Here is a 50,234-nt window from a genome sequence, read left to right as displayed (position 1 = left end):
CGCCGACGCACTGGCTGCGAACGCGAGAGAACCCGCCATCAGCACGGCCGACACCGCAGCACAAGCACCCACAGCCTTACCGATACGGCGCTTTCCTACTCGGGCCCGAGCGGTCTCGACGGTCGTGGTGGCCATGGTCGGTCTCCCTGTGGGTGAGTMRAAAKYCCMGCAACCMGAKCGATTGCSGAAACTTAACTGAACGTCTGACCGGGACGCTACAACACGACACGAATGCCCGACCAGCCCCCGATATCCGACTCAACCCACCAAAAGTCGTACCCGGCGTTACAGCAACATTTCCSGAACACTCGGACCAGGCGGTTTGTTCACCTGCGCTGCGTGACGGGACTCACGATCACGAATTGGTGACGACTCAAACAACATTCAGTGACGTTCCGGCAACCGGCCCGCGGAACAGGCTTACGAGTGCCTGATCTGCGGCTGCGACGCGGAATGGCGAGACCGAAGGGCCGCTTCTACCAACCGTACATAGGACGGTGAATCCGCAGGAACCCCCAGGCGGCCCTCGGAGAGGCGGAGCTTGGCCAGATCCGCCAGCAACTCCAGCGACGGCGCGGAGTGACCGTTCGCTGCCGGCAGCAGAGCTTTGTGCACCGTGTCGTCGAGGCGCTCGACAATCTCGGCATCCTCGACGTGAACATCACCGCCCGCGACAGAGGTGGTGAAAAAGTAGCCACGCGAGACACCGAAGAATGCCGCGAGCGCAGTCACGACCTCGTCGGACGGGCTCACGCGGTGCCCGTGACGTAGCTGAGGGACGTACGGCTTCGCGATCCGGCAACCGTGGTCGAGAAGGCTGCGCACAACTGCGGCGTTGGTGAGATTCGGGCCCGCATCGGCGAAAAGTTCATTCAGACGAGCGCGGAAAACACTCCCACTCGCCATCTGCCCCACGGTCACCAAGACCTTCTCCTCATCCACAGGCGTCATATCCGCACCCTATGGGAGAAACACCAGAAACCTCGCAGGTCGATGATCACGGCGGCACCGAACGCTGATCAGCATCGCTCCTCGCCGTATTCGATGCTCATTCCTCGCCTCGTCGCGCTACCCCGGATCCACAAGGAGGGCTGGAGGTTTCGCTCCCCCAATTTTTAGGGCTACTTCCGGTTCTACTCCGTCAACCTCGCCCGCAATTCTCTTGACAGAAATGCCGGCTCCACGCTTCAAGCGTGTCCATGCCGCTGACGTCGACATCCGGGTTGAGGGTCCGGCGCCCTTGTCGGCACCATCTCCGTACGAAGGTGAGATCGCCATTGTGGGCGCCTCCAGAACGTCGGCCGCCGCCAAGAGAGCCTGGTGTAGTCGGTGGGCCCTGACGCTCGCAGTCCCCCAAGCGAGCTGTTGTTTCGCCGCTCATGCGGCCGCGTGCCACAGCAACACGGCATCGACCTGCGAAGGCTGAACTTCAGTCTCTCCCGTCGGGACTCAGGCGAATCGTTCGAGGGTCTGCGGGTCGTAGAGGCGGTAGCCGAGTGAGTGCATCGCGCCGATGATCTCGTTTGCATGCTCTCCTCGGAATTTGTAGCCGATGAACTCGACCAACTGCTCACCGATGGATACGTCGTAGGCCGGCGTTCCTTCGGGGTCAGACCCGGGCGGGCGCAGGAACTGCCCGTCCCACGTCCAGCCTGGGAGATCCTCCGCAAACAACCGCAAGACACGGTCGCGGTCCACCATGTCGACGCTGTCGACGTGTTGCTCGTCGTTCAGACGCGTGTAGACGCTGCCGGGGTCGAGATCATCGCCTCCGGCCCAGAACGCCAGGTTGTAGCTCATGGCGCCTAAGTATGCCTGCCGCTGACCGTCGGGGCGGTGTTGCCGAGAGTGCCGTCATATCCTTCTGACGTGAACGCGATGAATCTTCCAGGTGCCGGACAGCGGGTTGTCCGCACCGAGGTCGGTCACGCCCTACAGTTCGAAACTGACGCGCACGTTCGATACTTCGTCGAGGAGAACCCCGTCCTGACCCTTCCTGACGACACCGAAGTCACCATCAGCCTTCCGGCACCTGCATCCGGAACAGACATCGCAGCGGAACTGACCGGCGCGACAATCGAACTCAGCACCTGCACCGCAGACGGATCACTCGTCGTACTGTTCGACACCGGGACCGTACTGTCGGTGCCACCGTCGCCGGATTTCGAAAGTTGGAACGTCTCCGCGCCCGGGAACGTGCTCGTCGTCTCGACACCTGGCGGCACGATCGCAGCGTGGAACTGGCCCAGCACCGACGGACATGGCTATCCATGAATACCGGGACCGACGCCCGAGCACTACTCCCGAGACCACAAATTTGTCGCACACTTCATCCCCGCCGGAAGCTTCCTGACCGTCAATCGCGAGGACAAGACTCATGACTTCGGACAACCCGCACGATCCTTCACCCGAATCACCAGATCTTCACACTCTGATCCTCGAGGTAGCCGACGACTACGATCACGGCCGAACTTCCCTGCACGCCTTGGTAACCGTCTACGAATCGATCGTCGACAAGTACGAGCACGAACAACACGATCGCCACGAAGACCTACGCTGGGCATGGGGGCAGATCGAAATCATGAACGCTCTACGACACGATGACCCGAGCCGCGCACCGCAAGACGAGGCCGAAGTGTGCGAAACCATCGATGGGTTCGTGACCACATTCCAGTCGCTGCATTCCGCCTGAGCCGTCGCCGATAGTGCTGGCGATCAGCAGGTTCGATAGACCGCAGGTACCTCGATGATCCGCAAGATTCAAGCCACAGACGGTGTCTGGCTCAACGAGGAGTGACCTATGGACTGCCGTCGACGATGCTTCCGTTGCCGGGCCTACTCGCCTGCAAGGGAACTCGGGGAATGATCTGCACTGACAGTTGCGGGTGCAGCCTGCAGAATGAGCGCAAGACGTCGACGGTGGACCGACTGGATTGTGTATGCGCGCACTCCGCAGGCTGCTTGCGGAACTGTACCCGGAGATGACTGCGTCTAATCTCTGCTGTTCGCAGTGGCAGTCGGCGGCCGAGCGCAGACGGCGATGCTTTTCGACGTCCTTCGACCGCAGAAAATGAGTAATGCGTGGGTGTTTTCTGTTGGAAGAACCCGCAGTTCGCAACAGCTGACGGCCGGTGGCGGAATCCACGCCGGGTTAGGAAGATACGGGTGTGCGGGAAACGCTTCCCCTCACACCCGCTTTCGTATCAGTGTTGAATGTCGTGTCGTCTCAAACGGATCGAATTCAGTGCGCGGCGTCGAAGGCGTCGAGGATCTCCGATTTGACCCGTCCCCGCGGTGCCACGTCGTAGCCGTTCTTGACTGCCCAGTCCCGCACTGCCTGCAACTGCTCTTTCGAGCGACCTGAACCGGTATCCTTCGCCGTCACATCAGCTTTACTGCCGCGGCGTGCTTTTCCGACTTTCTCGGCGACCTTCACGAAAGGCTCGAGGGCGGCGTTGAACTTGTCGACGTTCGTCGGCCGCAGATCGATCAGGTAGTCCGACCCCTGATACGAGAATTGGATGCGTTCGCCGAATCCGTCGTCGATCGGCTTACCGTCGAGATCGTCGATAAGTTGGCGAATCACTCTCTCAGCCATGCAACATCGTCTCCAATTCGATAGGAATCTCTCCAATGACCGGGTAACCCTAGCAACCCTTGTGTCGGCACCGAGACGACCTCGAGACACCGAGAGTTACCCCTGCCCCGCCCCGACAGCACCGCCTGGCCAGGCCGGGAGGCAATGGTGCTTTACTCGACTGATGGGCTGGTCGGTGCGGAGATGGTTTCAACGGAGACAGCGGCCGGTAGTACCACAGGGGTCGGGGCAGGTGCAGGTCGAGACGCCTGAGGTTCCCGCCGCGCGCACACAGTTCTACGAGCGTCAAGCCGTAGCGTGGTTGCAGGCGGAAGCCGAGTTCAATTCCCGCACATGGCCTTTCCTGATTGTGAGCGATGTGTCGCAGTGGGCGTGTACCTGGCTCCCAGCCGGCCTTGTAGACGCCTCGCCAGCGGAACTGGAAGCCGCGTACGTACGCGGCGAGATCCCATATATTCCGTTTGCTCCATCTGTTGAGCTTGCCGAGGTGGTGATCGCACAAGCAGTCGAGGACGGCATCGTGCTTCTCCCCACACCGGGACGACTGACGAGCACCTACGTGCATCGAGACCCCACCACCGAGATGGAGACTGCCAGGGGCTACGGACTGAAAGTCGCGGACAGCGCAGTGCTGGAGATCCGCTCTGCCGCCGGCGTGATCTGCGAAGGGGAACTGGGCAGTTCGGAGGGTTCCCCGCTGCACGGCGCGGCCGCGATCGAGCGAATAGTCCACCAAGTCATCAACACTTTCGCCCACGTGCGACCCTTCCTCCACTACGCCTGGGACAAGGACCACCAACCCCGCAGGCGGCCACGTCAGCAATGGGTGGCCGAGAAGCGTGCCGGTCAATGCCGAACAGCGACAGGTAACTCGACGTCGCAGATGGAGGAAATGTGGATCTGGAGCATGTTGCGAGATTTGTCGCCGCACCCGAGTTGATTGCACTCGACGACCTCACAATGCCGGACCGCCGACAGCTACCGGAGCACTGGCTGCACGCACTCGCCGGGGACCGTGCATGGCGCGTATCAGAAGTCTTGAAGCGGTGGAACCACTTCGGCCGACCGATCATGTCCGACACCTACACGACGATCACTGCCAGTCTCGCCGACGTCGCCTTGCTCAAATCGCGGGGTGAGTGGTTTCTCCTGTATCGGATGACAGTCGCCGACGGCGAAGACATGTATTACCTCGGTGGGCGGCCGGTCACCGAGAACGACGACGTCCCGGCAGTGTGGCACCACTTTCCGGCAAGCCTCGCACGGTTCTACACCCACCTTCACAACGGCTGGTACTACATCGCTGGGAAAACCGTCGGGCCTCTGCCACTGCGCGAGATGTTTCGCATCGACGCCTTCGAATGGGGAATCCTGGACGGTCTCTCCCCCGACGAGTACCCCGACTCCTCGCGCTGCGTCGCCACCTTCCGCTCCGGCGGCGGCGGATACCTCTGCCTGCACATCGACAGGGAGAACGTCAGAGGGGTGTGGTCGTCAGACGAGCCCCCGTACTTCGTTGACTACTCCACCTACCTCGACATCTGGACCAACGTCGGACTCGGCGCATGAAACCACACAACACCCCGCCCAATCTGGGGGCGCCCGACGGGTAACCATGACATAACCCTGACGGTGCTCACCTGACCTCGACGACCTACGCTGGCTGTCGCGTGCTGGAAAATTCTTGAAGAACAAGAACGCTTTCAGTCTTGTGTGATTTCACTCTCGAACTTCACAAAATAATTGCTGAATATTCACAAATGGGCGTTGACTGTCGGTAACGAAACCCCGCGGCCCCTCAACCGGCTGCACCGGGGCGATCGCCGACAGAAGGAGCCCGCACATGCCGCGTGAACCCCATGTCCGCGAAACAGCAGCCACTGCCGGCGGCGGAACGACAATCGGATCGAGTCGCCGTAGCGGAGCCCGGCAGCGCTGCGCCTCCATCACACTCCCCCGCGTCCTCTGAATCCCTCACGGGCACCGACGACATGGCCACCTCACATCCCGGTCGACTGCGCCGCTTCGCAGAACGCATCGCCGAAACAGTCGTGGACTTCGTCGCCGACGTCGTCGGCGGCGTCATCGGATCGTTGTTCTGTTGACAATGAACATGATTGGACTCTGCCGTGGCCGTGCCCCAACTTGTCCTGCTTACCGCCGCCGGCACCGGATTAGTCTCTTTGGCGCTGCAGGTGACGTCGCTGGCTTTCACGGGACGCCGGACGCTCACCGGCGCCGCCACCAGTACCGCAGTGCTCGCGCTCACGCTTCTGGCGCTCGGCTTACTGATCTGACCACCACGCGAGGGCGCCCAGCGACGCACCGTCTGTGACAAACAGTCGCGCCGCCGACGACTCCGTGATGCCGAGTCCTCCCCCGATCCCCCAGCGAATGGAGAAACAGCCGTGCTGATCATCGCCGGGACGGTGGCTCTGCTCATCTACCTCGTCCGCAAAGGCTCCCGCCAAACGTATCGTCCCTCGATCCCCGATCGGTGGCCCGACCTCCCACCCGCGCCTCTGGATCTACCGCACGTGGGTGATTCGCTCCCTCCCACTTCGCCTCCGAACCATGAGGCCCGTACGACGCCAGTGCCGGTGCCGGACTTCGTCGCAGCCAGGATCCGGGAAGGATCCTTCGAAAGAATTCGGTGCCCGAACTGCAATCAACGAGATTTGACGGTCGAGTGGATTCCCTTCGACGAACCCCTTTCCACTACGGGGGGCATCAATTACGAGCTGTGGTGTTCGGCCTGCATGTGGATAGCTCTGGTGCAGGGCCCATCGGATCCAGGCGCCCCACAGGCCGAAGAAACGGCCCTACAGAACCGCAACAGTGAGGACTCACCCATGGGTACCGGGGGCACGCCCAGCGAAAGGACTTCCCTCTCTTTGGGAAGTGGGGCGTTCCAGGTCTACGACGAGTCGATCTCGGATCGGCTTTCTGACTTGCTATCCCATTACTTCGATCACCCTCGTATGTACTGCTTCGCCCAGGACTGGCGTGGCATCCAGTTCTTCATCCTCGACCGGCTGACTCAGAACAAACCTGAAACTATGGTTTACATTTACGATCCCGCCCGAGGCATCGCAGAGGAACTGCTACCGTACGGGCTTCTTCTGCTGAGAATCGCAGATGGAACCATCTTGAACGGCTGCGCACTGGACCGATTTGCCTTCTGGCTGCAGCGGGCCGGTTTGTCCAGCTTGGACGTCGGACAATGCATCACGCCGCGCGTCTTCGTGTTCTTGGGCGGGAACGAAGAGGACTACGACACCGATCCGCGATCCGCCCTGCCCTACGTGTATTCATCCTTGAAGATGAAAAAGAAGCTGAGAGACAGTGAACTCAAAGACGGGGACATTCTCACCGAGGAATTCTTCAACGGTCCCAACTGATTTGGATGAAACCGCGCTCGACGCGGATATTTGCCGGAACTTCACGTGTTGAAGTCCTCCGCACGGCCACAGCGTCAAGTCACCCCACGCTCCACCCAGAACTATCCTCTCGACATGCATCTGACATTCGCAGCAACATACGACCCTGACGCCGACGCTTCATACATCTATGTGGCCTCCGACCAGGCGAACGGAGACGCGGTCCGCCAGCAGCACGTCCACTGCGACGGCTCTGACGGCCAGATCATCCTCGACTACGACAGAGACGGACGGCTCCTCGGTATCGAACTACTCGGAGCCTCGTCCCTCCTGCAGGCGTCCGCGCTCTCCCCGATCGAGCAACCGGAGACCGGTTCCTAGACCTCTCCATCGAAGATGTCGGGCCCACGTGGTCGAGGAAAGGGTCACGCACTTTGCGCACCGGCTTGGGTACACCATGGAATATTCTTCGCAGGATGAAGTCAGGATGACGCTCGAAGCACCTGTCCAAGAAATTGATCCGACGGGACAGGTCTCCCCGCGGGGTGCCCGGGGTGAGGTGGATAGCGCGAATCGACATAGCAACGCCCGATCGACCTCGACAAGCAGCGAGGGTCATACGAACGCTTAGGTGGGCGCGGACGCGCATGTTTGCATTCGCACTGCTCTTTCACGGACGGAGCCCCAGGCGCCAACCTCGTCGAATTCGTTCAGTCGGGTTGACCACCCCCGCGCTGGGCGACCACCATCGAATCTCGACACCCCTGTGAAGCCGATACCAGCGCCCCGATGCCGACGTTCGTCGACACCGCTTGCACCCCATTTCGAATACGAGAACTTCCTGCACTCCGGCCCCTGCGCCCCGGATTCTGCACACCCGGGCCTCCACCGTGAGGAACCGCATCGCGGCGGTCTTCCGTCCCACGGCAACTCATCGTCCGGGGCGCCGAAACCATCGACGCCCATCGGTTTCCTCAGCTGCACGGCACCGACTCCAGTGCCACGACCGCCGTCAGGTTGGTCACTTGGTCGCGCAAAGCGGCGCGAGTCCAATGACGCTGATCGCGCGAGCACATCCCCCGCCCGATGTTCAAAGCTGCACGTTTCAAGGTCAGTCACCCGGCAGGATCAACCAGTTTCATCTCGTCGGGAACATTCTGTGGCTGTGGTGCATCTGATTGTCGACACCAGCGAACGGTCGCTGCGTCACCACAGCGAAAGGGACTTCTGCGATGGCTACTCCGAACGACATCTCCATCAACCCTCAGGTCAACGGCAACCCTGAAGATGCCCAGTTCACCGGCACCGAGACGGCCACCCCATCCTCTGTTCCGACATCAGGTTCCGGCGCCGAAAACGGTTACGATTCGGCACGCGACCTCGACGGCGACGGCATCGTCGACACCATCGAGATCGATCTTGACGGTGACGGTGACGTCGATCAGATCACGCACGACCTCGACGGTGATGGTGTGGCGGATGTGGTGGAAACATCCACTGCGGGTGATGGACATTTCGATGTGATCGATATCGACAGCAACGGCGACGGTTACGCCGACATCACCCAGATCGACGTCGACAACGACGGCCGCATCGACGGGGTCGTCCTCGATACCAACTTCGACGGTCTCGCAGACGAAGCGGACTTCGATTCCGATGGCGACGGCCGAGTAGACACCGTCATTGTGGACACCAACGGTGACGGAATTCTCGACTTCGCGGGCATCGACGTGGACGGCGACGGCTATGCCGACGAGTTCGTCACTGATCCAGGGCAGACCGGTGAGTGGAATCCGGTCCCCGATTTCACTGATCCCGCCGAGACCCCTGACACGGCGCCACCAGCTCCCGACGCGATAGATCTCTGACTGAAGTCTGATTTCGGTTTCGCTGTTCTGCAGGGCAATTCGTTATTCGCACTTCGGTGCCGACATCTGATGGGAAAGACATGGACGAGAATTTCGGCACCGACCTAGCCGACACCGATTACGCCGGCGACCCGACGCCGACGGATGACGGGGCCGATTTCCTCGGGGACAGTGCAGGGATCGACATGCCTGCGATGCCGACGATGTGGGACGACGCTCCGGACGCGGTACCAAGTCCGAATGCGATGCCAGCCATGCCTACGATGACTGTCCCCGAACTTGACATAGACATCGAACCATCGCCCGAGCCGACCCCGCCTCGTGACGATGCCTCACTTCCCGACCCGTCCGAGGCACCGGCGCCAGAGACCGACGAAACCCCAGCCCCTGACGACGGAACATACGGAACGCCCACCGCATGGACGGCGGATTGGTTTTACCAGGAGGTCGACGGATACTGCGGCCCGTCCTCTGTTGCTCAGATCGTTTCCGAATACACGGGCCTCGACATCAGCGACCCGCAGCAGCTCGTCGATCGTGCACTCGAGCTCGGTTTGTTCCCGAACGGTGATCCGTCGCAAGGGATGACGTCGAAGAGCATGGAAATCCTCATGGAGGACCAAGGGGTGCCGTGCCATCTCGAAAGCAGTTCGATCAGCGATCTGGAAGAGAAACTGTCCGACGGGTACGGGGTGGTCACGATGGTCGATTCCGGTGAGATCTGGTATCCCGGTGAGGAAACCGTCGAAGACGACACCCCGGATCATGCTCTCGTGGTCGCGGGCATCGACACCGAACGTGGCGTGGTCATCCTCTCCGACCCTGGCCATCCCGACGGCAACCAACTCGAGGTGCCCATCGACAGGTTCGAGGATGCGTGGTCCGACTCCGGGCACGAGATGCTCGTTGCCGATGCTCCGGATGCTGACCTCGCCGATTCCACCGTAGATCCGACCGTCGCTGCGTTGGCTCCGAGGCCGTGGGCGATCATTACCCTGACGCATCGATGACTCACCGCACGCACGCCGCGGCCGAATGATCAGAGAAAGTGAGATCTGCAATGTCCGGTGACGAAGGCAGTCTGTTCGACGAACTCGGCATTCCACGCGAGTCGTTGCTGCCGGAACCGCCCGAAGACGTGTGGTCCGCGGCCCTCGTGCATGCTCTCGACCCCGACAGCGCCCCTACCGACGACACACTCGCCCCTCCGATGGACGACACCGTGCGCCCCGGAAACGATGTTGACTACATCGGGACGTTCGACGACCACGACACCGTGAGCAGCGACAGCGGCGATGCTCACCCGGGCCTCGAGCACTTCGGAGACGTTGATGTCCCCGACGACAGCGACGACGAGGACATCAACGATGACATCGATCTCGGAGACGGCGTGTGACATCAGCGCCGCCCGCGGCGTCAGCCACCCAGGACGTCTCTCGCGCCGACTGAATCCTCACAAAAAGGACAGGTGATCGGCCGTGTCATGCCTCGGCAACCTGTGGCATATATTCTGACCGCTGACTAACCGAGGGGACCGATGGACGACACTGCGTTACTGCAGCTGTGCCGCGAAGGCGACAGCCGTGCCTTCGGTGAATTGGTCGGCAGACATCGCACCCACGCGTGGGCTGTATGCCTGCAGATCACCGGGAGCCATCACGACGCGGAGGACGCATTCCAGGACGCCATCACCGCGGCCTGGCAGAACCTGCACCGCTTCCGCGGAGATGCCAGATTCAGCACCTGGCTGCACCGCATCGCCGCGAACGCAGCCTTGGCAACAATTCGACGGCGTACCCCAGACCCGATTGCACCGGACGATCTCGTCGAACTGCACGACCCCGCCTCGCTGACTGCAGACCGCGTCGCCGACGTCGACGCGGTCCGTACAGCCCTTGCTGAGCTTCCGGAAGATTTCAGGGTCGCGATCGTGCTCCGCGAATTCGCTGAACTTTCCTATGCGGACATCGCCGAACACCAAGGTGTCGGCGTCCAGACAGTGAAAAGCCGCATCAACCGCGCCCGGAAACAACTCGTCACCGCGCTCGCGCCCACCCGCTGACCGCCATTTCGCCAAGGGGACTGTCCCTGCCCGAAGAATCCTCGCGCCCGGGTCGGATGTACCCGACTAGCTCGGAGTGAACGGCACCGCGACGATCGTCATGCCGATCTGTGTCCGGGCCGTTCGGGTGTTCTGGCTAGGAAGAACAAATGGGTCGACGGCATCGATGACTAATGAGGTTCCCTCTATCTTCGTTCACTGGATCAACCGTTGAACGCGAAGCCATTGCACTTTCGGCACACCACCGCATCGCTGCTGCCGCGAAATGTGAAGGACGATAAGTTCTTTTGCTGACACCCCCGCGTGCATCACCGTGTCCCTGAGGCAGCATCACGGCTCATCCGGAGCAGCTGTGACTGTGTCGATTGTTCTCGGCACCCATGGTGCCCGTCGGCAACGCAAACACCCCGAATAGTTGAAGCTGTGTCGTGGCGGAGGTCGGCTCGCATTCTTCACCCCCAGTGGGTCTGTGCCCCCGTCACCTCGAAACCAATATCCGGCGTACGCCTCCCAAGGTGTACGCCGGATACTGTTGCTGTAGATACTATTTCGCGGATTCGAGGATCTTGTACTGCGCGGTGGTCATCTGGTGGACCTTCGTCTCGTCGTCGAGAGCACTGATTTCACCTAGGTACCGTCCTTGGTGGACGATGCAGTAGTTGTACGTTCCTTGCGGACTGTCCTTGGTGAAGCAGGCCGCGTTCGGGACACCGGGTGGGTTGGCGGATGGAGTGAATCCTTCGGAGTCGACGATGTCTCCTTTGAACAAATCGAACAGTGTCGCTGCGCCGTCAGCGCTTTCGGACCGATAGACATTGCTTCCCGAACGTGCCATCAACGTCGTGTCGGATTTGTCCATGAAGTCCAGCGTCAGTGTCGGATTGGTCGAGAAGTGCGCCGACCCACGGGGCCCGTAGACGGCGTCGGAGCTGGTAGTGCGGTTGCCGTCGTCCTCCGGGATCGTCAGCACCAACACGTTGTCGATGTCCATCGGCAGTTCGGCGAACTTGTCGGCTGCGGTCGCAGGGAACTTGTCGATCATCGGGCCCTGTTGTTCGAGGGCTTTCGCGGTGATCTGCGCCGTCCAGTCCTTCTCTGCGATCGGAGCGCTGGCCCAGGTGTAGATGATGTACTGCCCGTGCGGGGTGAACGAATTCGAGCTGAAGGTACCGTCGGAGCTCTCGCGAGTGGTGGTCAGTGTGTCAGGCAGGATGTCGATGCTCGTAGGTACCCCTCCGGGCAAATACTCGCTGGGAAGCGCGTCATCGGCGGACATATCTACCGCTGCCCGTTGCGCTGATTCTGCGTCCGGGAACCGGAATACAGCGTGCACGATGGACTTGTCCGCTTTCTTGTCCTCATAGGAGCGGGAAGTGGAGAACCCTGTCAACATGCCTTCGCGTTCGGCGATGTCCGGAGACTTCCCTGTCAGAAGAACGCTCAGTGCGGTGCCGGATTTGATGACATATGTCGACATCCCCACAGAGCCCGTCAGCAGCGGGTCGAGTTCGGTGGGGAGGACGACGAATTCGGCCATCCGCTGCCCTTCGACGTAGCGGCCGGAGTTGACGCTGGTCACGGTCCCGAAGCCAGCTTGCGGAGTGGTGCGGTACGTTCCGGGATCCATCTCCCCAGGTGCGGCGCCCTGGGCGGCGACGGTCGCGCTGCCCCCGCTCTCACTTTCGGCGTTGGCCTGGCCTTCGCTGGTGCTCGAGCATCCGGTCACCAACACGATTGCCGCTACGGTGGCTGCCAAGGGCGCAAAGGTTTTCGCGCGCATCTTTCCCTCTCTCAGAACTGTCATGTCCCCACTCATTTCCGCGTGATCGACCTGAACCGGTCGAACCGACCAGGTAAGGAACCTCGACAATCAGATGGGACAGCGGCGGGTTTTGTTCCCACTGCCCCGAAATTTGTTCATCTGCTTCGATGATGTCTCTCGTGGAGAGTGCTCATCCTTGCTGCTCGTCGACTGGCAGGCCGATATCGGTTTCCGCGGATCGTCCGAGGCGGGCGTTGTTGCGTTCGTCGAGCACTCGGTCGATCACAGATGTCGAGATGGGGAAATCCGGGCCTTCTGCGGTGCGGATATACGCTCGGATGTCAGTTAACATCGTCAGCTCTTCATCGACGCGATCAGTCATACGGGCAGTATGCAGCAGGGATCTCCCATCGGCGCCGTCGCGGAGGATGCATTCGAAAATAGGCCTTCTCAGCGTCTTTTGAGATCGAAGGTGAGGATCCGCGGCGCGGCTAGTGTGAACCGCGTTCATCGGGTGTTCGATCACTCGCCTTGGACGTGGCTGCTGAATTTCGTTCGGGTTTCGTGGGAACTTTCCGCGCGCTGTGCGCATCTGACTTTGTGAATGCACCGCACAAACTGTGCGCTCACCTCGGATAAGGTTTTGTCCGCGAGGCGGACGGCTCGCTTCCCCGAGTGGGCGGTTGGGCGACGACACGTCGTGCACCAGGTGGGAAGAGCAATGGAGGGGGCAGAAGGTGGCGGAGCCCGGCGAATCTGCCGTTGTCGCAGCGGACACGGGCAGCGACATAAGCAGCCAGACAGAATCCACCTTGGCCGGTGCGACGAAAATCCTGCGCACCTACGGCTTCACGGCGACAGCCGATGCCGCGGCTGCGAAAACTTCCGGCGGGCACGATCAGCGGACCGTGGTGGTGGTCGGCGAGGTCAATCGAGGTAAGAGTTCCCTGGTGAACGCTCTCGTCGGAGTTCGGGGCGTCTCGCCGGTCGATGTCGACGTCACTACGTCTGCAACGATCTCGCTGGTGCCCGCTGGTGCTGAATATCCGCCAGGTTCGGCGGATCTGGTGTTCCCCGGCGCGGTGCGCCGCATCGGATTCGACGAGGTCGCGGACTGGGTCAGCGCCGCGGGCCGCCATGTCGCCGACACGCAGGGCGAGGTGCTCCCGACCCGGGCGATCGTGCCCGTTTCCTCCCCTCATCTGCAAGGTCTCGTCGTAGTCGACACCCCCGGATCCGGTGGACTCGATGCAGTCCGTGCGCAGCTGTCGGTGCAGTCGGCGCAGCAGGCCGGTGTCATCGTGGTCGTCTGCGATGCCACCTCCCCGCTGACCGCACCGGAGATGGAGTTCATTCGAACCTGCACTGCGACCGTGGAAGCGGTGATCGTGGTGGTGACGAAAACGGACAAGAATCTGCGTCGGTGGAAACCGATCGTGGAAGAAAACCGCCGCCTGCTTCGTACTCATCTGCGCCGCGCCATCCCCGTGGTCGGGGTCTCGAGTGTGCGCGCTCTCGCGGCCGCCGACATTGCAGATCCGGTACGCCGAGGCGCCGCCGAGGAGGCCTCCGGGATCACCGCTCTCCGCACCCTCATTCAGAGCTCACTAAATTCGGACCACCGCGCCCAGGTCGACGGCCTGCGGACCGCGCTCGAAGGGTTGCGGAAAGTGCACGCGAAGATCACCGCGGACATCGCCGTCACCGAAGAAGGCGCCGGAGCGCTACCGGAATTGGAGGCGCAGCGGGACCGGCTCACCGAGCTGAAAGCGCAGTCGACGCAGTGGGAGCAGTACCTCGGCCGAGACCTCGTCTTCGCCCGCCAAGCTGCCTTGACGAGCCTCGAGGAACAACTCGACGGCGTGAAATCGAAGTGGACAGACCGGATCAACTCCTCCGGAATGGAAGTACTGCGCAAGAATCCGCAGGTGTTCACCAGTGAGATCGAAGCGGATCTCCTCGCGGCGATGACCGCGGCGGTGCAGGTGTTCCTCGATCAGCTGCGGGGCATCGTGATGCCGCTCTTCGATTCCGAAACCGTATGGCAGAGCATCGAAGTCGATGTCATCGCCTCCATGCAATCCGACCCCCTCACGACCGGTCAGGTCGGTAGCAAGAAGCAAGGCCTACTCGACCCGAGTGTGCTGACAATGGGCATGATCGGTACCTCGATGCTCGGCGCTCTGATCGGAGTCGGGGCGATCGCCGGCGTCGTGTGGGTCGGGGTGAACCTCGGTTACAAAGCGATGCGAGCAGGAAAGACGAACCTGCTGACATGGCTGCGAGAGACCGTGGCGACCGCGAAAGTCAGTACTTCGCGGATGCTCGAGGGGGCGTTGGCGCTCTCGCGGCCAGAAATTGTGATCCGCTACCGCGAGCACCTGCGCACCAGCATCGACGAGGTGCAGCAACAGATGACCGACGCGAAGGAAGCTGCGCGTCTGGACGGCGCGACGCGTGATGCGACGCTCAAGCGCCTCAACAACAACTTGCGAGTGGTGACGGCGCGATCCTCGGAAGTGGAGAACCTCATCACCCGACTGTCCACGCCCACATCAGCATCCGCACCGGCCACAGCGGTGTCCGACTCGGAGAAGGCGACGATTTCATGAACTCAACGCTCGCATTCGTCTTGATTGTGCTGGTGGGTGCCGGAGGCGTCGCCGCCGGCTGGATGCTGCGCACCGCCCGAACACCCGCCACCGCCAACCATGACAACGGCGCCGGGTACGGCCCACTTGTTGTCACCGCGCCCGCACCTGCTGCGGTCCCACACGGGATTCCGATAGATGCGGATCGGCGCCTGGTCAACTCTCTGATCGGTATCCACGACCTCGACGGCGGCATCTCCGCCCGTGAACGGATCCGCGAAGACCTCGCGCAGGTCAACGTCCACATGCTCGACGCCGCCCCTGGTGCCCTCTTCGACTCTGCGCACCACAAGGCAGTCTCCGGCGCGGTCGCGGCCACCCCGGAGCAGGTCGGCACCGTCGCTGCCCTGGTCCGGCCCGGCTGGGTCGGCCCCGCTGGGATCATCCGGTTCGCCGAAGTCGCTGTCTACATCGCGCCGACGGACCCGATGCCCGTATGAGTACGTCGTACCCGCCGAATCCCGCGCAGTTCGACCGGCAACAAGCGGTCCGCACTGCTCTCGACCGCGGCCTGCACTCCCTCGCCGGACTCGGTGGGGATCTCGTCGATCACGCCAACCGCATCGGTGCGATCTTGTGGTCGCCGCCGCGGGTGGTGATCGTCGGCCGCCTCAAGGCAGGTAAATCAACACTGGTCAACGCCCTGATCGGGGCGCCGGTCGCTGAAACCGCAGCACTGGAAGCAACCAACGTCGTTACCGTCTACCAAGCGGGGGCACCCTCACGTGCCGAACTCGTCGACCTCGACGGTGACCGCCGCCCGATCCCACTCACAGCCGGTACCTCCGTAAGCCTCGATGCCGATGCTGCGGACATCGCCTACGTGCACCGGCACCTGCCCACACAGGCACTGGCCAACCTGACCCTCGTCGATACTCCCGGGCTCGCGACACTGACCGTGGAGAACGAAAACCGCACCAGGGCCGCGTTGATCGACGGGTTCGCCCAAACCCGCGCCGCGTCCGTCGACGCAGACGGTGCCGTATTCCTCTTCGACAGCGCCCCGCGAGCCGACGAGATCGAATTCCTGCGCCAACTCGGATTCACCCCACTCAACACCCTCGGCGTGCTCTCCCGCGCAGACAGTTTCGGCGAAGGCGCACTGGGGCAACGTAACCCGATCGAACACGCACACGCTCACTCTCAGAAGCTCGCGCAGCGCCTGGCGCAGTCGGTGGCCACCGTGGTGCCGGTCGCGGGCCTTCTGGCAGAGAGCAGCCACACCGGGCAGGTCACCGAAGCCGACGCAATCGCCCTGCACACCCTCGCATCGATGAACACCTTGGAGTTGATGGACCTCCTCGAATCGGAAACCCCCGAACGGCTCGGGCCAGTGATGCGCGATCGCCTACTCGATCTCCTCGGCGAATACGGCGTCCTCGGCGCCCGCACCGTCGCGGGGCAGGGCGCGCACGCGGTGAATCAATGGCTCACCGAACATTCCGGGATCACGCAAGTGAAGTACCTACTCGAGAGTGCACTACAGGATTTCGCGGCGCTGCACCGCGCCGATCGGATCCTCACCGAACTCGACCTCCTCGCCGTCAATCACCCTGCCCGCGAGCACATCCGCACCATCACCGACTGGGTGCGCAACGATCCGGCGATGCACCCTGTGCTGCTGTATCGAGCACTGCGCGGGATGCTGCTCGCTGACCCGCACGCGCCCGTCGTCAACGAACTGACGCGACTACTCTCCGGCCGGACCGACGCCGAACGGCTCGGTGTGCACCCCGAGACCAGCCCCGGGCAGCTTGCCCACTACGCCGGGGAACGATTGGTTCACGTTCAGCGGCAGGCGATTTCCACGCGCACCGCCGCAGAGGACGCAGCTTTGGCGGAACTGGTTCGCACGTACACGAGCATGCGGAGGCAGGCATGAACACACCACACGACAACCCACCCCCGGCGCCAGGGTGGGTTCTGGCAGTCGACTTCGGAACCTCCAATACTGCTGCCGCGCACACCGGAATCCGCTCCGGAGCACCGGAAACTCTGCCCCTGACGCACCAGGGCAACCTGATGAGCTCGGCCGTATTCGTGGAATCGCCGACCGCAATCGACGTCGGCGACGTCGCCCTGAACCGGGCCGAAACGAACCCAGCAGCGTTCATCCCCTCCCCCAAACGCGTCGTCGGACAAGGCACGGTGCACGTCAACGGCTACGACATCCCCGCCTCGTTGCCCGTCGCGGCAGTGCTGCGGTTCGCCCTCGATCGAGCGACCGGAGTACACCGCGGCCAACCACCGGCCAGGCTGGTCTTGACTCACCCAGAAGGATGGGCGCCGCGCGAAATCGAGGTTCTCCGCGAGGCGGCCGCAGCCCTGGGATACCAGAACGACTCGGTGGCAACGGTGCCCGAGCCGCGTGCGGCCGCCCACTTCTACACCCGCACCGAACACCTCGCGCCAGGCGCGAAGATCGCGGTCTTCGACTTCGGCGGTGGAACCCTGGATGTCGCCGTCCTCACCGCCACCAGCGCCGACACGTTCGAGGTCATTGCTGCGCGCGGTGACAACAGCCTCGGCGGAAAGAATCTCGATGCGCTCGTGCGCCGTTGGGTCGATATTCAACTGCAGGACGAGAACCCCGAGCTGCTGCACTTTCTGCGGACCGCCGCACCGGCACACATCCTGCGGACCCTCGACGACTCCATCCGCCGCGCCAAAGAACTCCTCTCCTCCACCGAGTCCGCGACGATCTCCGTAGTGGACAGCCGGCACGACCGCCGCGAAACCCTCACCCTGACCCGCGCCGAGTTCGAATCGATCATCGCTCCGGAAATCGAGCGCGCAGCCGCCTTGACCCATGCCGCTCTGGTGGACGCAGGGTTGACCGGACCACAAGGGTTGACGGCGCTGTACCTGACCGGCGGATCATCCCGGATCCCACTGGTGCAGAACCGGATCGCTGCACTCGGTCCGATCGCAACTCTCGACGATCCGAAAACAGTGGTTGTTCAAGGTGCACTAATCGCCACCACACGATCGTCTGCTGCACCGACCGGCCCTTTCCCATCGACCACTTCCGCCGGTGCAGGTGAGCAGTCGCCCACACGAGCGCCGTTTTTCCGGGAATCCGCCCGTACCGGCAGCGTTCCCACGCACAATCCGCACAGCTCGCAGACCTCGCCATTAGAGCCCGCGGTAACCCCCGCGTCGCAGTCGTCGAAGTCCCGCTCACGCGGTGTCCTCATCGGTGCCGGAGTACTCGTCGCACTCTGCGCTGTCGGAGCAGCGGTATGGCTGTCGACCTCGTCGAACAACGACACCACCACGCACAACGCCTCGCCCATCCGCACGGTGAACACCGCGCCCGGCACCGCTGACGACATCACAGCGGTCCAGGACCGGACCACCGAATACCTCACCGCCGTCAGTGCCGGGGACAAAGCCAAAGTCGAATCCATGCGTTGCGCCGGCTACGTCACCGTGACAACGACCCCCGACGACACCCCCGCAACGGGCACTGTGACGATCACGGTCAAGGAATTCATCTCCTCGAACGTCGTCGGCGACAACGCCTCCGTCCGTCTGCGGATCATCACAGAAAAAAATGGCACCACCGACGAAGGCGTTGTCCTGGTCGAATACGTCCGCGAAGACGGCCAGTGGATGTTCTGTTCCGTCACCGACCAATAACGCCCACACCACAAGCCAAGACTGACCGCAGCGCGGCACAGAAGAAATCACAGGAAAGAGACACAACATGTCGGGTTGGATGCTGAGCGTCGACTTCGGAACATCGAATACCGCCGCCGCGCACACCGGTGTTGTCACCGGAGCAGTGGAAACCCTCTCTCTGACCCACCAAGGCAACCTGATGAGTTCGGCCGTATTCGTGGAATCACCAGCGACCATCGATGTCGGCGACGTCGCCCTGAACCGGGCCGAAACGAACCCAGCGGCATTCATCCCCTCCCCCAAACGCGTCGTCGGACAAGGCATGGTCCACGTCAACGGCTACGACATCCCCGCCTCGTTGCCTGTTGCTGCTGTCCTGCACACCGTGATCGGGCGCGCCACCGCCGCCCACCGCGACCAAGCGCCCTCCCATCTGGTCCTGACCCATCCCGAGGGTTGGTCACCACGCGAAGTCGGAGTGCTGCTCGACGCTGCAGCCAGGGTCGGCTACGGATCCGGACACGTCAGTACCGTCTCCGAACCCCGGGCCGCCGCGCACTACTACTCACGCACCGAAACCATGCCCGCAGGCACGAAGATCGCAGTGTTCGACTTCGGCGGCGGCACCCTCGACATCGCCGTCCTCACTGCAACAGATGCCAATTCGTTCGACATCATCGCCGCCCGCGGCGACAACAGCCTCGGCGGAAAGAACCTCGACGCGGTACTACGAGGGTGGGTCGATCACATGCTCAATGACCGCAATCCCGACCTGCTGCACTTCATCCGCACCTCCGCGCCCTTGCACGTCACCCGAAGTCTCGACGACTCCATCCAACGAGCCAAGGAACTGCTCTCCTCGAGCCCGTCAGCAACGATCACGGTCAACGGAAACGGACATCAGGAAACACTGTCCATCACCCGCCCGGAATTCGAATCCCTCATCGCCGCAGCCGTCGACCGTGCAGTCGCGCTGACGCGACAAACACTCACCGATGCGAGCATCACTCATCCGAGTCAACTCTCGGCCCTGTACCTGACTGGTGGTTCGTCGCGGATCCCGCTGGTCCATCAACGACTCGCGGCCCTCGGGCCGATCGCGACACTCGACGACCCGAAAACAGTTGTCGCCCAAGGCGCACTCATCGGTGCCGGGGTTCAACGTGATTACGCCAACCCGCGGATCGCCACTCCTGGCAGCGTGGCAAGCCCGAACGCCCACCCCACCCCTGGGCAGATGCAACCCGCCTTCACTCCGAACGCCACCGCTCAAAGCCCTCACACCTCGAACCCGTCCAACTCCAAGAAACTCAAATACCTTGCAGCCGCCGGCGCTCTCGTCGTCATCGGAGCAATCGTGGCAGCCGTGATCGTTCTGCGCCCGTCACCGGGCAACCCGAACGTGGACAACCCAGCCGCCGCCGCCAGCACAACCGCAACGACCACCACTGCCGGACCGGTAACCGACGCCGACACCGTCAAAGCCGCCCTCCCCACAGCCTTGAGCAGTGCCTCCGAAAACTGCAGGCAATCCACCTTCACCACCGACGGCGCCCTCGTGATCAGCTGCGATATCAAAAAATCCAACCAACTCGCCAAAAGCTTCTCCGAATACGGCAATCGCTTCACAGCCAGCCTCGACCTGAAACAAGCAAAGAAAACCCTACTCGGATACCGCGAATACGACTACGGGAACTACACCCTCGTCGAAAACGACTCCCGCACAGCAGGAGTCAACATCAGCGACGGCTCCTCCGGGCAGGTGTCAGGAAGCTACGTCAACATGGAAACCGGCCTCACAGTCGATGTCTACGGCATGACCGACGCCGATGCCGTCACCACCTTCTTCCGAACGACAGGACTTCTGTAATCGTGAGGATCAAATCTATTGGGCGGCCGTCACGAGTGCACGACTAACTGATGAGCGTCCGACACCGAGTATTGAAGCTATGGTATCGAGGCTGTTGCCTTGCTCGCACAATGCACGCGCAAACTCTGTGCGTTCCGGTGTCATGACAGTCGACCGGCCGCCGTCCGACCCTGCCGGCGTGCGGCTTCGAGGCCGGCACAGGTTAGTTCGACGATCATGCGGGGTTCCATTTAGGCGAGCGCGACCACGGAAGAGGAATCACACAGGACGTCCGTGGCAGCGCCGAGGACCATTCCGATAACACTGTCCGCATTCACCTTCTTGAATCTCTCCCTCGCCCGTCGACGAAAAGCACCGACCCACGGATCGCCCCCCACGCGAGGCACTCGCCGAGCACGTCGACCAGTCCAGCTTCGATCGTGACGGTGCGACCGTCATCGTCTGTACCGCGGCGATCACCCGCTGGCTCCGCGCACCTGACTTCTGAAATACGACTAGGAGACACTTGCCGTGAAGTCCTAGACCCGGTGGGCGTCCACGCTAAAGTTGACGAATATGCTGAGGATCAAATAGAAAACTCGGGGGATTGCGTCTTGGTGGAGAGACTGATTCTACAGTGTGTCGACGATCTCGACGGGAGGCCTGTCGCCGATGAGGTCAACGAGAGAATTGAATTCTCCTTCCGCGGAACGGATTACGTGATCGACCTGAGACCAGCCAATGCGGAAAAGTTGAAAGCTGTTCTCCGGCAATACATCGCTTGTGCACAACGAATCGACACCAGGGCTGTCGATGCAGAATCCCGAGGTGTCGAAAAGCCCCTCGATTTCGGACATACCGAGCAGCAACTGCAGGCCGTACTCAGCTGGGCAAAGATACATAACTATGCAGTGTCCCCGTCTGGAGGGATCACGAAGCAGATCATTCAGGCGTTCAATGCCGCGCACCGACGATCTTCGTTCGACGATAGAATCGTAAGTGGAGCAACACAGGCACCCAGGTAGGCGCGGCCGCATCTCCGATGCAGGTCAACAGCATTCTCCAGGCGCCACTGCCATCTTGCTCGGTTTCATCGAAGAGCGCATATCGGGGAACGGTCAACGAAAGATACTGCGCTATCTGCAAACACTTGGACGGCGCACTGTCACTGAATTTTGGTTTGCGTTCAGGCTCTTCACATCCATCTGGCGGGACCGATTAACCCCGCCCTTACCTGGCCTGACTCTGAGTCGCACCGTCGGCTCCGGAGACTTTGATGTGCCCGAGGTCCACGATGTAAGTGGCGCCGAGCGCGGGACCGAGATCGAGGGAGCGCCTCGACTTAGTGACTAAAGGGTCACCGGCCCCGGTAACACGCCCGTCAAAGAGAATCGACGGGCACAAGACCGCACTTCAATACTGAAGTCGCCGAAAGAACGAAGGCTGCCCCACGCCCGAACAGGCGTGGGGCAACTTCTCACCGAGCACTGCGACGTTGCATGTTCAGCGCACGCTGGAGGTCACATCGACACGGCGCGCGGCACCAGTGCCGGCAATCATGGGTGCAGGTTGGCCGCTCCGCCGTTCGGCGTCAGAACGGAACCGATATTCGCGTCGGTTCGCGGGTTGACATCCGTTGCCGAGCACATCGTCGGGGCGTACTGAGTTCCGAACAAAGTCGCCTTCGACAAGAACGTCATGTAATTCTTCGGGTTTGCGTACTTCCCGGCATCACCGTCGGTGTTGATGTAAACCGCCGGGTTGGAGGAGGTCGTGACAACTTGGACCGAAGGCAGCGTGAAGGTGGCGCCGGCAAGCGCGGTCAAACCGGCATCAGAGGTATTCGAGCCGCCCGGACTCGCACCCGCAATCGTTGTTCCGACTCCGCCATTGAGGGAAAGGTAGGACCCTGTAGCGTCGGCAGCACCACTTGCGTTCACTCGAGTGACCACCGGAGTGCCACTGAATCCACTGCCCGTCCCGGAGACGATAGACGCTGAGGTGAAGGTTGCCGGATCGATCTTGAATACGAGGTTCAATCGATTCAGATTGATGACGGTGGCACCGCCACCACTGGTCGGAACAGTTTGCGAGCCTGGCTGAATCGTGTAGGTGCCCGGTGTCGACGACGAGTGCGCAACCGATATGGAGTGAGCCTGAAGCGGCTGGTGAACATTGCCGGCAATGAGTGAATTAGGGTCACCCATGCAGGCGTTGTTGTAATTCGTCGTCACGTTGTGGGCCGACGCCGGCATCGTGGCCGCAAACACCAACCCTAATGCTGCCGCAGAGATCGCAGCAGTCGTTCCGGCACGCCGAGCGAGAGATACAGTCATTGTGAACCTTTTCTTTCGTTGAGAAACGATTGACGTTCAACAAGATGAAATGTCGCAACAGATTTCGAATCGCGGCATCATCGCAAAGAAAAACTCCTCCTCCCTATTCGTAGACAGAACGAACTCGGTACAGCGCCATTCCGGGAGTCGCTTCCCGGAGCAAGACAGGTTCGAATACCGTTGCAGGACAGCCCGAGAGTAGATTTCAGCTCAGTGAGTCCACACATGGTCGGCGGTAGAAGATCGATGTAGGGGTAAGCCTTCGCAGCGATGCAGAAGAATCGCATCCTGCGTCCAGTGCCGGCGAGAATTCTCGCATCCCGAATCCCTAGAACAGGTACCAGTTTTCTCACTTTACCGACAAAGTCAAGGAAAGGCGAAAAGTTCATACTTTAGACGCAGCACAAGGGCCCTTCGCCTCCACTGGAAGTCGGAGAACCGGTCGAGCGGTCGAACAGAATTGGCAGACACGTAACTGAATTGGCTCCACGGGAGATCGATTCACTCCGCGCTCCTGTTGCCACGTGACCATTGACGGGATCGTGCGAACTCAACCTGGCCACCCCGGCCATCCCCTAGTACTTTTGGGCGATAGTTTACGAATTTCGCCCGATATGACCGAAATCGGATACTCTTCTGCCACAAGCAATCCAAGCGACACGGAGATTCGGATGTGGCACGAATTGACTACCAACCGCAGGGGGACCGACCGGGAGGTTAACCGTTGAACCTGCGATACGTCGCCTTCGCGCGTGCCGACCCGCACTACTGGGACCGCGCCAGAACAGCGGCTCGACCTCATTCCTGCACAACGAGCACTTCATCCCGACAGGTCAGTGGATTGATCGCTCTGGCGACGCGGTCCCCAAGGTGGACCGTGTGACCACCCGTCGCTGGTGGTGCCGAATGAGGGGGCCAAGTCCGCGGAACGAATTCTACTAGTGAATACGCAGGACGTGAACTGGACACCGCGATCGGCGTGCACAATCCCCCGGGGAGGCGGTTTCCGATTCTTGATCGCCACATTCCAAGGCACTCAATACCAGTGTCGAGCCTTGGCAGGTATCGATCGAGGGGCCAGCGGCCTTCCGGCTGAACATGTCAACTACCGCGCCGCAGTACAATTTTTTCCGGGTAAGATGTTCGGCAATTCCCTTAACCCACAACTCATTTGGCGCGACACGGTGAAACTGCTGGTGCACGAGATCCTCCGCCGTCGCGACGCCCTTCAACCGTTGGTCTTCGCCGGACCAGGCAGGCCGGCGACGCCGAGTCTCATGAGTTCGCCGACGAGGTTTTCACTCACCACGATGTCCCTACCGCGCGTGAGCTCCGCATGCACAGATCAAGACCCGTAGGGCTGTCGCGAGGCTGTGTGGAGTTCTCCGATCCGCCCATCCGCCACTGCCAGCGTATCCGTGGCGGATGGCATCGGCTGGATCTTGTAGACGCAATAATCCAGGTTGCTGACACCAAAAGCCGGCAACAGCCCTTCACGGGTCCCGGCGTCGACGAGCATGTCGAACATCGGGTGAATTCTTCTGGGGTCGAGCAGTTCTCCCCGAACAGCGCCGCGGCAGTGCGGAGGATTTCGACTTCGATTTCGAGTAGTCGGATGCGCTTATCCGCTTTTGTCAGCTGCGCAGATTCTGTTCTGGTGATGCCTGGTCGTTCGCCCCGGTCGACTTGATCTTGGCGAACCCACGTGTGGAGCGCGGCGGCGCTGATGCCGAGTTCTTATGCGGTGGTGGTGATCGGTTTGCCAGCTCGGACAAGGGTTGCGGTCCGGAGTCGGAACTCCGGCGGATACGGTCGTGGCATGAATCGATGCCTTTGAGCGAGGCTCGATCTGCACTCCGACATGGATAAGAACCCTTGTACAGATCAAGATGCCGACACTAGACCTGATGATTGCGTCGAGCTGCATCTAACTCGAAGGTCAACTGACCGAACGGTGTCCTTGTTTGGATCTGTCGGTGGTCGTTGCTGGCCGTTCATGGCTTTCCGCGGCAACGTGCGTCGAGCCGGGGTCATCCTCGATTTTCACGTCGTCGCAGTCATCGATCGTCTCGGGTGACTGCTGGACGCTTCACCGCAGCGACAACAGTCACGGGTTACAAGGCTCTGCTGCATTGGTTTTCGTCGATTGCTTTGGTGACCCGGATCGGAGTCGAAGACACCGGTTCATATGGCGTCGCCGTGACCGTGCTTCTGCGCAGCCAGGGCTTCGAGGTGGTCGAAGTGAACCAACCCAATCGGCAGATACCCCGTTTGCGAGGCAAGACCGATTCGATCCATTGGGAGGCGACGGCGAGGTCCGTACTTTCTGTAACCGCGAGTGCTTTCGCGAAGTCAGACGGCAGGACAATCGAAACGAGCTGGCCGCTTCGCAGCAGTTTGTCTGGATTGCGTTGATACTCTACGGCACCAACTAATTCGCTACGCAATGTCACCGTCAGCGCTCCTCGCGAACTACGTGATCAGTTCGAATCAATGACAACCGGAGCCTTGTTGCACCACTGCTCGACGGTGCGAGTCGGATAGGGCGCACCTACCGCCCCTCTGGAGGCGGCCAAATCGACGTTACGGTTTCTGCCCCGTCGGGTGATCACTCAGGGCGAAGAAATGACCCGGCTTCGAAGCGAACTCACCGATCTCGTGGCCGAGTCAACTGCACTGCTCGCCGCACCGGTCGGCGTCAACAGCGCATCCACACTGCTCGTCACCACAGGCGACAATCCCGAAAGACTACGCAGTGAAGCATCGTTCGCTGCCCTGTGCGGATCTCTCCGATCGAGGCGTCCGCAGGAAAGCACACTCGCCACCGGCCAACCGCGGCGGAGATCGTCATGCCAACAATGCGCTCTGGCGGATCGCGATCATCCACACTAGTAGCGACATGCGATAGCGCACCTACGTCGCACGTCGACCAGTGGAAAGGAAATCGCCGCCGAAGATCCACCGATGCCTCAAACATCACACTGCCCGTGAGATCTACATGCTGCTCGTCGATCCGCCGACAGCTTCGAGCATCGACGGTCTTCGGCCGCTCCGAATCTTCATCACAACAGAAAATGCGGGTCGGCTCGTCACATATCGACGAGTCGACCCGCATATCAGGTTATTCCGCGCTGAACGAGGGAATCATCATGCTTCCCATCACCGCCAAGCCGCTGACATCTCGAAGCGAACCCAGAGCATTACTCAAGAAGGAAAAAAGCATTAGATACTCACCTCCTTAAGCCGCGAGTAGTCGGATCGGAAGGTCATTCCTTCACCCATCCGTCACTCGACAATGCAGTCAGCATCTCGAAGAAGCTGACGTGGATCGCTGACAGTGACCCGGTGAAAAGACCGAAAACATCTTCCAAGGAACCCATTTTCACCCTCCTAAACTATTTGAACGGATTGAACGGGACGTCGAGACCGAAGTCCACAGAGAGCGCGACAGGCATCGTGATGATGGACTTGAAAGCAGTCAGCATCATGGGCAAGAGTGCCGAAACCGAACCCAGATCAGATGAATTCATCTCGCATCCTCCTATTCGCTCGAGATTCCAGTGAGCCCGTCGATGACGACCCCACCGGCATCGATTGACCCGTAGGCGAAATTCAGAATCGCCTGCAAGAACGGAACTAACATTTCCCACTCCTTCGCAACGGACAGTCGCATGTCGCCGGTAAGAATTTCCGTCACCCGAAGGACGGGATCTAGGGCCGAGCGATCACGATGTGGAAGTAACCGTAGACAGTGTTTTAGAACTCGTGCCAGTTTTCGTGATTTATCTCAATTGTTCCGACTTAAGTTGTAGTTTCGGCATCTCAACAAGGGGTGCGTTAGCACTTAAGTTCCACGGAAAATGCTCGACAACGACGTCTATCAGTACCGCGCACAAGTGAGATCCTCATTTTCGTTGCGTTCCGTTGTCCACGGGTGCAGAGTTCAGAGGCAAACGAGGCTCGACGAACAGTGGTTCGATTTCGACACAGCTCCCCCACCTCACCGCCCAGTGCCATGGCCAGGTTCTTCGGCGAATGGAACTGTCCCCGCCACTAAATTATCGCGAAACTCTCTGCACGTTCGTTTGTCGAGCACCTCTCACGAGTCGACTCGATCCGCCAGCGGCACTACAACAGCCACCCAGTATCCACACGGTCGATTACCCACGCTCTCCACGAGCATTCGCGAAGACTCCAGGACGATCACCTACCCTGCTCAGGATCACTCAACCGTCCGGCGCGTGAACGGCAGCATCCGACATGTCCGCGCCTCACCCCGCCTCGCCGACCGAAGCCGATGTATGCGCCCACCGAACGAGAGAAACCTCGCCGACCGATCGGCGGTATGGCAGCATTCGCCACATGACTAGCGAACGGATCGAAGTACAGCGCACCATCCGTGCCGACCCCGCATCGATCTTCGCGGTCCTCTGCGACCCTCAGGGGCACGTCGCCATCGACGGATCCGGAATGCTGATGGGCGCAGATGGCGAACTCGTGACCGCGACCGGCGACGAATTCGTCGTCCACATGGATCGCGAAGCTCTGGGCGACCTACCCATGGGACAGTACGACGTCACAGTGACGATCAAAACTTTTGTTCCCCAACGCGAAATAGCATGGACCATCCTCGGAACTGTCCGGCCTCCGATCGGGCACGTCTACGGATATCGGATCGAGCCGGCCGACGACGGCCACAGTTCCCTCGTGACCTCGTACTACGACTGGTCTGATATCGGCCCCACCTGGCGGCAAGCAGGAATCTTTCCCGTCATCGCCGAAGGATCTCTCAAAGCCACGCTCGGTATCCTTGCACGCACCGTAGCCAGAGGTTATCCGCGCTGACCCCGCCCGAAAGCCCAGCGTCGGGGCCGTGATGCTCCTCTTCCGCGAGCGCGCAGCCACCACCGTGACAATCGCAGCACTGATCGCCGGTGCCGTCGCAACCTCATGGATCTCTCTCAACGGAATCTTCTTCCCCACAACGTCTCCAGTGAGTGCAATATCCTACGTTGCGCTCACAACCATCACGCCGGCCCTACCGCCTGTTATCTGATGGGGCGCCGAAGCCACGCTGACGCATCCCAGCCGCCACCTCACCTGAACTCGCGACAAGAGGCTGCCAAAGAGTAGTAGACGAACCTCCACTGCAGCCCAACACGCCCGGCTTCCCCGTCACGAGGCACGGGTCCATCAGTTCATGAAGACCACGCCGCCCGACCTACACTAGAATGACGAGAGATTTTCTGCGCGTTCACTTTTCGAGCACTGATCACGAATCAACTCGGCCCGCCAGCGACACTACATCAGTCACCCGATATCCACACGGCGAGCGCCTACGATCTCAGGCCTACACGCCCCTCCAGGCATGGCCCCGCACGATCCACCACGCCCGCCCTCACCCCCGCGGGATCGCGTACCGCGGTAAATTTCCCGGTTCACTGTGCGGGGCGCTGCTCGAACAAGCAGCAGACCCTTCCCACCCGTCCGGCGCCATCACTGCCACCGTCCCGTATCGAAATCGCACGCCGAATCGACAGCGCTGCAGTCGCACTGGGGTATAACGCCGTCTGACCCGGCAGGGTTGATCGCTACAACATTCTTCGACCTCCACGACAGATCACAGATATCCGGAAGTTTCTTTTGCTCCGGAGACGACGCAGAACAACGGCAGCTTTCACGCAGGCGCCAGAAATCGGGCCCGATTCGCGCTACCGTTCTAAGCTATGGGGACCAGCTTCCACGGACCGAACCCGTGGCCACACATCACTCGCGCGATCCGCACGCGAGGCCCACGCTATGCCGCTGTCCCCTATCTCGGACACCTTGCGCCCGAACTACTTCCACTTCGCAGTGGAGACCTTCTGATCGTCAATGCTTCTACCGCGGCGATCCGCGCCCACGCCACTTCACCTGCCGTTCTTGCGCACTACCTCAGCAAGGGCGTTCGCATCCTGTCGTCGTCAACACTGCACGCCAAGGTCATCGTGACGAACCAACGAGCTGTAATCGGCTCGCCGAATGCTTCCGAAAACTCCACATTCACCCATGAAGCGGTCGTCATTTCCGATGACCCCCAAGTGGTTGCCGACAGTCGCGCGTTCATCAACAATATCGACGAAACCACTGCTGTAGACCAAATATTCATCGACAACGCCGCGCGCGAATGGGCGATCGGGCGTGCCGTACCCATACCCGGCATCACTGGCCGAATGCAGAACCTTGACAACGACTTTCCTCTTACTCCGACCAACCGAGTATTTATCAGGCAAGTCAGCGATCACGAAACCCGTCCCTCCGTGCGCATCGCACCTGTGAAACAGACTTCAACGAAGCATCTTTCGGTCGATCCGAGCGTGAGATATCGACTCGAAACACTCAGACTCGGAAAACCAAGCAGCATGGCACGTGGGGACGTCGTCATCCGCGTCTCCACGGACAACGAATTGTTATTGCCACCCGCTGTCGCGATATCCAACCAGGATCGAATACCGGATTCCCCCAGTCAATTTCAGTTCTTTCTCCGCGTTCGCAACGAGCTGCTACCGCTTCCTGTGGCAGACACCGAGAGGTATCTCGTCGATGTCGGGCACCCCAGCGCACAACTGCGGTCCAACCACTACGTTCGCTCGCTCAGTCTTCGGGCCGAACTGTTGGCGTTGTGGAACCTTTGAGTCCTGAGAAACGAATGTTGACGGAATGCGAAGCATTCCTTCGAGTGCGCGAACAGCGCACCGTCAATACGTCGATCCGAGCAATGTACTCACGGAAGTCGAACGACGCACGACTCTAATGTTCGAATCCGGTGAACGAAATCCTCTGCGCAACTGCGATAAAGAGCATTCCGCGTGACAATATACGCGGATCGACCTCCCCCAACCGAAGTCCCTCACGATTCGCAGGCGAACACGAAGGCACAAACCCTCCCCGCTGGAAACCTACGTTCGGCAGCTGACAGGTTAAGGTGCCTTTCCGGATCTTTCAGGTGCTCCTCTCGACACGTGACCCGAGCCATCGAGCTCGCAGACGCACCATCGACTGTCCACAGACCCCCGTCTCCATCCATCTCCACGACACACGGCAGCAGCCTGCGGAAGCGCCGTCCAACACGCGGGTTACATAACCCCTCCCCCGCGTTCAGTCGCACATGAACCTCCCCGGCGTCTGACAGCATGAGAGCCAAGCATCTCCATCCGCTCCCGAAGAATCCAACCCGATTCCGACGCTAGACCCATCATCGAACCGCCGACCGCCAACGCACCCAAACTCCACCTTCAGCGAAGCCGCAGAGGTGGTCCGTCAAGCCCCTCCCTGGTCGGGCCGGCGGCGGGCTGTGAGGCGGGCCGCCGCAAAATCCCTCAGAACTCCATGGCAACATCAACCACACGCGACACACCGAACAAGCGCGCCTACCCGTATCAGTTACAGATTGGTTCTAGTCTTTCCTCATGGCACAGCACAACAAGGGACCTCGCGGACACATCGCGACTCGTGCTCCCCTCAAGCAGCACAAGGTGTACGAGGATCGGGCCGCCGAACTCGGAATCCCTGCTGGGGATTACTCCGTGCTCATATTGGCCATCACCCACGGACTGGACATCCCGGACTACATCATCGACAAACTGCATCCGGACCAGCTGAGACTTCTCGAGGTCGAGGCAGCTGGATCACTGCGTCGCATCGAGCAACTTGCGGTCGGCGCATGAACTATCCCTAGACAGCGAACAACCCCCAGGGCTTGGCGGCATCGGGGGCTGTCCGTTTATGCGGTTGTGAGAGCTTCCCAGCTCCCTGACCACCACTAACCCAGTGAAGGAAGAGGCGGTGACCACCACTACCTCGAAAGGAAGAGGCGGTGCTTACTCGATGATATCGCAGAAACGCAATTCCGCCATACTCGCGGACGTGTTCACGGTGTCATTTTTGGCACGTCCAGATCACATTTCAGCTTTCATGGCGACCGGATCACACTTCTGCGTCCCGAATGTCCCATCCGAGCAAGCCAGCACCGTACCCATGGCGGTACCGATGTGCGGCCGCCGGATTGAACAGACCTCCCGAACAACCGCGGCCGTAACGCGCGTACAGCGGATCCGCAGACAGGGAGGCCGCCCCTAGCCGACAACGAACGAAGTGCCCCGATACCTAACTAAACAGCGCAGACCTCTTGAAAAGCACAAAGGCCCCCGAAGGGGGTGATTGGGAGCGGACCGCATCGCGGCGAAATAAGGACTGGCAGGTCCTTGACGTCGACTGAGAACTGGCAGGTTCTCCGACATCTGTTCTCGAACATTCTCGAGAGGTGAGCTTCGAAAGTTAGCGCTTTCTCTGCTCGTACTGCATCCCCTGGAAGGGACTTACCTATGGCAGGTACGTCTCAGGGTAGCGCATACCCTGAATACAGCCCAACTCATTCCATATCACCAACCTTCGGCGTGTCGCGCATCGGCACCCAATCCACGGTCCCTCAATCGACAGAAGTCGACGAATGGCAAGCGGCAGTCGACGATGCTCTCTCACGTATCGCGCGCCTCGAATCCGCTACACGGCAACTCAACGAGTCCACTGACCAGCGAGGACGGTCTTGGTCCCTACCTGTCGAACCAACGGAACAAGCACGCGTTCCAGTGTGGACATCACGCAGGGAATGGCTCCGCCAATTCCGGCATCACACCACCAGCCCGGCCGGTAAGGCGCTGTGCGCGCGCAACCTGATCAAGCCCGACAAGGCTTACGCAGTGGCACAAGCTCACGCACATTTCGCCGAATCCCACACCGGCCGCGGGGTCTCCGCAGCGAAATCGACGATCGCTGCCCGCGCCAAAGTCAGCGAATCCTCTGTCAACCGCGCCAGGCGAGTGCTCATCGCTCTGGGAATGGGCATCGAACACGTCCGGGGACGGAACCTCAAAACCCTGGAATTTCTGGCTGCTGAAGCCCATCACGGGGGTCAACAGCACCGCGCAGCATCGACATGGTCACTGTCATCCCCTCGAACAATCGTGGCAACGACACCTCAGCGCAAACTCGCCAAGACGCGACCGTCTCGGGCCTCTGAAAGAGCAACCCGCCACAGAGCTCGCAACTCTCTGAGGCCCGACGTCAATCGCGTCTATCAGCCCCACAGCAGTCGACCAGGGCCGATAGGAACTGACACCCTATCTAGTGTTGGTTTTTTATCTTTTGAAGTTCTTCCGTTAGGAAGAACTCACCAACGCGCGCACGCGCGAGCCCAGCTCACAACAAAAAAACGAAGCATTTCTCGGATCACACCGCGGCCTCTGGCACTTCAGAGGACTGCAGCCGAACTCGTCAACCATGCGCCGGCTCTCAGACCGACCGGACATATCGGGGCGATCTGTGATCTTCTCCGCGATGTCAAGATCGATACGACGCGATGGACAGGACGTGACATCGCACAGACACTTTCCCGAGACACAGCAGACCGGGGGTGGATCTGGCCAACAAGATCAAGCCTGATCTCACCGTTGGCATACCTCAGACGCAGGCTCGATGGGATCGACTGGACCGGAGAATCGCCCAGTGAACAGCGTAAATCGGCCGACCTGGCGCGAAAGAGGGAACAAGAATTACTTGAAAGCTCACATGTTCAACGTACGAAAATGGCAGCGAACCCGGAGCACCGCGCCAAGATCCTAGCCAGCATTCGGGCACACCTGACATGCAAGCAGCAGCATTGAGGCTTTACTGGCCCCAATCCGGCCAAGCAATACACGTCCGAAAAACACGCCTCACGATGATCGACAAGCGTTGCCGAGAAGTGTGGCGATCCGTGGCACATCACCCTGATCGCCACAGGTGTAAATACTCATGGCGACGTTGATCGGGACACAAAGAACCCGGAGGACAACATTTTGATCTAATACGCGGAGCTCCACAGCCATTTTCGGAGAACTGGCCCCGCCCGAGCCAGTCAATGGCGGGCTGGCGGTCCGCTTCTCTGCGCTTGAAGAACGCCGCGCTGGTACGGGTTCAACATCCGAGAGGGGTTGAACCGACTGCCGTTTCCTCCAATGCAGACGCGCCCGTAGGTATTCGGATCGTCTATCGGTCTATCTCTCCGAGACATGTACCTGACTGAGCATCTTTATTTGCGCAGGTAAACGGCTTTTTGTGCAGAGAGGCATGGTGCGATCACTGCGTGTGACGCATGCTTTGCGAGGCATCCTGGTCGCGCATGCCATACATGCAATGCGTGCGTTGCAAGGCATGCAATGCATGTATGGCAGCGCTGTTGGGTGAAACGGTGGGCCACCTTGCGTCGTTCGTAGCCGTCGGCACGGCAGCGCCGGCATCGTGCACGGGATACTTGTAGACGGGAAGCTGTCTCCATCCCCTCCCCCACTCGGTCGAGAAGTGCGTGTGTTTCGGCGTTGCGATTCATGCGTCGCTGTATTCGAAATGTGCCCACCCACCCGAAAGTTCTGCTCGCAAAGCGGCGAAATCAAGCCTGACGGAACTGATTCTTCCCACCCCGTCCCCAAGCCTAATTGCGTCACTGTGACGTAAAGTTAGTGCCTGCTCGGACTCGCTTCGGTCATTCCGTCGCGGCCGAACTTCGACTGATTCGGATCTCCGCACGGCCCTTCCCTTACACGTCCGGGTTCACACCGCGACCGACCTTTCGCGCAGAATTTTCGTTTCACCGCGGGCCCCCGCTGTGTCCTGAGATGATTCCGCAATGTTGTTCGTGAGTTAGATGAGCACCCCGACTGGCAGTCAGTCGGCTGTATCTCTCAATAGAATTGGAACCCCTCCCCTCGATCCGTGCGGTTGTTCGTCCCACGCATGTCCCAGTTTTTTTCACCATCCGTGCGGTTCACGTGAGTCCTTCCTTCTGCCCTGGATGTTCGGACCCCGATGGAATGAAATATGTTCTGGCCTTCAAAGGGGTACAGGGTTCTATTGAAGTGCCCCCGGTGTGAACATCAGAAAGTTTCTGAAGTGGCAGGCTGTCTTGCCCGCCTCGCATGGTTGGCGCGTTCCTTCTATCCCCGCAAGGTTGGCGCGTTCCTTCTATCCCCGCAAGGGCGGTGCATTGGCGGATGGCTGGGCAGGACCGCTCGCGACGGTTGAGCAATTTGTTCTGTGCGCACAGCGGAGATTGCTGAACCCTATATTTTCGCCTTTAGTCAGTTGGCTGCCCAATAGCGTCCCTTCGACTTCCTTGACAATCTGATCGAGGCGGACTGTGACACGTTTCGATTCGTGTCTGGAACGCCTCGCTATCGGGTGATCATGGCAGCCAAGCTGCTCTTGGTCGGTCGACCTTTTGCAACGGTGTGTGACACTCACGGCAGATGTTTTTCGATTCGTTCGATGGCAATGAGTGCATTGACCTGCTATTTTGCGCGTCCACGCAATGCGTGGTCTGTATGCACGGCATGCATTGCATGCAGAAGTGAAAGGCGTGCGGTGCATGCAAGGCATGTCCTGCTAGCAGCGCATGGCATGCGTGCGATCCTTGCAAACCGCGTCATGCGTGCTCTGCGTGCGCTGCGAGCGTTGTAGGGTTTGCATGCAGAGCAGCGCGTGCGTGCGGAGGTAGCACCGCTAGCGATGCGTGCAGTGCACGCCATGCGTTGTATGTGATCAGTGCTTGGCTAGCGAGGTACGCATTGTGTGCAAAGCATGCGGGGCTTGCTAACGAGGCATGGATAGCGTGTCGCGCATGACGTGCATGGGTTGCGGTGAACGCGTGATGAGCATTGCACGCGTTGAACGCAAGGGTTGCACTTGACGCAATTCGTGCATGACACGCGCAGAGTGCGAGGCTTGTATGTCACGCATGACATGCGTGTTATGCTACGCGCGCACGTAATGCACAGTGTGCGTGTTTAGCGAGTGGAGCAGGCTTAGCGTGCAATGCATGCAGTGCTTGGATTGCCCTTCACGCACAGTCTGCATGCAGCCCACGTACAGCGTGGATTGCGCACACAGCAAGCAATGCACATATTGCATGCAGCGCGTGGTTTACACGCAATGCACGCCTCGCAAATGTCAACGCCCTCGATGAAAGGTCCGCAATGCAGCCACGCAAAATCGCACTCGGCAACCAGAAGGGTGGCGTAGGCAAGACGGCCTCCACTCTCGGGCTTGCCAGCGCCATCACCGCGCTCGGCGGAAAAGTACTTGTCGTCGACATGGATCAACAGGGCAATACGACCGGCGGCCTCGGCGTCACTCTCGAAGAGGGCATGATGACGGCCTACCACCTCATGAACCAGACCAGGGAAGGCATTGCAGCCGAGGCGATCATTGCCACCCCATGGGATGGCGTCGACCTCATTCCCGCAGACGAAGAGCTCGGCAAAATCGAGTCGGATGGGTCGAATGACCTGGTGTTTCGCCTAGACGTTGCGTTCGAAGGGCTCGACCTTTCTCCTTATGACGCTGTGCTTTTCGACTGCCCTCCCAATATGGGCAAGGTGCTGTTTGCGGTTCTTATTGCAGCAGATGGCGTTGTCGCAATCACTGAACCCACAATCGACAGTGTCGGTGGCGTTCAGAAGCTCGAAGAGACAATCGACACCGTTCGTAAACGGGCGAATCCGAAGCTGGAATTCGACAAGATCGTGATCAGTCGTAAACGGTCTACCGGCGAACATGAGTTCAGAGAGAGCGAGCTACGGGAGACCTACGGCTCACTCGTCGCCAAGACATCGATCCCGGAACTCGCGGCCCGCCAGGACGCGCACTCGAATCGCACTCCGATTCACCAGTTCAAGGGTGGGAAAGCATTGACGCTGCAACTTGCCTACAGTGACTTGCTCGCTGAGTTGCCCATCGTGATCGGAGCCCCGGCATGAGCGTGAAGCGGGAACCTGCAATTCGTAAGACACATCCGGCTGAACTCATCCCGGAACGTCCGCCCAGGGGAGACGCGACCCCTGCGGCACCTGCAGCTACGCCACCATCGCCTTCAGCGGATCTCAGTGCCCGCAAAGAGGAGGAGGAGAAGCTGTCGATGACCCACAACACGCGCATCAAACCTTCGACGAAGGATCGCCTCCGGCGTGGCGTCGACAAATTGCGGTACGAGACTGGCGATCGCGAAATCAGCGAGGCATCGATGACCGAGGCCGCGCTGGACGAATACTTGAAGGCCAGAGGACTATAAGAGGCCCGCGTGCATGGCGTGCACTGCGTGCACGCATGATGAGTTGTCTTGATTCTTGATTGTGGAGTTCGGCCCCGGGCGAGGGCATCGTGTGTTTCGGCTGGAAGACCTAATTAGAGGCGCCTGGCACGACAGCTGAGTAGGCATGTGTGGGGGACAGTTCCAAGGACCTCGATATTGAGAACGGCTGTCGGGTGCGGGCGGGAGGTGAACCGCCGGGGCGGGAAGTCCTTGCTGTGCGCGCGTAATGCCATGTCCCTCTCATCTGCTGACTGTCCGTTCTGTAGAACTTGGAAGCCTTGGCAGCGCAAGCCTGGAGCAAATTGCGTGAACAATCCGTTGCAGTCACGCAATTCTCACGCAAAATTGCAGACCACCCCACGTCCCTCTGAGATCAACAGGCACGCAGCTGGAACGACATCACTGACGTGCTTTGAGTGCGACGCAAAAAGCATCAGTCGACTCTCGGATGCGTCCGCTAGAAATCGCTGTCAACCCTCGTCGCACGCAAAACGGACGAGACGCAGGAGTACAACCAGAAGAAGTCTTCCGAAACCAGGAGGAGTCCCGCCGGCGGCAACCAGCGGGACTCCAGACCGAGAACACCCCTTGTAGGAAGGAAAACCCGATCATGGGTGATTTTAGTCTGCGCGCAGCGCGGATCCAGCTTGGAGCACTGATCGCCGCACTTCTCATCGCGATTTTCATCGCAATCGGGATCACCGCAGGCGCTTTTGTCCTCTCCTTCGCGGTCCAACGGGACCTCGCGCGCCAAGGAACCATCCCCGAAAACCTCGCATGGATCTTTCCCGTCATCGTTGACAGTGCAATCTTCGGATCCACCGTCGCCATAGTCATTCTGAGCAAACTGAAGATGCATCGACGCGACAAGTACTTCTACGTTGCTGTTGCTGTTGCGGTGGTCGCGATCAGCATCCTCGGGAACGCCTACCATGCGTTCCACTCGGCAACAGTTGCGCAACAGGCCGTTGCGGCAGGTCAGAGTATCGGCTACACGCCTCTCGACCCGGCCGTTGCTGCCATGATCGCGGTCATTCCGCCGGTGCTCGTACTCGCCTTCACGCACGGTCTGGGAATCCTGATCAAAGCAACGGGTATTGCATATTCCGACTACAAGATCGAGATCGACAATGCTGCTGCAGGTGTGGGTGCGGTTGTGACGCAAAGCGTCGTGATGCGAAACGAAACAGGTGAAGGCGTCCAGCACTCTTTAGGCGACGTAGAAACGCATGACGCGCCGGAAACCGCTCCGTATCCGAGCCCCTCCAAACAAACGGAGTCCTCAGTGGACCCGGAGCCGCCAAACGTAGAGGCGGTGGCGCACGCCGAACTCGAATGGTTCATTGCCACATCGGACCTGCCCGACGCTGTCAAGGACACCGCACGACGCAAGCTTGCAGACCCGACTCTCACCTGGGAGGTGATCGCCCAGACGTCCAACCCTCCTGTTGCAACATCGACCTCGTGGCGCCGATACGAAAAGTTCGATACCGCGGCCCGAGTAGCTGGCTTCGACAACCCGCCGCTCATCGACATGCGAGCCTCCGACACCCAGTTCACCGACCAACTCGTCACTACAACGTGAGTAGCGCCGCAACCCGCCAACGCCAAGGTCTCCGAGCGCCAGGAATTGCATCATCATGGAAGGGTTGACGACAGCAGAGTCCCCACAGACTGCAGGTAAGGAACCCGCATTGACCGACCCAGACGACCGACACCGCGTGATCGTTCCGCCCGAACCGCACCAGCGACCCCGACAACAGCGAGCGCACGAGACGAAGGCAAAGATCCTCAAGGCAGCTGCACGCTCCTTCTCGATCGATGGGTACGCCACCTCCATGAACGACATCGTTGCGGAGGCTGCCTCCACGAAAGGAGCCGTGTACTTCCACTTCGACTCCAAGGAAACGATCGCGCGAGAACTCATCAACCACTGGTTGACCGCTCTCGACGGAATCCGACAATCAACCGACAAATCAGCAATACCAGCGATCGAGAAGTTGGCTGCATTCTTCAACGGTTCAGCGGCGCTTATAGCCGACGATGCCCTGGCCCGGGCCGGCCTCAGGCTCACCACAGAAGCAGGTCTCGATACCGCCCCACCCGCGTTCCGTGAGTGGGTGGAACTCGTCAGCCGATTCGTCGATACTGCGATCGCAGACGGACAGCTTCCCGCCTCTGCCGCCGAGCGCCTGGCCGCGAATCTGTGCGCGGGATTTATCGGCGCAGTTCAAGTCATACAGGTGCTGGGCGACCCTGGAGATTTCACTTCACGCATCGACGACTTAGTGAACGCGTATTTGATTTCAGATGCGTAGTCCGCGCGCTGGGGAGGTCGTGAGTAGGGGAGAGGAACTGGACTCCTCGCGGTGACGTCGCCAACCGTGTGCACGGTGTACTGCTAATTCCTCGACGGTAGCGAGGCAGTTGCGTCGTCGAGAGGAGTGAAAAGTGCCTGACATCGAGAGCCGAATCCCCGAAGTGCTTTTCTCATAGCGAATATTTCAGCGATCCGAGCCGTACCGACGTGGAGACGTCACCAGCGATGGGACCGTCACTGAGACTGAAGAACACCAGATAGAGATCGACCGATGAAGACAGCGGAAACCGTGTGCGTGGCAAGGTGTGCCGCGTCGGGGCCGCTGAGTACTTCATCGGCCCTTGCCTCCCGTTGAAATGATCGGTTCCAGAACTCGCACGCGATGGTGGTACCAAAACGAATCCCACTTCGGTACCATTAGCATATGAGCACGCAGATCGCGGTACGACTACCGGACGAGATCGTGGAATTTCTCGACGACGAAGTCAGGGAACATCGCGCCGCCTCGCGAGCCTCACTGGTGTTGCGCGCTCTCGAACGGGAGCGTCGCCGTCAGATAGCTGCACGAGACGCGGAGATCCTCTCGGCCGCAACATCCGAACATGATCTGATCCCCCTCGCTCACCACGCCGTGAATCGACAGCCAACAGGCTCGACCTGATGCGACCAATTCATGAAGCCAACCTCGACACAGTTCGGCCGGTCCTCGTACTCACCCGAGAGATGGTCCGTCCACACCTCGGGACCGTCACGGTAGCGCCCATCACCGGCGAGATCCGAGGACTGTCCACTGAGGTGTCCGTCAGCGCCGCTAACGGACTATCCGCCGACGCGGTGGTCAGTTGCGACCACATCACGACCATTCCCGTCAGTGCACTCGGCAACATCATCGGATATCTTCTTCCAGCGCAAGAGGAATCACTGTCCATAGCCGTGCGCGCCGCCTTCGATCTCGAATGATGACGACAGTGAACGGAAAGGATGAAACATGGCGCTGAAGAAAGGGGAGCAGTTCACGCTATTCGAGCTCGAGCCACCAGAATCCGCTACTCGTTCGGACGAAGTTCCCGAACCCGATCAGCCTTCTCTGTTCGACGTTGACGACACCGCTTGTCTCGAAACGGATTCCGGGGTTGCGGAGCACCCCCGGATCGACGACATCGTCGCCCCTCCGGATGAGCGCTCCAACGAAATGGAAACGGAACCCACCCAGGCGTCAGAACTCGGCGCAACTGAACCGGCCGCCCTTCCTCCCGCCAGCGAGGCAGCAGACGGCCACGCCGTCATTGTCACAGCAGCCGGCACCTACACACCATCTGGCCACACACTCACCGGCCCAGTTGATTCCATCGAAAAACTCGACAAACTCATCAGATGGGCAACGCTCACCCCGCTGGGCGCACCGGCACAGATCTGGATAGTCGGAATCGAAGCCTGCGAAGTTCTCGGATGGATCATCGACCCAGGCAGCGAAGACGATGTCGACGACATGGAAATCCTCCGCACCCGCGCTGCCGAAGAACTCACCGCGATCCTCCACGCCACGCTGACCCCGATGCTGACCGCAGGATGGGAACTCCGCGGAGAACCCGGCCACGTCGTTCACCTCTCCCGCACCACCGGGAACTTCACATCCATGGTCGACATTTTCATCGAACCCTACGTGTGGACCTACTGGAACAAAGACTTCGGATGGGGCAATCGCGTGGGGGACATGGGGATCCTCGGATCACCCACCGCCGGAACCTACCTCCCCGACGACGACCTCCCCGCTGCGCAGGAACTGGGACGCCGACTCGCCTGGTGCGCACAACACCTCGGCGTGCTCCCCGGCCCCACCCCCGCACGCACCGGCGCCGCCATCGTCGACAAGATCAAACGCGACCGCACCCGCAGCGGTAAAGGAATCGTCGTCACTGTCGGTGGACCGGTCCCACCGCTGGACGGCGAACCCCGCGGAGATCTCGAACCTGCCCTCGGATGGACCCGCATCCCGGACCTCGAAGAACTTTCCGACGCAACACAACTGGTATCGATAGACCAACGAGCTGCGTACCTCGCTTCCGCTGGCATGCTCGAATTCGGCTACGGAAAACCTCGACACCTTCGCGGCGAGAACGCGCTCGACGCTGCGCGGCAATCGAAAACCCCGTTCGGACTCTGGCGTGTAACCCTCCCACCGGGTGACATGCTGGCGCTCCCACCCGCTCTACCGTTGCCTCACCCACACATGCTCGCCGACCAACCTGTGCAGACCTGGATCACCACCGTCAGCCTCGATGCACTTCAAACGTCCATCGCCGATGGCGGAATCGGCGCAGAACTCGACGACCTCGACATCGCAGAAGCGTGGGTCTACCCCGAACAGGGTCGAGCCCTCGACAAGTGGGCGAAATTCTTGAGAGAGGCCCGCAAAGTTGCCGTCGACACAGGCGACACAGCAATGAAACGGTTCATCGGCGCCTGCTACAAGGGTTACATCGGCCGAATGGTCAACCCCGACATGTGGACCGCCAAACAAATGCAACACCATCACCAACCGCTCTGGCGAGCAGCGATCATCGCACACTGCCGCTGGCGAGGCCGCCGCGTCGCGATGCGCATCGCACGCGAAACCGGGCGTTGGCCACTGCGCACCGTCACCGACTCCTGGGTCTACCCCCTGCCCCCGGGCATCGACATCGCAGACGAGAGTGACGCACTCGGGAAAATGACTCTGGAAAAGAGCGCCCCGCTCACCGAAAACATAACCGTCATGCTGACCGACGCCCGCGACACCCACGAGATCAACCTCGCACTCAAAGCTGCATTCACCGACGAAGATGAAGGAAAAATATAGTGGCCCTACATCTTCCGAAACCGCGATCTACCAAACCCGCACAAAAGACCGTCGGCTTGGACGGACTCAACGTATCCGTCTCGACAGCAGCAACCAGCGGTGTCGAAAAATCGAAATCGGTCAAAAGTGGGGGATTAGCCGGACTCACCAGCAAAGTCTCCGTACGCCAGATCCGTACCGAAATCGGTAAAGAAGGCCTACGGCAAGCAGCTGTCGACGCCGGGAGAAAGCCCCCCTCTGACCGAACTCTGCGCCGCTGGGCGCAGCAAGGACGAATCCCGCACCCTGACGTCACCGAACGTGCACAACGGCGAGCCGCCATCGAACGCCTCGGTGGAATCGACGCTGTCGCAAAGAAAATCGGCCGTTCACGATCAGCGGTCTCTCGCTACCGTTCCGGCGAAACGAACGAGCTGCGCGCCGATGCGAAAAAGAAACTCAAAAACGTCAAAGCTCGCGACATCATGGACCGCGCCGGCGTCCTACGACCCGACGGACAACCCAAAAAGGCCACCATCCGAGTCCGCGGGGGAGTGTCCGTCCGCAACGGTTCCGAAGAAGGCTACGACTACCGAGTGCGTACCCTCGACTTCGCGAACTCCGACAGCCCCTTCAGTCTCGACGAAACACGAGAACTCGCCATGGCTTTGGCCAACGACGATCATGCCCGGGTGGTTGCCATCCTCGAACGTCACGCCACAATGGATTACCCCGAGAACAAGGGCTTCGACCAGTACGGCGACACTTTCGGATTTCACTTCGACTCCATCGAATCCGTCCATATCGACTGGACATAGAACCGTCCTGGCTCTCGGTGCGCCGGACAAGACGAGGAATTCCGTTCGCGGACTCCAGCTCTCGTTCAGCGACACGTTCGGTGATATCGAGGAAATCGAAGACGTACGGGTCTCGCACCAACTGTTGAGCGAGATTGGAATCCCCGGCAGGAAGATGGTCCTGGAAATTCGACAGTGCCGCACCGATCCTGCGACGTAAACCGCTGTTGATCTGATTTTGCATCACATTGCGCGAGCACCCGTGTTCAGTAGCCGTTGATGCATACCAGTCGCGGTCGGACCGTTTATCCAGTTTGTCGAGCAATACCGACACATGCCCCCAGGCAATTGGCCAACAGCTTGTTGGCCGATTGCATCGCGCCCCAGACGCTCGCCATCTTCCGCATGTACTTCAGATCGGTCGGCGACAACCCACGCATGTCGGAAAGGCCGTTCCTACGTTCGACCATCTACGGCCAGGCCTGCATGCTGATGACGGCACCAGTCATCGCAGCTTCCATCGGTTCATCGCCTGGCCTCGCGTCGGCCCAGGCGATCGGTTGACCGCGGACTTTCAATCTGTTCATCGCCGGAACCTGGGAGACCGCACAAAACTCTCGAATGCGTCAGTCGAAGGTGCTACACATCGGTGTTAGAGATCGCCGCTGTCTGTCGTCATCTCGGAACCGGGGCAAGACGAAAATCAGGGCGTAGTGGTGCATCGAACCAGGCTTCGATTCCGAATAGACGCTAAGTGGAAGATTTCTTCGGCGATCTGATCGTTCATCTCCAACCACACGCGGCGCTGCCTGCTGTTGAGCCATGCCTGCCGATCACCAAGGGCGTTGAACAGATATATCACGTGAACAAGGTAGGTAACCGAGTCTGATCGCAGCCAGCCGCTTCTCGGAATTCTGGAACCGGAGCGACAAATTCTGCACGTGCTCATTCGTCAAAGGAGTCGTGATGGAGGGGCGAGTCGCCGTGAGACGAATGTCGTGACTGTCGGTCTTGAGGATGTGTCGCGCTCATACCGCTTCGGCTTCGACCGTCGTCACTCCCGCGGGACAAGCCGTGACTGCCTCGAGCAGCAATCTCAGTATCAAGACTGGCACGATCACGCTTACCTGCTCCAGCACGACGGGATCCGGAACCATCCCAGCGGCGCCGGGTAACTCCACCACCGGCACGGGCGGGATCAACGTAAACATCGGCACCCTCAGCCTGACCGGGTGCAAGGCTAACGGCCTACCCGTTGTGGTCTCGACCTCCGGCTCGTGGCAACTCAACGTCTCCGGAGATGCCATGCCCGCAGGCTCTGCACGGGGATTGCTTATCATCCCTACTAACCGGGCAGTCGTGACGATGCCCGGATCAACATGCACGGTCACCGTCGTAGGCTCGGGGACTGGAGGTACCGGAGTCAGTACTATCGGACCACTGCCATTCGACATCCCCAACCAGCGCGTCGTGGCAAGCAACACCGGCGCCGTGAACTACACACGCACCGGCACCGGACCCGTCTGCCCCGCCGCAGCCACTGGCACCGCAACGATGTCGGGCACACTGCAGTTCGCATCGGCCCCACCGATCAACGTCACCCCCTGACGCCGCCGGGTCTGGGTTCGGAGGGAATGCGCATATCCCGAAGCGTGTCGTAACAGAATCGCTCAAGGAGCTGGAAATGAAGCACATTGGCCGCACCCTCGCAATCGCCGCCTTGGCGGCGTGCGCTTTGACTGCGTGCAGTAGTGGCCCCGATTCCGATCGGGGACAGTTCGACGAGCGAGGCACGTGCACTGGGAACTGCCGACGAGACGGCCGCCGTCACCTGTGCCCCTCCCATGACGTCGGCCATCGTCGGTTCTGCTGATGCTGTCGTGGAAGAGGCGGTGCCCGAAAGTTACTCGAATCCCTCGACGTCGGTCTCACCTCTGACGAGCCCAGGTGAGGATCAGCCGACCGGCGCGGAGATAGCTGAAACCACGGAGTTGACGGCACCCGCGGAAGGTCATACGCCGGAGGAGATTGTCGCCGAGGCGGGCCCGCGAGGCCAGGACTCTCTGCGCGCACTACGAGCGCGCGGAGTTCCCGCGCTCGGGATGGACAGTGTTGAAATCAGCTTCGCCAACGGAACGTGCACAGCGTTGGCCTCGGGGATGCCGCGAACTGAGGTTCTGAACGAATTCGACAGTGTTGGTCAGGCTCTCGCTACCGGTGCTGGCCTTGAACCTGATCAGATTGCCGAAGCATATGTCTCGGCAGCTGAACAACGTACCGCTGAGGCTTCGAAGCCAGAGGCGCGAGAACGAAGTGTCAGTACAGGCTCGACCGAAACCAGTGATCGAGACTGATCATGTCTATCTTGTGCATGTTGAGACCCAACTGGGCAGCAACTTTTGCTGCGTCGGTGCGGGGGATAGAGCTTTGGGGCAGAGTCCAGTTGGTCTTCCGCGCATGATGCTCGAGAAGGTCGATGACTGTCCGCGGGACAGGTTCGTTGACGTGAAGTGTTGAGCCGTAGCGAAATTGCTGTTCTGTCGACAGTTTGTAGATAGATCGGGCGAGTAGGTTTACGTCGACTACTGACGGGATGGCATTACCGTCGTCGATGATCGAGTCGAGAGACAATTCGTGTCAGTGTCGGCAGAAACCATCTGTCGCCGGGTCGATACACGAGGTGGGGCCGGATGACCAGGCCTCCGGCGTCGCGCACGAACTTCTCGGCGAGGGCGCGCGTGCGGCTGGCAGGTGAGAGGGGTTTGAGAGCTGAGCCGTTGACCGGCAAGTCTCGAAACGGGCCTGGCCCGTACATTGGTGCTGACGTAGAGCAAGCGTTCTACGCCGATGGCGGCGGCGATCGACGCAGCATTGTGTATGCCGTCGATCGGACCACGCGACCTGTCGTTGCCCCGGTTCGTCAATGGCGATTCGGTCGGCGAGCTCACCTGGCCAGCGTGGGGTCCGGTCGAGTTCTTACGAACTCCGATGTAAGTTCCGGCCTTGGCCAACGGTCGGGACGATGGTGCACACGCCTGTGCGTTTCCGGCGTTTGTCGATCGAAGAAACAAATCCGGACGCTCGCAGTGTCCTTCGTCGCCAGGATCTGGTAACCGGTGCGATGCAGTCGGGCTCGACGGGCTGAAAAGTATCCGTTTCCAACGGCGCGACCAGCGGAGTCAAGCAGATACGCAAGGAGATCGGCAGCGCCGGCCCGCCCAGGTCGCGAGCGACGCCGGTCTCAAACCGCCCTCTGACCGCGCCCTGGGCCGATGGGCGCAAGGCCGTGCCCCGCACACCGACGCAGCGCAGCGATCGAGTGCCTCGGCGGGATAGGGGAGTGGTCAAAAATGATCGCTCACCGTCCGCAAACATTGAATGTGCCACAACATATTCGAGAGTGGCAGCGCCATCCGCCGAAGCAACCCCGGGCCGCGAGGACCCGCATGCTGAGGTAGGAGCGAGAGCCACGTGACGGCTGCTATAACTCCGAATTTCGACGCTACGTGTGTCGTCCAGGGAACCGTGATGGCGAGAGTCGTGATGCGCGGTGAGCAGGAAGTTATCCACAGGCGACGTTGATTTTCCCGGACGTATCAGCCACTGTGTGCCTCTCGCCTTGCGTGGCCGCAGCGGGCAGGACACCCGCGCGTACCGGAAGGTGTAATTCCCCTGGTAGATGAGGTGCCCATGCCGCTCAAACGTCCGAACTTCCACCGCGCGACTACCCTGTTGGTGACGGCGGCAATAGCTACAGGCTCGATCGCTTCGACCGCACCGGCCATCGCGTCCGCCGCCCCCTCTGGTTGCCCGTCCACGTTCAACCTGTTCATTCCTGGGACCTGGGAAACGGCCGAAGACGCCGATCCGTCCATCTCGACCGGAATGCTCAAGCCAATCGCCGACAGCCTCACGGACAAGCATGGCAGTGCAGCACGGATCTACACGTTGCCGTACATGGCGAGAGCGTTCGACAACGGAAAGACATACGCAGACAGCAAATCTGATGGTCTGAGCAAGGCAAAGGACGTACTCACCGAGATCGCCGCGAAATGCTCCGAAACAAAATTCACAATCACCGGCTACTCACAGGGCGCGGACATCGCAGGCGATCTCGCTTCCGAGATCGGCAATAGCTCCGGCCCAGTCAAGGCAGAGCAGGTCCTCGCGGTCGGGCTTCTCGCCGATCCCGGCGCTGGGACGAAAGGTGAAGCAGTCATCGGCCCGCAACCATCGGGAAAGGGGATTGCCGATCCGCGGCCACAGGGTATGGGGAAGCTGTCGGGGCGCGTCGCGTCGATCTGTGATCCCAAAGACCTCTACTGCTCGATCCAGAAGGGATCGAGCCCACTGCTCGGATCGCTGGGTTCACTGCTCACCAAGGCCCCGAGCGCTGGAAGTGACGGCAATTTGCGCCTGGCCGCCGCTCTGGCATCGGATTTCTCTCATGCCGACCTTCCCGGCCTCGCTACCGCAACCGACAACCTGACCAGCGAACTGTCGAAGGCCGACGGCGCGGTCGATCTCAAGCAGATCGTCTCCAGCGCAACAACTCTGGCGAACACCATCAGCCCTCTCGTTGAACTGCTCGAATCCGGTGCCGCCAACCCCGCCGCGAACGGACAGCTCGCTGCAACTCCCGTCGGGACAGCCGAAAACAACGCAGGCCAGGTGCTCGACAAGGCCGCCCAATCGGATCTCAGCCGTGCACTCTCGAACTTGGACGTGATTGCCGACACCGCGAGCAAACTCGCCAGCAAAGGCCCCACGACGCTGCCGGCCACATCCTCGGACCTAACCTCGCTATCGGCTGCCGCTGACACCGTCGACAGCCAGATCACGCCGCTCGCAACGACACCGCGCGATGTCCTAGAATCCGCCTCCGGTGTCCTCTCCGTTCTCAAACCCTCAGTGGTCGTCAACCAAGTCCTGAACGTCGCCACCGGGCTCACCTCTCTGGACATGCGTGCGATCCAGGCGAACCTGAACCTGCTCCCGCAGAAGGTCGCTGCGCTCGACGCGCACGGTGCCCACAAGGTCGCAGGGGATCTCAACAACCAGTTCGCCCCGCTGGTGAAGATGGCCGCAGGTGTCGATCTGAAATGGGTCTCACAGGTCCTGTCGGTCATCCCGGACCCGTCCGGCTACTCACAGGTCGCCGCGCTCGTCGTGTCAATCCTGGGAGGCGTCGACATCAGCAAGCTCGCCAACCTCGTCGGGCAGGTGCAGGAAACCGCTTGGGCCGCAGTCGAGAAGCTGCTACCGCCGCCCGGACAGCTCCCCGACCCGCTCGGGGCCGGAGCTGCCATGACCAGCCTCCTCCCGGTCGGCGTCGAACTAGCATCTGTCGCGGTCGACATGCTCTCCGGCAAAGCTACGAAGACTGATCCGACGTTGCTCGGCAAGCAGTCCTCAACGGCCACCTCCATCACCACTCGAGCGCAGAATCTGAACCTGCCAGCGCTAGCCCGGTCATTGACCACTATGGCCAGCTCACAGGGCGCCAACGACCTCGCTTCCTTGGTAGGGGAGGGGCTCGACGCAGCGGCCTTCTTCGCCTCCGGGGCACACCAGAACTACAACACCCTCGTCGTCGACAACGCCGGCCGCAACGCGATCCAGTGGATCTCCGATTGGCTCAATCTGCAGATCGGACGTGCCGCGTGATCCGATGCCGCGCCCACAATCTGGCTTCTCGGTGGTCATGTGCGACCACTGCTTTGTCTGGGTCAAGGGCGGCTACGACGATGTGGTTTCCGCGCTGCGCGAGTAGATCGCAGGTCGCTGCACCGAAGCCGATGGCGCCCCAGGACTTCCGCTAAGCGGCGTCTGTGCGTCGCGGCGATGGCAGCGGACCATTACCGCTGTGCTCGGTGCTTGCTAGTATCGAAGTTCTCGGGATCGTTGTGGTTCAACGGATTCCGGTACTCGTCCGATTTGGCCGTGTGTCATGCCCATGGCCTCTCGTTCTTCGAGCCGCGGTAGGTGGGCAGGGGTTCAGGGTTGCGATTTGCAGTGGATTCGAGCCGGAAGGATCCAAGTCGCTGAATCGGAAACGAAACTGCGGCGCGGCTCACTTCACTGCACCCGGTGGGGTGGTGAGACGCTGCCCGTTGGTCGCGGCCGGACGGATGATCGGTTGTCTGGCCGTTAGTGGTGGTATCTACCTGCGCGTGCGACGAGGACGGGAGCGGTCGGTGTCGACGTGACAGGCGTATTCTCCAACTGTCCTGCGAGTCCAAGAGGCAGCCATCTCCTTCCTTGTACGTCTGGTGTGGCGTCACGCATGGATATCCTCTGTAGCAAATTGCTACAATGACTTTGATGTTGTAGCGAAGGAGGAGCCATGACGGAAGTCGTCGACAAAGTCACCAGGTTCTCATCAGAGCTCGTCGATGCCGCGGCCGCGGAGGGACAGCGCGAGCATCGCTCGGCGCGCCAGCAGCTCGAGCACTGGGCTCGGGTCGGTCGTGAGGTGTCGAACCAGCGACAGGTCGCACGTCAGCGTGTCGAGGCCGCCCTCGCCGGCCGTATCCCACTGAGTGTGCTCTCCGCCGAGGAGGGCGCGGTATTCAACGCGGAGATCGCGGCGACCCTTGAAGAATCAATCGCGACAGGTAGCCATGTCGCTGATCGCGCAGTTCAGGGGCGCGCTACGATTTCGCTCGACGAGCGCGGCCGGGTCGTCAAGTATCTGCCTGACGGTTCGCAGATCGTCTTGTGAGACGTCTCGATCTTGTTGTCGGGCCGAACGGTGCCGGCAAATCGACGTTCGTCGAGCAGCGTCTGGCGCCCCTGCTTCCCGGCAGCGTGTTTGTCAACGCGGATGTGATCGCTAAAGATCGATGGCCTGATGCGGCCGAGGAGCATTCCTACGAGGCCGCACGGATTGCGGCGACTATGCGCGATGCCCTGATCGAGCGGGGTGAGTCGTTCATCGCCGAGACGGTGTTTTCGCATCCATCGAAATTGGAGTTGATCGACCGTGCGCGCCGGGCCGGGTTCGTTGTCGTCCTACACGTGGTCCTGGTTCCGGTCGAGTTGTCGGTTGCTCGTGTTGCCGAGCGGGTTGTCGAGGGTGGACATTCGGTGCCTGAAGTGAAGATTCGCGAGCGATTCGAGCGGCTGTGGTCGTTGGTCGTCGACGCGATCGATCGATCCGACCACGCGACCGTGTACGACAACACTGCCCCGGATGTCACGCGCATTGTTGCCCGGTTCGTCGACGGCGATCCGGTCGGCGAGATTACCTGGCCGGCATGGATTCCGGCCGAGTTGCTGAGAGCATCGAAGTAGGTTTTCGATCCCGGCCAACGCTCAGGGGCGATGATCGCACATACCTTTCTGTGACTTTCCGGCGCTCGCCGAACCTGCACAGCGCGCTCACTTGACCACGTCCATGTCAGGATGCTGAAACCGCTGCGGACCCGGGGCTCGACACCATGCACACGCCGCGATCAGGCTACGGCGCGCCTGAACCCCAATCCGCTGCGCAATCATTGGTCCGGGTCGACACCTTCGTCACCCACCACCAAGCCCGCGGCGACCTCGTCTTCCAGGAACGTGTCGAAGCGGCCCGCACACCGAAGACCTACTCGCCGAACGCCACAGCGAAGCAGTCGACCTGTTCGCAGCGCTCGAAGGACAACGCGGTGCGCACCAGGCCCGCAGGAATTGGGCGCAGAGCTATGGGCGATACCTGGGCGCATGCCTGCGTTCATGCGGTAGGGGCGGCACATCCGCTGTAAACGCCCGGGTCAAGCACTCCACAAGCGTTGTCTCCGGGCTGTTCTCAACCGTGCGGTGGTTCGCGGGTTAGCAATTCGAATAATCTAGCGGCGCTTCATATCCAGGCGACACCATACAAGGTCGGATTGCCCACTGGAAGGGCTATCAGCGCGATTTTGTGCCCCTAACAAGAGGGCATTGGCGGCGCGTGCGTTTGTGTGGGCTGTTTGGTTCATGTTAGATGCAGGGGACGTGGACTGTCAGRTCCCCCGGAGAGGA

At 60.6% G+C, this 50,234-nt stretch carries 45 protein-coding genes and 1 pseudogene; 35 read left to right on the top strand and 11 right to left on the bottom strand.

Annotation, left to right across the window (positions count from 1 at the left end; genetic code table 11):
- Window positions 1-420 precede the first annotated feature (420 nt).
- Both AC1DVN_RS27935 and AC1DVN_RS27930 read right to left on the bottom strand, forming a co-directional pair.
- Window positions 421-951 (bottom strand): helix-turn-helix domain-containing protein, encoded by a 531-nt coding sequence (locus AC1DVN_RS27935; RefSeq protein WP_477917288.1) that lies wholly within the window; start codon window positions 949-951, stop codon window positions 421-423.
- A 498-nt stretch (window positions 952-1,449) separates the two neighbouring features.
- Window positions 1,450-1,800, bottom strand: coding sequence for a hypothetical protein (locus tag AC1DVN_RS27930; RefSeq protein ID WP_054781411.1), 351 nt, complete (start codon window positions 1,798-1,800; stop codon window positions 1,450-1,452).
- A 78-nt stretch (window positions 1,801-1,878) separates the two neighbouring features.
- Here AC1DVN_RS27930 and AC1DVN_RS27925 point away from each other — a divergent pair, with 78 nt between their 5' ends.
- Together AC1DVN_RS27925 and AC1DVN_RS27920 are read left to right on the top strand one after the other, a co-directional pair.
- Entirely contained in the window at window positions 1,879-2,274 is a 396-nt protein-coding gene (locus AC1DVN_RS27925) for a DUF6188 family protein (RefSeq protein WP_259120407.1), read from the top strand.
- Window positions 2,275-2,377: 103 nt separating this feature from the next.
- A complete protein-coding gene (locus tag AC1DVN_RS27920) occupies window positions 2,378-2,692 on the top strand; it encodes a hypothetical protein (RefSeq protein WP_054781409.1) in 315 nt (104 codons plus the stop codon).
- Between the two features lie 549 nt (window positions 2,693-3,241).
- On the opposite strand, the gene AC1DVN_RS27915 is transcribed toward AC1DVN_RS27920, so the two are convergent.
- Window positions 3,242-3,598, bottom strand: a complete 357-nt coding sequence (locus tag AC1DVN_RS27915; protein WP_283568325.1) for a histone-like nucleoid-structuring protein Lsr2 — start codon at window positions 3,596-3,598, stop codon at window positions 3,242-3,244.
- A gap of 232 nt (window positions 3,599-3,830) precedes the next feature.
- On the opposite strand from AC1DVN_RS27915, the gene AC1DVN_RS27910 reads away from it, so the two are divergent.
- From AC1DVN_RS27910 to AC1DVN_RS27865, 10 genes are all read left to right on the top strand, one after another.
- A complete protein-coding gene (locus AC1DVN_RS27910) occupies window positions 3,831-4,538 on the top strand; it encodes a hypothetical protein (RefSeq protein ID WP_477994513.1) in 708 nt (235 codons plus the stop codon).
- Complete coding sequence (locus tag AC1DVN_RS27905) at window positions 4,493-5,167, top strand: hypothetical protein (RefSeq protein WP_477917283.1); 675 nt, start codon at window positions 4,493-4,495, stop codon at window positions 5,165-5,167. Before AC1DVN_RS27910 ends, AC1DVN_RS27905 begins: the two co-directional genes overlap by 46 nt.
- A 281-nt stretch (window positions 5,168-5,448) precedes the next feature.
- The gene (locus tag AC1DVN_RS27900; protein WP_477917281.1) at window positions 5,449-5,703 is read left to right on the top strand and encodes a hypothetical protein; all 255 of its coding nucleotides are present in this window, start codon (window positions 5,449-5,451) and stop codon (window positions 5,701-5,703) included.
- Window positions 5,704-5,727: 24 nt separating this feature from the next.
- The gene (locus tag AC1DVN_RS27895; RefSeq protein ID WP_259120135.1) at window positions 5,728-5,895 is read left to right on the top strand and encodes a hypothetical protein; all 168 of its coding nucleotides are present in this window, start codon (window positions 5,728-5,730) and stop codon (window positions 5,893-5,895) included.
- A 555-nt stretch (window positions 5,896-6,450) separates the two neighbouring features.
- Window positions 6,451-6,999: a hypothetical protein gene (locus tag AC1DVN_RS27890; protein ID WP_477917278.1), complete on the top strand. Its 549-nt coding sequence runs from the start codon at window positions 6,451-6,453 to the stop codon at window positions 6,997-6,999.
- A 114-nt stretch (window positions 7,000-7,113) separates the two neighbouring features.
- Window positions 7,114-7,359 (top strand): DUF2283 domain-containing protein, encoded by a 246-nt coding sequence (locus AC1DVN_RS27885; protein ID WP_283568330.1) that lies wholly within the window; start codon window positions 7,114-7,116, stop codon window positions 7,357-7,359.
- Between the two features lie 851 nt (window positions 7,360-8,210).
- On the top strand, window positions 8,211-8,846 hold the full coding sequence (locus AC1DVN_RS27880) for a hypothetical protein (RefSeq protein WP_477917276.1): 636 nt from the start codon (window positions 8,211-8,213) through the stop codon (window positions 8,844-8,846).
- An 80-nt stretch (window positions 8,847-8,926) separates the two neighbouring features.
- Window positions 8,927-9,856: a C39 family peptidase gene (locus AC1DVN_RS27875; RefSeq protein WP_069147216.1), complete on the top strand. Its 930-nt coding sequence runs from the start codon at window positions 8,927-8,929 to the stop codon at window positions 9,854-9,856.
- A 50-nt stretch (window positions 9,857-9,906) separates the two neighbouring features.
- Window positions 9,907-10,242, top strand: a complete 336-nt coding sequence (locus AC1DVN_RS27870) for a hypothetical protein (protein WP_477917274.1) — start codon at window positions 9,907-9,909, stop codon at window positions 10,240-10,242.
- A gap of 141 nt (window positions 10,243-10,383) precedes the next feature.
- Complete coding sequence (locus tag AC1DVN_RS27865; RefSeq protein ID WP_054781401.1) at window positions 10,384-10,908, top strand: sigma-70 family RNA polymerase sigma factor; 525 nt, start codon at window positions 10,384-10,386, stop codon at window positions 10,906-10,908.
- A 544-nt stretch (window positions 10,909-11,452) separates the two neighbouring features.
- Here AC1DVN_RS27865 and AC1DVN_RS27860 read toward each other — a convergent pair.
- A complete protein-coding gene (locus AC1DVN_RS27860; RefSeq protein ID WP_054781400.1) occupies window positions 11,453-12,712 on the bottom strand; it encodes a DUF7373 family lipoprotein in 1,260 nt (419 codons plus the stop codon).
- A gap of 148 nt (window positions 12,713-12,860) precedes the next feature.
- Window positions 12,861-13,052 (bottom strand): hypothetical protein, encoded by a 192-nt coding sequence (locus AC1DVN_RS27855; protein WP_477917271.1) that lies wholly within the window; start codon window positions 13,050-13,052, stop codon window positions 12,861-12,863.
- A 355-nt stretch (window positions 13,053-13,407) separates the two neighbouring features.
- Here AC1DVN_RS27855 and AC1DVN_RS27850 point away from each other — a divergent pair, with 355 nt between their 5' ends.
- The 6 genes from AC1DVN_RS27850 (at window position 13,408) to AC1DVN_RS27825 (ending at window position 21,819) form a co-directional block, all read left to right on the top strand.
- On the top strand, window positions 13,408-15,282 hold the full coding sequence (locus AC1DVN_RS27850; protein WP_477917269.1) for a dynamin family protein: 1,875 nt from the start codon (window positions 13,408-13,410) through the stop codon (window positions 15,280-15,282).
- Window positions 15,279-15,761 (top strand): hypothetical protein, encoded by a 483-nt coding sequence (locus AC1DVN_RS27845; protein WP_477917267.1) that lies wholly within the window; start codon window positions 15,279-15,281, stop codon window positions 15,759-15,761. The genes AC1DVN_RS27850 and AC1DVN_RS27845 overlap by 4 nt, the downstream gene beginning before the upstream one ends.
- A complete protein-coding gene (locus AC1DVN_RS27840; protein WP_446696654.1) occupies window positions 15,758-17,203 on the top strand; it encodes a GTPase in 1,446 nt (481 codons plus the stop codon). Before AC1DVN_RS27845 ends, AC1DVN_RS27840 begins: the two co-directional genes overlap by 4 nt.
- Complete coding sequence (locus AC1DVN_RS27835; RefSeq protein ID WP_477994511.1) at window positions 17,200-18,963, top strand: Hsp70 family protein; 1,764 nt, start codon at window positions 17,200-17,202, stop codon at window positions 18,961-18,963. The genes AC1DVN_RS27840 and AC1DVN_RS27835 overlap by 4 nt, the downstream gene beginning before the upstream one ends.
- A gap of 67 nt (window positions 18,964-19,030) precedes the next feature.
- Window positions 19,031-20,815, top strand: a complete 1,785-nt coding sequence (locus tag AC1DVN_RS27830) for an Hsp70 family protein (RefSeq protein ID WP_477917262.1) — start codon at window positions 19,031-19,033, stop codon at window positions 20,813-20,815.
- 419 nt (window positions 20,816-21,234) lie between these two features.
- The gene (locus AC1DVN_RS27825) at window positions 21,235-21,819 is read left to right on the top strand and encodes an Lsr2 dimerization domain-containing protein (RefSeq protein ID WP_477917260.1); all 585 of its coding nucleotides are present in this window, start codon (window positions 21,235-21,237) and stop codon (window positions 21,817-21,819) included.
- Window positions 21,820-22,350: 531 nt separating this feature from the next.
- Here AC1DVN_RS27825 and AC1DVN_RS27820 read toward each other — a convergent pair.
- The 3 genes from AC1DVN_RS27820 to AC1DVN_RS27810 form a co-directional block, all read right to left on the bottom strand.
- Window positions 22,351-23,130 carry a hypothetical protein gene (locus tag AC1DVN_RS27820; protein ID WP_477917258.1) on the bottom strand — a complete coding sequence of 260 codons (780 nt, stop codon included), beginning with the start codon at window positions 23,128-23,130 and terminating at the stop codon, window positions 22,351-22,353.
- A gap of 1,345 nt (window positions 23,131-24,475) precedes the next feature.
- Window positions 24,476-24,658 (bottom strand): hypothetical protein, encoded by a 183-nt coding sequence (locus AC1DVN_RS27815; RefSeq protein WP_477917256.1) that lies wholly within the window; start codon window positions 24,656-24,658, stop codon window positions 24,476-24,478.
- Between the two features lie 1,867 nt (window positions 24,659-26,525).
- On the bottom strand, window positions 26,526-26,660 hold the full coding sequence (locus tag AC1DVN_RS27810) for a hypothetical protein (RefSeq protein ID WP_256065141.1): 135 nt from the start codon (window positions 26,658-26,660) through the stop codon (window positions 26,526-26,528).
- 832 nt (window positions 26,661-27,492) lie between these two features.
- Between AC1DVN_RS27810 and AC1DVN_RS27805 the strand changes: the two genes are divergently transcribed.
- The 3 genes from AC1DVN_RS27805 (at window position 27,493) to AC1DVN_RS27795 (ending at window position 30,836) form a co-directional block, all read left to right on the top strand.
- Window positions 27,493-27,975 carry an SRPBCC family protein gene (locus AC1DVN_RS27805; protein WP_030537933.1) on the top strand — a complete coding sequence of 161 codons (483 nt, stop codon included), beginning with the start codon at window positions 27,493-27,495 and terminating at the stop codon, window positions 27,973-27,975.
- Between the two features lie 881 nt (window positions 27,976-28,856).
- Complete coding sequence (locus AC1DVN_RS27800) at window positions 28,857-29,804, top strand: phospholipase D family protein (RefSeq protein WP_477994508.1); 948 nt, start codon at window positions 28,857-28,859, stop codon at window positions 29,802-29,804.
- 774 nt (window positions 29,805-30,578) lie between these two features.
- The gene (locus AC1DVN_RS27795) at window positions 30,579-30,836 is read left to right on the top strand and encodes a hypothetical protein (protein WP_007733695.1); all 258 of its coding nucleotides are present in this window, start codon (window positions 30,579-30,581) and stop codon (window positions 30,834-30,836) included.
- A 1,043-nt stretch (window positions 30,837-31,879) separates the two neighbouring features.
- Here AC1DVN_RS27795 and AC1DVN_RS27790 read toward each other — a convergent pair.
- A complete protein-coding gene (locus AC1DVN_RS27790; protein WP_256670376.1) occupies window positions 31,880-32,014 on the bottom strand; it encodes a hypothetical protein in 135 nt (44 codons plus the stop codon).
- Between the two features lie 3,163 nt (window positions 32,015-35,177).
- Here AC1DVN_RS27790 and AC1DVN_RS27785 point away from each other — a divergent pair.
- The 8 genes from AC1DVN_RS27785 to AC1DVN_RS27750 all read left to right on the top strand — a co-directional run bounded on the left by AC1DVN_RS27785 (window position 35,178) and on the right by AC1DVN_RS27750 (window position 42,248).
- Window positions 35,178-35,960 (top strand): ParA family protein, encoded by a 783-nt coding sequence (locus AC1DVN_RS27785; protein WP_477994506.1) that lies wholly within the window; start codon window positions 35,178-35,180, stop codon window positions 35,958-35,960.
- Window positions 35,961-36,118: 158 nt separating this feature from the next.
- Complete coding sequence (locus AC1DVN_RS27780) at window positions 36,119-36,271, top strand: hypothetical protein (RefSeq protein WP_007733689.1); 153 nt, start codon at window positions 36,119-36,121, stop codon at window positions 36,269-36,271.
- 631 nt (window positions 36,272-36,902) lie between these two features.
- Window positions 36,903-37,877, top strand: coding sequence for a DUF2637 domain-containing protein (locus AC1DVN_RS27775; protein ID WP_477994504.1), 975 nt, complete (start codon window positions 36,903-36,905; stop codon window positions 37,875-37,877).
- A gap of 109 nt (window positions 37,878-37,986) precedes the next feature.
- Window positions 37,987-38,610, top strand: coding sequence for a TetR family transcriptional regulator (locus tag AC1DVN_RS27770; protein ID WP_477994502.1), 624 nt, complete (start codon window positions 37,987-37,989; stop codon window positions 38,608-38,610).
- A 426-nt stretch (window positions 38,611-39,036) separates the two neighbouring features.
- The gene (locus tag AC1DVN_RS27765; RefSeq protein ID WP_378398499.1) at window positions 39,037-39,273 is read left to right on the top strand and encodes a YlcI/YnfO family protein; all 237 of its coding nucleotides are present in this window, start codon (window positions 39,037-39,039) and stop codon (window positions 39,271-39,273) included.
- Complete coding sequence (locus tag AC1DVN_RS27760) at window positions 39,273-39,572, top strand: type II toxin-antitoxin system PemK/MazF family toxin (protein ID WP_234552699.1); 300 nt, start codon at window positions 39,273-39,275, stop codon at window positions 39,570-39,572. Before AC1DVN_RS27765 ends, AC1DVN_RS27760 begins: the two co-directional genes overlap by 1 nt.
- A gap of 28 nt (window positions 39,573-39,600) precedes the next feature.
- Window positions 39,601-41,451, top strand: coding sequence for a hypothetical protein (locus AC1DVN_RS27755; protein ID WP_477994499.1), 1,851 nt, complete (start codon window positions 39,601-39,603; stop codon window positions 41,449-41,451).
- The gene (locus AC1DVN_RS27750) at window positions 41,451-42,248 is read left to right on the top strand and encodes a hypothetical protein (RefSeq protein WP_070160714.1); all 798 of its coding nucleotides are present in this window, start codon (window positions 41,451-41,453) and stop codon (window positions 42,246-42,248) included. Before AC1DVN_RS27755 ends, AC1DVN_RS27750 begins: the two co-directional genes overlap by 1 nt.
- Before the next feature lie 13 nt (window positions 42,249-42,261).
- On the opposite strand, the pseudogene AC1DVN_RS27745 reads toward AC1DVN_RS27750, so the two are convergent.
- Both AC1DVN_RS27745 and AC1DVN_RS27740 read right to left on the bottom strand, forming a co-directional pair.
- Window positions 42,262-42,694: pseudogene (locus AC1DVN_RS27745) on the bottom strand (DUF1016 N-terminal domain-containing protein); the annotation flags it as partial.
- Window positions 42,695-43,255: 561 nt separating this feature from the next.
- On the bottom strand, window positions 43,256-43,534 hold the full coding sequence (locus AC1DVN_RS27740) for a hypothetical protein (protein WP_477994496.1): 279 nt from the start codon (window positions 43,532-43,534) through the stop codon (window positions 43,256-43,258).
- A gap of 163 nt (window positions 43,535-43,697) precedes the next feature.
- Between AC1DVN_RS27740 and AC1DVN_RS27735 the strand changes: the two genes are divergently transcribed.
- From AC1DVN_RS27735 to AC1DVN_RS27710, 6 genes are all read left to right on the top strand, one after another.
- Window positions 43,698-43,835, top strand: coding sequence for a hypothetical protein (locus AC1DVN_RS27735; protein ID WP_477994495.1), 138 nt, complete (start codon window positions 43,698-43,700; stop codon window positions 43,833-43,835).
- A gap of 143 nt (window positions 43,836-43,978) precedes the next feature.
- Window positions 43,979-44,581 (top strand): DUF732 domain-containing protein, encoded by a 603-nt coding sequence (locus tag AC1DVN_RS27730; RefSeq protein WP_477847775.1) that lies wholly within the window; start codon window positions 43,979-43,981, stop codon window positions 44,579-44,581.
- A 1,336-nt stretch (window positions 44,582-45,917) separates the two neighbouring features.
- Window positions 45,918-47,894 (top strand): cutinase family protein, encoded by a 1,977-nt coding sequence (locus tag AC1DVN_RS27725; RefSeq protein WP_477847777.1) that lies wholly within the window; start codon window positions 45,918-45,920, stop codon window positions 47,892-47,894.
- Between the two features lie 679 nt (window positions 47,895-48,573).
- Window positions 48,574-48,951: a TA system antitoxin ParD family protein gene (locus AC1DVN_RS27720; RefSeq protein WP_477847778.1), complete on the top strand. Its 378-nt coding sequence runs from the start codon at window positions 48,574-48,576 to the stop codon at window positions 48,949-48,951.
- Window positions 48,948-49,523 (top strand): ATPase, encoded by a 576-nt coding sequence (locus AC1DVN_RS27715; protein WP_477847779.1) that lies wholly within the window; start codon window positions 48,948-48,950, stop codon window positions 49,521-49,523. Before AC1DVN_RS27720 ends, AC1DVN_RS27715 begins: the two co-directional genes overlap by 4 nt.
- A gap of 146 nt (window positions 49,524-49,669) precedes the next feature.
- The gene (locus AC1DVN_RS27710; protein ID WP_477847780.1) at window positions 49,670-49,975 is read left to right on the top strand and encodes a hypothetical protein; all 306 of its coding nucleotides are present in this window, start codon (window positions 49,670-49,672) and stop codon (window positions 49,973-49,975) included.
- Window positions 49,976-50,234: the final 259 nt, after the last annotated feature.

The organism is Rhodococcus sp. P4_E4 (assembly GCF_056401575.1).
The sequence above is the reverse complement of the archived record's forward strand: the minus strand, read 5'-3'. Positions and strand labels throughout refer to the sequence as shown.

Bases quoted from the DNA above. Each gene is read 5' to 3' on its own strand.
- AC1DVN_RS27885 (WP_283568330.1), top strand. From the start codon at position 7,114: ATGCATCTGACATTCGCAGCAACATACGACCCTGACGCCGACGCTTCA.
- AC1DVN_RS27925 (WP_259120407.1), top strand. From the start codon at position 1,879: ATGAATCTTCCAGGTGCCGGACAGCGGGTTGTCCGCACCGAGGTCGGT.
- AC1DVN_RS27845 (WP_477917267.1), top strand. From the start codon at position 15,279: ATGAACTCAACGCTCGCATTCGTCTTGATTGTGCTGGTGGGTGCCGGA.
- AC1DVN_RS27790 (WP_256670376.1), bottom strand. From the start codon at position 32,014: ATGCCCATTCCCAGAGCGATGAGCACTCGCCTGGCGCGGTTGACAGAG.
- AC1DVN_RS27740 (WP_477994496.1), bottom strand. From the start codon at position 43,534: ATGGCATCTCCGGAGACGTTGAGTTGCCACGAGCCGGAGGTCGAGACC.
- AC1DVN_RS27720 (WP_477847778.1), top strand. From the start codon at position 48,574: ATGACGGAAGTCGTCGACAAAGTCACCAGGTTCTCATCAGAGCTCGTC.
- AC1DVN_RS27875 (WP_069147216.1), top strand. From the start codon at position 8,927: ATGGACGAGAATTTCGGCACCGACCTAGCCGACACCGATTACGCCGGC.
- AC1DVN_RS27725 (WP_477847777.1), top strand. From the start codon at position 45,918: ATGCCGCTCAAACGTCCGAACTTCCACCGCGCGACTACCCTGTTGGTG.
- AC1DVN_RS27810 (WP_256065141.1), bottom strand. From the start codon at position 26,660: ATGAATTCATCTGATCTGGGTTCGGTTTCGGCACTCTTGCCCATGATG.
- AC1DVN_RS27880 (WP_477917276.1), top strand. From the start codon at position 8,211: ATGGCTACTCCGAACGACATCTCCATCAACCCTCAGGTCAACGGCAAC.
- AC1DVN_RS27775 (WP_477994504.1), top strand. From the start codon at position 36,903: ATGGGTGATTTTAGTCTGCGCGCAGCGCGGATCCAGCTTGGAGCACTG.
- AC1DVN_RS27840 (WP_446696654.1), top strand. From the start codon at position 15,758: ATGAGTACGTCGTACCCGCCGAATCCCGCGCAGTTCGACCGGCAACAA.
- AC1DVN_RS27815 (WP_477917256.1), bottom strand. From the start codon at position 24,658: ATGTTCGACATGCTCGTCGACGCCGGGACCCGTGAAGGGCTGTTGCCG.
- AC1DVN_RS27780 (WP_007733689.1), top strand. From the start codon at position 36,119: ATGACCCACAACACGCGCATCAAACCTTCGACGAAGGATCGCCTCCGG.
- AC1DVN_RS27765 (WP_378398499.1), top strand. From the start codon at position 39,037: ATGAGCACGCAGATCGCGGTACGACTACCGGACGAGATCGTGGAATTT.
- AC1DVN_RS27795 (WP_007733695.1), top strand. From the start codon at position 30,579: ATGGCACAGCACAACAAGGGACCTCGCGGACACATCGCGACTCGTGCT.
- AC1DVN_RS27830 (WP_477917262.1), top strand. From the start codon at position 19,031: ATGTCGGGTTGGATGCTGAGCGTCGACTTCGGAACATCGAATACCGCC.
- AC1DVN_RS27930 (WP_054781411.1), bottom strand. From the start codon at position 1,800: ATGAGCTACAACCTGGCGTTCTGGGCCGGAGGCGATGATCTCGACCCC.
- AC1DVN_RS27820 (WP_477917258.1), bottom strand. From the start codon at position 23,130: ATGACTGTATCTCTCGCTCGGCGTGCCGGAACGACTGCTGCGATCTCT.
- AC1DVN_RS27865 (WP_054781401.1), top strand. From the start codon at position 10,384: ATGGACGACACTGCGTTACTGCAGCTGTGCCGCGAAGGCGACAGCCGT.
- AC1DVN_RS27835 (WP_477994511.1), top strand. From the start codon at position 17,200: ATGAACACACCACACGACAACCCACCCCCGGCGCCAGGGTGGGTTCTG.
- AC1DVN_RS27760 (WP_234552699.1), top strand. From the start codon at position 39,273: ATGCGACCAATTCATGAAGCCAACCTCGACACAGTTCGGCCGGTCCTC.
- AC1DVN_RS27785 (WP_477994506.1), top strand. From the start codon at position 35,178: ATGCAGCCACGCAAAATCGCACTCGGCAACCAGAAGGGTGGCGTAGGC.
- AC1DVN_RS27935 (WP_477917288.1), bottom strand. From the start codon at position 951: ATGACGCCTGTGGATGAGGAGAAGGTCTTGGTGACCGTGGGGCAGATG.
- AC1DVN_RS27805 (WP_030537933.1), top strand. From the start codon at position 27,493: ATGACTAGCGAACGGATCGAAGTACAGCGCACCATCCGTGCCGACCCC.
- AC1DVN_RS27860 (WP_054781400.1), bottom strand. From the start codon at position 12,712: ATGACAGTTCTGAGAGAGGGAAAGATGCGCGCGAAAACCTTTGCGCCC.
- AC1DVN_RS27890 (WP_477917278.1), top strand. From the start codon at position 6,451: ATGGGTACCGGGGGCACGCCCAGCGAAAGGACTTCCCTCTCTTTGGGA.
- AC1DVN_RS27855 (WP_477917271.1), bottom strand. From the start codon at position 13,052: ATGACTGATCGCGTCGATGAAGAGCTGACGATGTTAACTGACATCCGA.
- AC1DVN_RS27710 (WP_477847780.1), top strand. From the start codon at position 49,670: ATGCACACGCCGCGATCAGGCTACGGCGCGCCTGAACCCCAATCCGCT.
- AC1DVN_RS27870 (WP_477917274.1), top strand. From the start codon at position 9,907: ATGTCCGGTGACGAAGGCAGTCTGTTCGACGAACTCGGCATTCCACGC.
- AC1DVN_RS27800 (WP_477994508.1), top strand. From the start codon at position 28,857: ATGGGGACCAGCTTCCACGGACCGAACCCGTGGCCACACATCACTCGC.
- AC1DVN_RS27920 (WP_054781409.1), top strand. From the start codon at position 2,378: ATGACTTCGGACAACCCGCACGATCCTTCACCCGAATCACCAGATCTT.
- AC1DVN_RS27915 (WP_283568325.1), bottom strand. From the start codon at position 3,598: ATGGCTGAGAGAGTGATTCGCCAACTTATCGACGATCTCGACGGTAAG.
- AC1DVN_RS27755 (WP_477994499.1), top strand. From the start codon at position 39,601: ATGGCGCTGAAGAAAGGGGAGCAGTTCACGCTATTCGAGCTCGAGCCA.